The sequence below is a fragment of the Corynebacterium zhongnanshanii genome, from assembly GCF_014490575.1.
GTDB classification, from domain to species: domain Bacteria; phylum Actinomycetota; class Actinomycetes; order Mycobacteriales; family Mycobacteriaceae; genus Corynebacterium; species Corynebacterium zhongnanshanii.
In genome coordinates this window covers 2132007-2189677 of sequence record NZ_CP061033.1, presented here as the reverse complement: position 1 = coordinate 2189677, position 57671 = coordinate 2132007, and the positions used below count along the sequence as shown (strand labels likewise).

Sequence of the window (57671 nt, the reverse complement as noted above, 5' to 3'; positions counted from 1 at the left end):
CGAAGCGCACGCCCCTGCGGCCCCTCCCCCGCCGACCGGTACGCGTCCAGAAGGCCCCGCAGGCGACCCCCGTCGGCCAACTCCTTCGCGAGGTTCTCCGAGCGCAAGACCAACGGCGCGCGTTCTGGGGCGTCGCCCATTCCGCCGGGAGCAACGTCCGTATCGGCGGACAGCGGCCACACGAGAGTCATCGGCGTGGGCGCCTGATCCTCCTTGGGAGCCGCTGCGACCGTGACCGTGGTTCGCGCCACGGACACAATGTCCTGCGTGCCCTGAAGAGTGTCCCCCATCAGCGCAAACATGATCGGATGCGGGCCTTCGTCTTTCAGCTGCGGGAGGGTGAAGGTTACGTCAGGGGCGCGGTCGGCTCCGGCTGTGTCGGAGCCGGCGCTGCTCGTGCCACTAGTACTGCCGGCAGTGTCAGCGCCTGGACTACCAGCCGCCTCCCGGGACACGCGCACCCGAATGGTCTTCTGCTCCCCCGGCCCCAAAAAATCCACACCATCCACATCCGACGGCGCCGAGACTTCCGGATACTCCCCCGAATTCGACAACAACGCACGCCGCACCCCCGCCGCCGTCTGCACCGCCGGCAATGACTGCAGTCGCAGAGACACATTCCCCACCGGCGTATCGCGATGATTCTGCACCCGCAGAATAAACTCCACGCTCCGGTCCCCCGCCATCACCATCCGCGGCTGCACGTCCTCAATCGCCACGGACACCTGCTGCTGCGGATCCGTCGACCGTCCATTCGGGTTCGCCCACACGCCCGCGTTCTCCTGCACATGCGGGTCGTACATGGCCTGAGCAGGCACAACCGTTGCCGTCGGAGCCGCCACGATCAACGACGCCGCCAGCGCCGCCGCACTCAACGCCCGCAGGGGGGTGCGGGCTGTGGGGGCGAGAGGTGGGCGTCGGTGGGGAGACGGCGACGGAGAAGGAAACAGCACCATGGCACTCCCCTAGCGCGGCGTGACCCGGCCGGCCCGAGCCTCCGCGCGGGCGAGCTCCGGCAACTGATCGAACGCATTGCGGGCCAGGCGGCGCTCATCCGCGTACGCCAGGCGCTCCACCAACTGATTCACGGGCAGCCACTGCACCTCCGTGACCTCGGGGTCCTCATCGTTGAGCTCGCCGTCCACAAAACGCAACAAATGGTGGTGAACGGTTTTGTGAATGCGAATGCCCTCGGAGACAAACCAATAATCAATGGTGCCCAATTCGGACAAGACGGTGCCCTCCACGCCCGTTTCTTCCCATACCTCACGCTCGGCGGTGACATAAGTGGATTCATTTGGCTCAATGTGGCCCTTCGGCATACTCCACAGCAGGCGGCCGCGGCGATCCAGGCGGCCGATCAACGCAACATACACCGTGGATAAATCCACGGAGCCGTCCGGTTGGACGGCCTCGGCGAGGCCGGAAAGGACCAGGCCACCAGCGGAAGTTTCCACAGAAACGGGCAGGTCAGAGTGTGAAGTGTAGAGAGGATCCTGGTGGCTCTGGGAGTTTTGGGAACGCCGGCCGTGGTTATTGTTGCCGTTTTTGCTTCTGTTGTGGTTGTTGCTTCTGTTGCTGTGTCGGCTATTTCCGTTCTTATTGTTGCCGTTCCGGTTCGTGCTGTTTTTGTTGTTCCGGTTGTTGCTGCTCTTATTAGTGCTGCTTTTGTTGTTGGTATTGTCGTTATTACTGCTGCGCTTATTAGTGCGGGTGTTGTGAGTGCCGCTATTGCGGTTGTTGTTTTTATTGGTGCCAGCGTTCTTAGTGCCGCGCTTCTGACCACGCGAGTCGCCACCAGAACCGCCACTACCGGACGCCCCATCCTTGTGGGGGGAGCGTTGGCGAGTGGGCTTTCGGCGTCGATCATCATGACGACCAGACGCACCAACCGACGAGCGACGACCCTGGCGGCCCGACTGGCCACCCCGTGAGCGCTCGTTATCATTCATTCCATAAAGGATAGTCGATCAACCCACATGCGGGTAGAATCGCCATGTGAAACAAACGCAGGATACCCAAGAACCTACGCGGCACACGGCACAACCCACGCCAACCCAGCCGACAGCGGACCGGCCGGCCACGCCCGCCGAACAGCTCTCCCGCGCATGGGTCGCCCTGCGGAACCAAGACCACACCCTCCTCCCCCTCGCCGCGGCGTTCGCAGAGGCCGGGCACGGACTGTACCTCGTCGGCGGCAGCGTCCGGGACGCCCTGCTGGGCCGCCTGTCTCACGACCTCGACTTCACCACGGACGCCCGGCCGCAGCAGATCATCGACATCCTGGAGCCCCACGCGGAAACGATCTGGGACACCGGCATCGACTTCGGCACGGTATCCGCCCTGGTCAACGGCGCAATGCTGGAGATCACCACCTTCCGCGCAGACACCTACGACGGCGAATCGCGCAACCCCACCGTGCAGTTCGGCGATGACCTCGACGGCGACCTGATCCGGCGCGACTTCCGCTGCAACGCCATCGCCGTGGAGCTGCGGCCGGACGGTGACCACCAGATCCACGACCCGCTCCAGGGTCTCGACGACCTGCGCGCCGGGATCCTGGACACGCCCACCACCCCGCAGATCTCCTTCAACGACGACCCGCTGCGCATGCTCCGCGCCTGCCGATTCGTGGCGCAACTCGGCTTCGACGTCGCCCCGCGCGTCCGCACGGCCATGCATACTATGCACGAACAACTGTCCCGGATCACCGCGGAACGCGTGGCCGTGGAGCTCAACAAAACGCTGCTGGGTGAGCAGCCGGCCCAGGGGCTCGAGCTCATGACGGAGACCGGACTGGCGGACATCGTGCTGCCGGAACTGCCCGCGCTGAAGATGACCCAAGACGAACACTTCCACCACAAGGACGTGTACTGGCACAGCCTCCGCGTGCTGGAAAACGCCGTTGAGCAGGAGAAAAAGAACGGCTGGGAGCCTGATCTGGAACTGCGCTTCGCCGCGCTCATGCACGACTGCGGCAAACCAGCCACACGGAAAATTACCGACAAGGGCGGCGTGACCTTCCACCAACACGAAGTGGTCGGCGCGAAAATGACGCGCAAACGCCTGCAGAAACTGAAGTACTCTCGGCAGCTCACCAGCGACATCTCCCAACTGGTTTTCTTGCATATGCGATTCCACGGCTACGGGCAGGCCGGCAACTCCGAATGGACCGATTCCGCCGTACGCCGCTACGTCAACGACGCCGGCGCGTTGCTCCCGAAACTCCACCTCCTAGTCCGAGCTGACTGCACCACACGCAACGAGCGCAAAGCCCGGCGCCTGCAACGCACCTATGATGGGCTGGAACAACGAATCGCCGAACTCCAAGAAAAGGAAAACCTTGCCGCCGTGCGCCCCGCGCTCGACGGCAACGCGATCATGAAGATCCTGGACCTGACACCAGGGCCGGAGGTCGGACAAGCCTGGGCGTTCCTGAAGGAACTTGCTTTGGATCGCGGGCCCATGAGCGAAGAGGACGCAGAAGCCGAACTACGCGCGTGGTGGGCAGAACGCGCGGGCTAGGGTGAGGCGAGGTTGGCGTCGATCGGGTCGGTACGGCGCGTAACGTAGGGACAACGTAGGGCACAGTAAAGCCACAAGGTAGGGCACATCATGACAAGCACGGATGACATCAAAAACCTCCTCTTCCCCTCCCCACACCTGATATTCAACCCGGACATGGTGGAGGACTTCGCGGCGCAATCTTCGCAGCACGCAGAAGCGCTGAGCGCCTTCAAGGCATTTGGGCGCGTCCACGACAATCCCGCAGAACTCGTCGGCCCAGGTCAAGTTGGTAGCGACGTGCTCTTCACGATGGGGCTCGCACCCGGCGATCAGAGCCAACTCTGGGCGCTGCGCCTGGGCGAAATGTGGAACATCCCGCTGGCCGAGCACTTTCCCGAACTTGCTCCCCTGGCGCCGAAACCCACAGTGGTCTTCAACGGAGGTAGGGAGGAAGATCTGGCGATTGCTTTGGCACACGTGCGGCGACCAGACTCCGACCCTGAGAGCGACGGAGGAGTCGACGGGGAAATCATGGGCCTGGTGGTGCACAAAGGTGATCCCGGCTTCAAGGATCAACTGGATGGTGCGACCATTGTGAGCATTCGGATGTTCCGTGGCTTTGAGAAGCTTGATACTGAACACGTGCAGCTCCTCCTTGACGGCGGGCTCCTGGAAACGCAAGACGCAACGCTTCAAGATGTCTTCACATCCAAGCCGGCGGACATATGGCGCTCGCTGATGCGGAGGCGGCCATTCCCGGAGAACCTCCTGTCCACATGGGCGAGCTTCCCGTTCAGGAACTGAGCCGGCGGGTATAGGCTGTACGCAGAAAACCCGAGAATGCACACCACCCTAAGAAAGTGGACCCAGTGACTTCCGAACAACCACCCCACGATCCCACCGACAGTCAGGCCGGACAGGCCGGCAGCCACGCGATCGATCGGACTGATGGCCACGCGATCGACCGGCGCGCCGAGGTGAAAGCAGGCCTCATCGACGTATGGCCCGTCGCCCTGTCCATGGTCCCCCTTGGCCTCGCATTCGGACTCCTCATCACACAAGTAGGCTTCGCCTGGTGGTGGGCACCCATCTTCAGCTTCGTCATCTACGCCGGATCCATGGAGTTCCTCGCCGTCAGTCTGGTCACCGCGGGCGTCGGCCCACTCAGCGCCGCACTCTACGGACTACTCGTCAACTTCCGGCACGTCTTCTACGCCCTCAACTACCCACTCAGAAACATCACCAGCCGACTAGGCCGCCTCTACGGCGTGTACTCCCTCACCGACGAAACCTACGCCGTGCTCTCCACAAAAAACCACCAAGCATGGACAGGACCGCGCGTCATCGCAGCTCAAGTACTGCTGCAAATCGGCTGGGTCGGCGGAGGAATCCTCGGCAGCCTCTTCGGACAAGCCCTGCCCTTCGAGATCAAAGGCATGGAATTCGCACTCATCGCGCTGTTCACCGTCCTCGCCATCGAAGCATTCAAAACCCACCGCGACATATCCCTCCCCATCACCGCACTCATCACAGGCTTCATCGGACTTGTTGTGAGCCCCAGCAACATGCTCATGATCGGCATGACACTCTACTTTCTGTTACTGATCTTGCGATATGTGGCGCCGGGCGTCGACAAATTATTGACATGGGGAACAAACGGAGGCGCGCATGTTCACCGCTAACGACCACACGACGGCGCCGGGGCTGCTGGCCGAACAGACGGTGGAGCAGCCGATGAATGTGGGCGAGCATGGGCTGCCGCTGGGCGTGACCGTCGGCGATGTGGGCGCCGTGCTGATTCCGGTGTTCATCGTGACGCTGCTGCTGCGCGCGCTGCCGTTCGCGGCGCTAAGCAAACTGCGCGATTCCGCGATTGTGGCGTGGCTGGGGCTGGCGATGCCGGTGGGCGTGATGACCATTCTGGTGATGTACGCCGTGCATTCCAGCGGCTCGGAGGCGGGCGGTTATGTGGTCGTGGGGCTGGCGCTGGCTTTTACCGTGGTGCTGCATTTATGGCGGAAGTCCGCGACGCTATCGATTCTGCTGGGTACGGCATTTTATGCGGTGTTGGTGAACTTTGTTTTCTGAGGGTGTGTTCTGGGGTGGCGCTGTGTCGTAGAACGTCGACTCGATAATACGCATGAAAAATGCTCATTTTTCTACCTGCGGTGTTGGAAAACGGGGGTTCATCGAGTCGACGTTCTAAGACAGCCTGCGAGGTATAGCTGCGAGGAGGGGGAGGAATGGCTGCAGTCGGGTGGAGTGCGGCTGAGATGAGGCTGCAGTCAGGCGCCATTGGCATGGCGCAACACTTTTCCACAGCTAATGACACATGCTGGGGAAAAGAACGGATGTTGCCATAAGTAGTTATCCACAATTTGCTCACAGCTCTTGACAATTCTCTCCGCGGTGTAGTTGACGGCGGATGACGGCTTCTTGATCTTCACAACGCTTCTGCTGGGTACGGCTGTAGGTATAGGTATTGTGTGCGTGTCGATGAGCTTCTCTGATTTCTGATGGAAGGCAACTGCGTTCGGCTCTGGTTTCTATGTGCGCAGGCTGGATGTAGTTTCCAAGAATCTTGAAGCGTTCTTCCTGGGGGCGTGTCTTAGAACGTCGACTCGATAGTGGGGCTTCAAAAATGCAGGCATTTTCCACCTGCGGTGTTGGAAAATGGGGGTTCATCGAGTCGACGTTCTAAGACACTGCTCCCTATAGCCTTGAGAGATTTTCCACATCTAAATACACAGAAAACCGAGAACGAGCATATTGCTATAAGTAGTTATCCACAATTTGCGCACACCCCTAGCGCAATCCCTCATTCAGCACAGACAATTGCTTTCAGAGTCTCGTAGAGATTCGGCAGTGTGAACAGGTTCAGCCGCATCGGCTGTCTCAAATGCTCAGCTGTCTCGGCTGCTCAGGCTACGCACTGCCGCACCGTATAAACATCAAGGGGGAACACAGAATGAGTAACTTCTCAGAAGAGTCATTAACGACCGGGCAGCTGGTGCTGGGGCCACCGCTGATCCAAGTCAGCCAGCTCAGCAAGAAGCACCAGCGATTGTTGAATCGGTTGAAGAAGCAGGGGAAGGTCCGGCAGCTCGCGCCGGGCGTGTACATGCGCGTCCAGATGTGGGAAGAGCTTGGGAGCGACCCTCAGGGCAAGAAGCGTCAGGCGGCGGCGATGGCTGCTGCGACGGCTGGGTCGTCGCGTATTACTCAGCCGCGTCCGTTAGCGGGAAGAACTGCCGCTGCTGCGATTGGGATGCCGTTGGTGGGTTGGGAGCCCACAGACAGTGCGGAGGTCATCGCCGCTCATACGTGTCGTTCGAAGTTCATTCGTCCTCGGGCGCTGACGAAGTCCGGTGGCTTGACGGTGGTGCATACGGAGTTTGGCCGGCTGACCGCGACGGATCCCCTAACAACCGCAGTCGACCTCGCTTTGCACCATGGCCTGGATCATTGTGTGGTGGCTGCCGAGTGGTGCGTCCGTGAGGGACTGTTCACCAAGCAAGATTTCGTCGATCGGGTGGATGAGTTGCGTGGAGTGCCTGGGGTGAGGGTTGCCCGGACGGCGTGCCGGCTCATCAATGGCTTGAGCGAGAGTCCTCGCGAGTCCCAGTGGAAGGTGGAGATGTTTCTGGCAGGTTTGCCGGCGCCGTATCAGCAGGTCAAGATCTACAATTCGGCGGGTGAGTTCGTGGGTCGCGCGGATTTTTTCTGGGAGAACGGGATTGTTGGCGAGTACGACGGTCGGGAGAAGTACAGCCACGAGGACCCCGTGAGGTTTGCTGCGGCTGTGGAGCAGGAGCGTGCGCGCGAGCGGGCGTTGATGGCCGCGGGGTGTGTGGTGGTGCGGGCGGACAAGGCGAGTTTTGCGTCGGGGGCTGACATTGAACATTTGAAGCAGTTGCATGCGCAGTTGTCGCAGACGGGCTATCGCTTTCCGTCGAAGCAGAGGTCTGGTGGCGGCTTGGCCTGGGAGTGATTCTGTCTTCAGGCGGGGCTGTGAACAACTTCAGCTGTGGACGGCTGTCGTCACGGTGCCGCGGCGGACAGCATCAGCCTCGGACAACCTCAGTCGTGGAGGCTATCACCGCACATGAGGCTAAACTGGTCGGCATGCCAACTCCTGATTTCATTGTGAAGCTGCGTGAGAAGATCGGTCATGATGCGTTGTGGTTGCCTGGTGTGACGGCGGTGGTTATCCGTGATGTGCCGGCGGACGCTCCGATCTGGGCGGTGCCGGAGGTGTTGCTGGTGCGCCGGGCGGACAATGGCCAGTGGACTCCGGTGACGGGGATTGTTGATCCGGGCGAGGAGCCGGATGCTGCGGCGGTGCGGGAGGTCTTGGAGGAGACTGGCCTGTCTGTGCAGGTGGAGGCTTTGTTGGGGGTGGGCCAGGTGGGTCCGGTGGAGTATCCGAATGGGGACGTGTCGAGCTACATGGATACTGCGATGCGTCTTTCTGTGATGAAAAACGACGCCACGCCTCACCACGATGAACCCATCGTCGGAGATGACGAGTCTGTCGATGTGGGATGGTTTTCGGTGGCGCAATTGCCGCCGATGCAGCCTCGCTTTCGTTTGGTGATTGCGGATGCGGTGGCGCAGATGAAGCATCCGGTGGGGTTCCGTCCTCGGATGGGTTATCGGAAGCGTAATGGGGATAAGTTGCGTGGTGACTAAACGCTTCTGACAGCTACCAGGTTGTTGGACTGCCAGTACCTGACCGCTCCCACGCTTCGTAGCGCTTCGCATACTTGGAGGCTCGAGCCGAGCAGATCATGAGCTGCACTTGGTGGAAGATCATGAGCGGCAGGATCAGTAGCCCTAGGTTTGCTCCGGCGAACATGACGGCTGCCATCGGCAGGCCGGAGGCCAGCGATTTTTTGGTTCCAGCGAATTGGATGGCGACTTGGTCTCGGTAGTCGAAGCCTAGGCGTCGGGCTACGGTGCTGGTGAACCACAGCATTGCGTACACAAACACAACGGATCCCACGATCAGGCCGAGCAATGTCCAGATGCTGACGCTGGACCATGCCCCGGAGGTCACGCCGTCCGAGAAGCTGACGTACACCACCATGCCGATGCTGATCTGGTCCACTTTTTTGGTGAGCGGGCTAGCTGCAAATTTGTGTACCCACGGCCGGAGGATCTGTCCCAGCAGGAACGGAAGCAGCAGCTGCACAGCGATTTTCAGGAAGGTTGATGCGTCGATGTGCAGGCCGCCGGAGGTGCTCATCAGCAGCAGGACCAGCAGCGGTGTGAGGAACACGCCGGCCAGGCTGGAGACCGACGCGGCGACGATGGATGCGGCCACGTGTCCGCGCGCGATGGAGGTGAAGGCCACGGAAGACTGCACTGTGGACGGCACGAGGCACAGGTACAGGATGCCCATGAACATGTCGTCGCCGACGAGTCCGCGCAGCGGCGTCAGCAGAAGCCCTATCAGCGGAAATGCCACAAAGGTGAACACAAGAATCAGCAGGTGCAGCTTCCAGTGCATGAGGCCTTTGAACGCTTCTTCGCGAGAGAGGCGCGCGCCGTAGAGGAAGAACAAAAAGCCGATCGCGATGGTCACGATGGTGTTTGCAATGTCCGCTGCCTGCCCGCGCACGGGAACGATGAGCGCGAGAGCCACGGCGGCCAGAATCAGCACGATGAGCAGGTCCGGTCGGTAGGACAGGATTCTGCTGAGCAGCGAGCGCTGCGTCGGTTCTGAAGTTCGGTTCGTCTGCATCACGGGATTTACTTTAGTGACCTCGTCCTACATTGGTGTGCAGTTGGCCGAAAAGTATTCGAACACGCCAGGTCAGATAGCGTTTTCAGCTAGCTGTTATCCTGTGTTCGATTTCGTCGTAGAGCCTGTGTAGCCTGCCTGCTACTGTAAGTGCATGTCCGAATTGAACTCTCGTGCAGCCCGTCCGGATGACGCAGCACCGGCCGTGCAGACCGCTCCGTTTCATCATGATGCGTATGTGGAGACAACTGTTCCTTTTCACCGTGTGGCTCTGTTGAATGAGCGTTATCGCTGGTGGCGCCCTGTTTTGGAGCTGCTGATCGCCGCGGTGCTGTATGGCGTGCTCAGCGTTCTTCTCTTCGTTGTCGTCTATCTGATGATGGACCCCGGCGAGAGCGGGTCGTCTGAAGATTCGCTACTCCCCATGGATGACATGAGCGATCCTGTGTTCATATTTTTCCTGTTGGGGTCCCTGGCGATTCTGATCCCTGCGTGCTGGTTCGGCATCCGCTTGGGCTCGGGCCGCGCGTGGGGTTTCGCCTGGTCGGTGGCCGGCCGAGTGCGTTGGCGCTTGTTCTGGGCCGGGTTGTGGCGAATGGCGTTTGTGTTTCTTGGTCTGTTCCTGATTGGCAGGGGGGCGTCAATTGCCGATAATGGGCCCGACGCCGCGGTTCTCCAACCCCAGGCCCTCGGCCTGCTGATAGTCGTCTTTACGATGGTTCCTGCGCAGGCCATTGCGGAGGAGCTGGTGTTTCGAGGTGTGCTCCCCCAGTTCTTGGGAGCGTATGTTCGCAACCCGTGGATTTGTTATCTGGTGCCGTTGGTGCTGTTCACGGTAGCGCACGACTACAACTGGGTGGGTCTGATCGACATCACGGTGTTTGCTGCGTGCATGGCTCTGTTGGCGCATAAGACGGGTGGCCTTGAGCTGCCGATGGCTTTGCACATTGCCAATAATGTGATGGTTTTTTCGAGTGGAGTCTTCGAGGTTAATGATGTGAATGCCACCGAGATTCCTTGGGAGTCTGTGCTCTTTTCTTCCGGGTTGACGATCGTGCTGACGGTTTTCTTCCTGTGGAATCGACAGTTGAAGGAGATGTGGGAAGGCGACCGGACGCGGGTGTTCCTGCCGCCGGAACACCCGCTTGCTCCGGATGAGCCGCTCGTGGCAGCGCCTCCGCAGAGCGTGGCGGGAGCGGCGTTAGTGTTCGAGCCCGCGCAGCAGGGCACGCGCACTGCAGCTCCGCGAGGCACGCGCACTGCAGCTCCGCGAGGCAGGCGCACCCAGCCGCCAGCGGGCGCGCAGCCCGCAAAGCCGGCCGCGCCGGGGCACTCAGCGCAGCCCGAGCAGCCGGCGCAGCCGCAGGCTACACAATCTCGCCCTCTTCCTGAGCAGCAGTCTTCTTCGGAATAAAGAAGGAGCTCGCCACAGACAGCGCCAGAATGCCAGCCGCCACAAGGAACGCCGTGGTGTAACCGCCCGAGGACGTAGCGCCCTCGGGGGAACCGGCCACCTGGAACACAGGAAGGATCGCGAAGGAAATACCAGCACCCAAGTTAAAGGCCGCCGAGTTCATACCCGGCAAGAAGCCCTCGTACTCCTTCGGGCTGTTCACCACACCCAAGTTGTTCAACACAATATTTCCAATGCCGGCATACGTCACGCCCAGCAGGATCACCGCAGCCACCAGTACAAACACGGACTGGACGCCCACCAGCGCCAGCACCAGCAGCAGCACTGCCGAGGAAACATTACCCACGCGCAACAGCCGCCCGTAGCCCACCTTCGGAGCAAGATTTCCAGCAAACGGACCCACAAACCAACCAATCAGGGCATACGGCGTCAACAGCAACAAGGACGCCATACTCGGACTCAAACCAAAACCAGCCGAAGGGTTCTGAGCCAAAGACACAGCCACACCATTTACCGCAGCGAACACGCCCGTCATCGTCAACACCGTCGTCAACAACAGGCCCCACGTATGACGACGCTTCAGATACTTCGGCGCCACCAACGGCTGCTCATGCCGCTTCTCCCACTTCCAAAAGACAGCGAACATCACCAAGCACAGCACCACCGCACCGACCACAAAAGCCCAGTTCGCAGCGGCTGCCTTGCCGGCCTCATTCGCAGCCAACGTCACAGCGCACACGGACACCACCAAAAACAGCGCTCCCAACCAATCCATCCGAACACCCTCAGACGGACGAGACTCCGGAGCCCACAACGCCACGAACACCACCGCTATCGCCCCCACAATCGCGATCAGCCAGAACACCGAACGGAAGCCCCAGTGGTCCGCCATCCAGCCAGCAACCAGCACATCCAAACCAGCCACTCCCCCATTAATCGCGGCAATCAAGCCCATCAACGTACCCAGGCGCACCTCGTTCTTCACCTGGCTCCGCAAAATAATCAGCGTCATTGGAATCGTCGGCCCCGCAATACCCTGCAGCGCACGCGCCACCAACAACACCCCAATATTCGGAGCCAGCGCCGCGGCCAAACCGCCCAGCGCCATCACCGACAACATAATCAGCAAAATCCGCCGGCGCCCCACGATGTCGGACAACCTCGGCAAGAACAGCCCGCACAGCGCACCGCCAGTGAAAAACGCGGTCTGCGTCAGCCCCACCGTCGCCTCATCCGTGTTCAACTCCCGCGCCATCGTGCTCAGCACCGGAGACAACATCGACGCATTCAGCTGAAACGCCACCGCCGCCGCAATCAACACCACCATCAACAGTGGTAAACCGCCGCGGCGAGAATCCACCGGGTCCTTTATTACCCCGACGCCAGCCTCACGCCCAACACCCTCATGAACACTCATAAGCTCTACTCCCTAAAACCTGTGTCACCGATGCGCGTCAGCGCATCGACCAAAACCGACCAAAATCTCTCAACATCCACATCGAACGCAACGTAATGCTTGGGGATGGGGACTAATGAATCGGAGGCTTCGGCGTCGTCGGCAATTCCTAACGACGACGGCGAGTTCCCACCACCCTGCGCATTCCACGTACGACGCAGGTCCACGATCGTCTGGCCCCGCGCGTGGGCACCCTGCGTCTCCACAGAAACCGGCGCCCGCACCACCCGCAGCATCGACGGATCGGCCACCGCCGCCACGGCCAAAGGATCATGCATCGGCGGGCCAGGATAGTGACGCTCCTTCATGTACGCCGCGCCGAAAAACTCAATCAATTCCGCAACGAACTGGGACACATCCGTGCCCACAGACTTCAACTGCTCCAACCGCTCCGGCACCGCAAGCACCTGGTGCGTCACGTCGAGCCCCACCATCGTCACAGGCCACGGCTCCTCGAACACGATCTGAGCAGCCTCCGGATCGGCCAGGATGTTGAACTCCGCGGCGGGAGTCATGTTGCCCGTGTGATGGCCGCCGCCCATCAACGTCACGCCGCCGACGCGCTCCACGAGGTGCGGATACATGCGCGCGAACAGCGCAATGTTGGTCAGCGCGCCCGTGGGGACGAGGGTCACCTCGCCGGGGGCATGGGCCTCGATGATCTCCGCGATCAAATTCACCGCATGCGTGGAGGCCAGCTCCACATCTGGAGTGGGGAGCGTAGGGCCATCAAGGCCGGAATCGCCGTGGATCTCCTCCGGGATGAGCTGCGGGCCCAGCAGAGGGCGGGACGCGCCCGCGGCGAAAGGGATGCTGTGGATGTTGCCGACGCGCGCGACGGCGCGGGCGTTGGCTGTAACCTTCTCCAAGGTTTGGTTGCCGGCGACGGTAGTCACCGCCAACAGGTCGAGGTTGGGGTTGCCGTGTGCGAGGAGAAGGGCGATGGCGTCGTCATGGCCGGGGTCGCAGTCCAGGATGATTTTCTGCGGTGTGCGTGGTGGTGAATGCTGATCGGTAGTCATGGTATTCATGGTGCCTGAAGTTTCGGCGCGGCGCTGCTGCGGCGCGGCGTGCTGCTGTGGACGCGGTGCTGCTGTGGTGCGCGCTGTGAGCAGGCGGCGTGCTACTGAGCCTGAGCTGCGAGGGCTTTCACCTCAGCGGCGTTTGCGTAGCTGGTTGCCGCGCCGCGCTTTTGCGTGGCCAAAGCGCCGGCGGCGTTTCCGAGGCGGCAGGCCTCAACCAGAGTCGCACCTTCCGCCAGGGCGGCTGTGACTGTGCCAACGAAGGCGTCTCCGGCGCCCGTGGTGTCCACCACCTGGTCAAGCTTTGCCGCAGGAATCCAGACGGCTTCTGCGGCCGAGCGGCCTTCGTCGACCACCACTGCGCCCTGCGCGCCGAGGGTCACGACCACCGACTGCGATAGTTTCGTGAGCTGTTCTAGCACCTGCTCGATAGGCGTGTCGAAGTCTAGTTCCAGCACGTCACGAGCCTCGGTGGCATTGACGATCAGAGGGTTCGCGGTGCGCAATAAGTCCTGGTCACGCGTGGTCACCGGCGCCAGATTCAACACAAGCCTGGAGTCTGAATTCTGCACCAGGCGTGGCAGAAGCGCGCTGTGCTCAGGGGTGAGTTCACCCTGTGCCAAGACCACTGGCACGCTCCCCTGCTGCCGTAGCCGCTGGACGATGGGCCTTTGCAGCGACGGGTTCACCACCTGATTCGCACCAGAGGTCACGATGATGATGTTCTCGCCTTCCGAGTCGTTCATGATGAACGCCTGGCCAGTGGGTAGATCGGTGTGCTCCACATACTCCACATTCACGCCGCGGTCTTGGAGTTCTGCGACGGCCATGTCGCCGTTGGGGTCGTTGCCGACAGCGCTGAGCAGCACGGTGTGTGGACCCATCAATGCGCAGGCCACCGCCTGGTTGGCGCCCTTGCCGCCCAGTGATTGGGGCCCTTGCTCACCGATGATGGTCTCGCCTGCGACGGGGAACTTGTTGACTGATACGAAGGTGTCTACGTTGATGGTTCCGCAGACGACGACTGTGGTGCTCATAAGATGTACGCTAACATTGCCTGACTATTCTTTGTCTTTCGAAGGGTGTCTGCGAACGTCGAATGGATTTTCCTGAGAAAACAATAAGCCCAGGTCAGGAAAGTAGCATTGAAAATGCGATGTATCGAGTCGACGTTCTAAGACACTCCCTGCGAAAAAGAAGGTCTAAACAGCAGCCAGCAAGCTTCAGGCGCCAGCTTCAGACAGCAAGCGACAGAATCAGGCAGCAGCTTCAGACAGCAAGCGACAGCAAACTTTAAGCAGCAGACCTCTAACGCTGATCCTGAACAGCAGCCGCCTGACGCGCAGCCGCCACATCAGGGGTGGCGGTGCTGACGCGTGCAGTGCCTGCGGTGTCGAAGGCAGCTCCGCCGCCTTCGCAGGCACCATTCAAAGAACAGGAGCCGCAGGCATTGCCGCTGGCACATTCCGCGGCGGTCGGCTGGCCAGTGCTACTGCAGCCGTGTTGTGCGGCAGCGCCAGCAGCACCAGCACCAGCACCGTCAGCCTCACCCGTGCCGCACGCTCCAGCATCACCATCAGCCGATCCGCAGCCGCAGCCCCCATCCTCAGAGCAGCAGCCGCCCTCAGCCGAAGCCTCCGCCGCCTTACGCCGTGCATCGATCTGAGCAAGCGCATGCGCCGCCATCCCGGCGCCCATCCCTAGAAGTACCAGCGCGCCGATCACCAGCATCGCGATAATCAGCCACAGAAACCCGGACGCCCTCAGGGACACCAGCGCAGCCCCCAGCAGCGCCAGCCCCGCGCCGGCCCATGCCGGCCCGGCAATCTTGTGCCCCATGACCCACATCTCTTTGGACTTCCGAACCTCCGGGATTCGCAAACCAATCACGGAGTTACCAGGCAAAATACCGGCAATTCCCGCGGCGCCGATAGCCAGAATCGCCACGCCAAGCACTGCCAGGATCACGGTCAAGACAATCATGTTATCCAGTGTAAACCCGGTCTACTACAATGGCTAAACATGACTAACCCTGGCAATTCCGCAACCCCCGAAAACAGCGCGTTCCGTTACACTCCTCAGCTCGCGGCTGCGATTGAGAAGAAGTGGCAGCAGTATTGGTCTGACCAGGGAACGTTTAATGCTGCGAACCCTGTTGGCCCGCTGTCTGATGGTTCGGATTTGCCGCAGGATCGCAAGTTTATCCAGGATATGTTCCCGTATCCGTCGGGCGTTGGCCTGCATGTCGGCCACCCGTTGGGTTACATTGCCACGGACGTGTTTGCGCGTTTTCACCGAATGAAGGGCGCCAATGTGCTTCATACGTTGGGGTACGACGCCTTCGGTCTCCCAGCCGAACAGTACGCCGTCCAGACCGGCACTCATCCCCGGACGACCACGATGGCGAACATTGAGAACATGGAGCGTCAGTTGGGGCGTTTGGGATTGGGGCATGATAAGCGCCGTGCGATTGCGACGACGGATACGGAGTATTACCGCTGGACTCAGTGGATTTTCCTTCAGATTTTCAACTCGTGGTTTGATCCGGAGGCCACGAACCCTGCTGGTGGGAAGGGTGCTGCTCGTCCGATTGCGGAGTTGGAGGAGAAGCTGGCTGCTGAGCGCGAGGACTGGGCAACCTTAAGCGCTGCGGAGAAGCAGGAGATTTTGGATGAGTACCGGTTGGTGTATCGCTCGAACTCGACGGTGAACTGGTGCCCTGGCCTGGGCACTGTGCTGGCGAATGAGGAGGTCACGGCTGATGGCCGTTCGGAGCGCGGCAACTTCCCCGTGTTCCGGAAGAATCTTCAGCAGTGGATGATGCGCATCACGGCGTACTCGGATCGTTTGATCGATGATCTGGAGTATTTGGATTGGACGGACAAGGTCAAGTCCATGCAGCGCAACTGGATCGGACGGTCCCGTGGTGCGGAGGTGACGTTCCAGTCCCCAGCCGGCGGTATTGATGTGTTCACGACCCGTCCGGATACCCTGTTCGGAGCGACGTACATGGTGCTCGCCCCGGAGCATGAGCTGGTGGATCAGTTGGTAGAAGCCGTTGGTGAGGACGCCTATGAGGGGGTTGATGAGCGATGGACGTACGGCTCGGCGTCGGTATCTCAGGCGGTAGAGGCCTACCGTGCGGCGATCGCGGCGAAGAGCGACCTGGAACGTCAGGAAAATAAGGAAAAAACGGGCGTTTACCTGGGCGTTCACGCGATCAATCCGGTGAACGGCGCGGAGGTGCCGGTGTTCATCGCCGATTACGTGCTGACGGGGTACGGCACCGGCGCGATCATGGCCGTGCCGGCGCACGACACGCGCGACTACGAATTCGCGACCGTGTTTGGGCTGCCGATCGTGGCGGTGCTGGACGGCGAGGTCAGCCAGGAGGCGTTCGTGGGGGACGCGAGGCACATCAACTCGAAGAATGACGCCGGGCTGGACCTGAACGGGCTGGGCCAGGCGGAGGCGATTGACTCCGCGATCGCGTGGCTGGAGAGCAACGGCGCAGGTCACGGGAAGATTCAGTACAAGCTGCGCGACTGGCTGTTCGCTCGGCAGCGTTACTGGGGCGAGCCGTTCCCGATTGTGTACAGCAAGGATGGGGTGGCGCACGCGCTGCCGGAGTCGATGCTGCCGGTGGAGCTGCCGGAAGTGGAGGACTACAAGCCGGTCAGCTTCGACCCGGAGGACGCGCAGTCGGTGCCGCAGCCGCCGCTGGCGAAGGCGACCGAGTGGGTGAGTGTCACGCTGGATCTGGGCGACGGCAACGGGCCGCAGGAGTACGTGCGCGATACGAACGTGATGCCGCAATGGGCCGGCTCGTCCTGGTACCAGCTGCGCTACATCGACCCCACGAATGACGAGAAGTTCGTGGACCTGGAGAACGAGCGCTACTGGGTGGGGCCGCGTGAGGGGCGTCCGTCGGGTGGTGTGGACCTGTACGTCGGCGGTGTGGAGCACGCTGTGCTGCACCTGCTGTACTCGCGTTTCTGGCACAAGGTGCTGTTTGACCTGGGGTTTGTCTCCTCGTTCGAGCCGTACCACCGCCTGTACAACCAGGGCTACATCCAGGCGTATGCCTACACGGATGCGCGCGGCGTGTACGTGCCTGCCGAGGAAGTCCAGGAGCGGGACGGCAAATTCTACTACGTGCCGGCCGAGGGCGCGGAGAAGTCCGGATTTGTTGTGGGCCAGGAAGTTGAGGTCTTCCAGGAGTACGGCAAGATGGGCAAGTCGCTGAAGAACGCGGTGTCCCCGGACGAGATCTGCGACAGCTACGGCGCGGACACGCTCCGTGTGTACGAGATGGCGATGGGGCCGCTGGACACGTCGCGCCCGTGGGCCACGAAGGACGTTGTGGGCGCGCAGAGATTCCTGCAGCGTGCGTGGCGCCTGGTAGTGGACGAGGCCACGGGCCAGCCGCGGGTGTCCGACGCTGAGCTGACCGACGACGACCTGCGCGCATTGCACCGCACGGTTGCCGGAGTGCACGAGGACTATGCGGAGCTGCGGGACAACACCGCCGTGGCGAAGCTGATTGAGTATGTGAATTACTTGACGAAGACGTACGCGTCGGCGGCTGAGGGCGCGCCGCGCGCGGCTGTGGTTCCTCTGGTGCAGATGCTGTCTCCGGTGGCGCCGCACATTGCGGAGGAGATGTGGTCCATTCTGGGCGGCTCGGACACCATCACGTTTGAGCCGTTCCCAACGTGGGACGAGAAGTGGTTGGTGGATGACACCATCGAGCTCCCTGTGCAGGTCATGGGCAAGGTTCGTGGCCGTATTGTGGTCGCGGCGGATGCTTCCCAGGATGAGGTTGAGGCGGCAGCGCTGGCCGAGCCAAATGTTGCAGGGCATATTGAGGGCAAGACGATCGCCAAGATCATCGTTGTTCCTGGCCGTATGGTCAATATTGTTGCGAAGTAGCTGCGCAGCGCGGCGCGGCTGCTGGTAGCGTAGCAGTGCCGCCGCGCGCAGCTTCTATAGATTCTGTGCCATCCAGCGCGCTGTATGACAGCCGCGCAGCAGTTTCCCAGCCTCGCAGCGCTGCCTCATCGGTAGCGTCTCAGCGGGGAAGTGTCTTAGAACGTCGACTCGATGAGCCTCCAAAAAATCCAAAACCTTCTGACCTGCGGTTTTAGAAAACCGCATTTCATCGAAACTACGTTCTAAGACACTCCCCCTCGTAATTAGACGAAAAGCCTACGGCAGCGCAGGCCGGCAGCGCAGGCCTAAGGCCGCCAGCGTTGTAAGCTGGCGGCCTACAGCTGCCACAGAAGAAAAGCCTAAGGCAGCAGCGCGAACACGAACACGTCCACGCGCACCTGCGCGTTCTTATCGATAGTCGTGCCTGCAGAGATGGACTGGTGTGCCACGGTATCGACCTTCAGCAGGTCGTTTGTGCTGGTCTCGGAGCGCTCCACGCCTCCGCCGGTCCAGCCGGCGCGCCGCAGTTCATCCACAGCATCGCTGTATTTCATGCCGGTTAAGTTCGGCATGGAGATTTGGTTGTTGCGGGACACGGTCAGGGTGATTTCGGAGTCCCGTTCCATCCGCTGGCCTTCGCCGGAGGCGCTGAGCACCTTGTTCAGCGGCTCTGGCGAGTCCACCTGCTTGACGGTCACCTTGAAACCGGCTGCTTCAAGTTTCGTGCGCGCGTCGTCCAGGTCTTGACCAGAAACCGTCGGCACGGTGGCTTTTTCCTTGCCTGTGGAGACGGTGATCGTGACCTTCGTCCCCACGGACACGTGCGTCCCTTGTGGCGGGTTTTGCGTGATGATGTTGCCGGCGGGGACGTCGTCGGAGGTGTCTTCGCGCACTTCGGAGTTGAGCTGCAGTTTTGCGTGCCGTAGTGCGTCGGAGGCTTCGGAGGTGTTCATGCCGGTGAGGTCTGGAACTTCGGTGAGTTCTTTACCTGCGGAAATGAGCAGGGTGACGGTGGAGCCTGCGGGCAGGGTGGATCCTTCGCCGGGGTCGGTGCCGATGGCGTTGCCGCGCGCGATGTCGTGGTCGGGCCGTTCTTCTGTGGTGACTTTCAGCCCGAGGTTGGTGAGTTCTTTTTCGGCGATGTCGCGTGGTTTGTTGGCGATTTTTGGCAGGGTGACGTCGTGGCTGCTGTTGCTGCTGCTGTTGTTATCGTCGATGACCCGGTAGCCGATGTACCCGCCCGCGCCGAGCAACAGGAGGGTGCTGATGGTCCAGAGGGCGATGGTGGTTTTGCTGCGGCGTGGTGCGTTGTCTTTTTCTTCTACGACGCCCGCCTCGCCCTCTTCCGGGCCTCCGTACGGTGCTCCGGTGTGGTTGGCGTGGTTGTAATTGGGGTTGCTGGGCTGTCCGGAGGTGTTGTGTCCGGCCTGGTCGTAGGCGGTTTCTGGGTAGGCATTCGCCGCGTTGTTGCCGGGCTGTTGTGTGGGGAGGATGGTGGTTTCGGGGTTGTTGTCAGCGCCCGCACCAGAGCCCCCAGCAGCGCCGGCAGCGTCCGCACCAGAGCCAGCCGCACCAGCCGCTCCAGCTAATCCAGCGCCTGCGGCTCCGCCGGCAGCACCGCCGGCCAAGCCGGCCCGGCCCGCGCCGCCAGCACCATTGCCGCTAGCGCTAGTACCACCGGCAGTGTCATCACCCTGCGCTTCTTCGGTGTACGGCTGCGCGACCAGCGGCAGCTGGTCGTCGGCGAGGCGCCGCAGGTCGGTGGCCATCTGTTGGGCGTCGTCGTACCGGTCGGATGGAGACTTCGCCATGGAGGTCAGAATGATCGAGTCCAGGGACAGCGCCTCCCGCTTGGACAGGTGCATGCCGGGAACGCTGGAGGGGTTTTTGACCTGGTCTTGGACGTGTTGGAACGCCACGCTGAACGGGGATTCACCCTGGAATGGCGGCTGGCCGGTGGCGAGTTCGAATAATACGCAGCCTGCGGCGTAGATGTCAGACCGGGCGTCGGCGGATTTGCCGCGTGCTTGCTCGGGGGACAGGTATTGCGCGGTCCCGATCACGGCGGCGGTTTGCGTCATGGCGGAGGAGGAGTCGGATAGCGCGCGGGCGATGCCGAAGTCCATGACTTTCACCATGCCGGTGTTGGTGATCATGATGTTCGCGGGTTTGATGTCGCGGTGGATGATGCCGGCTTCGTGGCTGAAGTGGAGCGCGTCGCAGACTTGCGCCATGATGGTGGCGGCTTCGCTGAGGCTCATGGTGCCGCGGTCTTGGATGATGTCGCGCAGCGTTTCGCCGTGGACGCGTTCCATGACGATGTAGGGAACGGCTTCGTCGTATTCGGGGGTTTCGCCGGTGTCGTAGACGGCGACGATGGCTTGGTGGTTGAGCTTCGCGGCGTTTTGGGCTTCGCGGCGGAAGCGTTCCAGGAAGCTGTGGTCGCGGGCGAGGTCGGGTCGCATCATTTTGACGGCTACGTCGCGGCCGAGGAGTTCGTCGGTGGCTGCGTAGACAACGGACATGCCGCCTGTGCCGATTTTGGCACTGAGGCGGTAGCGCCCGCCGAGGGTTGTGCCGATGCGATCCACGGTGTTGCTCCTTTGTGTCTGACCCGGGGTGTGGGGACTCTAGCCTATCGATGTTAGTGCATGTTGGGGGTTTGGGGTTAGGCGTCGTTGGCTGGGGGTTGTTCTTTTCCTTCTTCGACGCCGAGGTTCTCTATCGCCGCAGCCGATGGTTGGTTGTCGGCTGGTGGGTTGTTGGGGCTTGGGTCGTCGGGTTGTGGGAGGGGGTTGGTGGGAGGTGTTTGGGGTCGGGTGGTGTGTGGGGGTTGGGTGGTGGTTGGTTGTGGACGGCTGGGTTCTTCGGTGGGTGTGGTGGGTTCGTTGGTGGTGGTGTTGGTGTCTGGGGTGTCCGAGGTGGTGGTCTCGGCTGTGGTGCGTTGGCGGGTGGTGCGTTCGGTGGTGATGTGTGGGCTGGTGGTGGTTTCGGGTGTGGTGATTTCGCTGGTGATGGTGGTGGTTTCGGTGTCGTTGGTGTCGGAGGTGGGGTCGGCGAGGTAGAGGTAGCCGGCTACGCCGATGGCTGCGAGTGCGAGCAGGCTGGTGAGGATGAGGGGGGTGTTGGTTTTGTTTTTCTTGGTGTTGCGTCCTTGGTTGTTGGCAGCACTGTTGGCGGAGGTGCGTGCGTTGTTGGCAGCGTTCGTTGGGCGGACTGCACCGTTGGCGGCGCCCTGTGCAGCGTTGTTGCCAGTGTTGGCAGTGCGCTGCGCAGCGCCTTGCTGCGTGGGCCCTTGCATGGGCGGCACGCTGGTGCCGGTGCCGGTGGCGACGGCACCCAGCTGCTCGGTGAGTGGATGGGTCACCGACACGTTGGGGACGTGGTCCGGCTGGGGTGGCCGGTGGCCGTCGGCGACCAACGCCATGGCGCTGGCCATTTCCTTGCCGTCAGCGTAGCGGCTGGCGGGGTCTTTGCGCAGGCAGATGGCGATGAATTCGCGCATCTGCGGGCTGACGGTGTGGGGCAGTGGGCTGGGGTCTTCGGAGATGTGCTTGATGGCGACGGACACGGTGGTCTCGCCGGTGAAGGGGCGGCGTCCGGCGAGGCACTCGTAGCCGACCACTCCCAGGGAGTAGACGTCCGAGGCCGGCTCGACGTTCAGGCCTTGGGCCTGCTCGGGGGAGACGTACTGGGCGGTGCCGACCACCATTCCTGTGCGGGTCAGCGGGACTGCTTCAGCGGCTTTGGCAATGCCGAAGTCGCTGACCTTGACCCTGCCGTCGGTGGTGATGAGGAGGTTGCCGGGCTTGATGTCGCGGTGCACCATGCCGGAGCGGTGGATCTCCTCCAGGCCGGTGGCGGCCTGCGCGAGGAGGTCCGCGACCAGTGGCTCGGAGAGCGTCTTCTGGCGGCCGAGCACGTCCGCTAACGCTTCGCCCTTGATGTATTCCATGACGATGTAGCAGAAGATCAGGCCTTTGTAGCCGGTGTCCTCGTGCACTTCGCCGTAGTCGTAGGTGGTGACGATGTTGGGGCTGTTGAGCCGCATTGCTGCTTCGGCTTCGTTGCGGAAGCGGGTGCGGAACTCGGTGTTCTCGGTGTATTCGGGCCGCAGGATCTTGACGGCCACGTCCTTGGGTGGGGTGTGGTTGGTGTCCTTGGCGAGCCAGACGGTGGACATGCCACCGTGCCCGATGATCCATTGGAGCTGGTAGCGCTGCCCGAGGAGGCGCTGCAAGTGGTCGATGTCCGAGCGGTCCACGGATCCCGCGCCGGGGTTCGTCGGATTGAGATTGTCGTCAGTACTCATGCTTACTGCCCCTGTTCTGCCGCGCGGATCACCGCGCGGCCGATTGGTGCGGCCACCGATCCACCGGTGGCACCTTGCCCAGCGTTACCGCCGTTTTCCACCAGCACTGCCACGGCAACATCCGCGGTGGTGGAGAAGGCGATGTACCAGGCGTGTGGGTTGGAGTTGCGGGAGTCCTCGCCGTGCTCGGCGGTGCCCGTCTTCGAGGCGATGGAGGCGTCGCCGCCGGCGTGCTGCTCCGCCCCGATCATCAGCTCCTTGAGCTGCTGTGCCACTTGTGGGGTGATGGGGTCGTTGACCTTCTTGGCTTTGGTCTTGCGGATGGGGGAGAGGTCCGCGCCGGTGATCTGCTTGATGAGGTGCGGCTCCATGCGCTGACCACCATTGGCGATGGTGGCGGCGATGACCGCGTTCTGCAGCGGGGTCAGGGCGATGTCGCGCTGGCCAATGGAGGATTGCGCCAGGGCTGCGCGATCCTGGATGTCACCGATCCTGGAATCGACGACGGGAATGCCCACATTATCCAGGCTCTCACCCACGCCGAAGGCACGGGCCATGTTGGTGAAGTCCTCGATGCTGTGACGGTTCACCAGATCCGCGAAGGCAGTGTTGCAGGACTCTGCGAAAGCCTGGCGCAGGGTGGTGGTGCCACCGCCGGCACAGGTGGAGCCGGCGTAGTTCTCCAGGGTTGTGGTGGTGTCCGGCAGAGTGATCTGCGGAGCCGCGGTGACGGACGTGTCCGGGGACTCCCCGGCAGCCAGTGCCGCGGCAGTGGTGATGACCTTGAACGTGGATCCAGGGGGCTGGATCTGTTGCGTGGAGCGGTTCAACAGTGGGCTGTTGGCGTCGGTGTTATAGGCGGTAAACGCGTTATCAGCGGCTTCGGTGTCCTCCTGCACGATGGTGGAGGGGTCGTAGGACGGGGTGGAGGCCATGGCCAGGATTTCGCCGGTGGACGGCTTCAGCGCCACGACGGAGCCGGAGTAGCCGTTGTTGGCGAGCTGGTCGTAGGCCACTTGCTGCACGGCGGGGACCAGGGTGAGGTCCACGTTCGCGCCGGCGACCTTCTTGCCCGTCAGCTGGTCCCAAGTGCGGGCGGCGAAGAGGGACGGGTCCTCACCGGTCAGGATGGAGTTTTGGGACAGCTCCACGCCAGCGGCGCCGTAACGGTCGGACAGGTAGCCGATCACGCTGCCGTAGGTGCCGGGGTTGGCGGGGTAGCTGCGGTGGTAGTAGCCCTGCTCGTCCGCGGTGGATTCCGCGAGGAGCTGCCCGCCGGCAGTGATGGCGCCGCGCTGTTGTGTTTTGGCGGCCAGGAACTGGCGGGAGTTTTTCGGGTTGTTGGCCAGGGAGTCCGTGGAGAAAGCCTGGATGTAGGTCAGGTTGACCAGGAGCACCACCACAAGGAGGAAGCCGAAGATGGTGACGTTGCGGATTGCTTTGTTCATCGTGCATCAGCTCCTGGGGTTGAGGGGGTGCGGACATCGGCGGTGCTGCGGACCTCCGCGGCACTGCGGGCGTCGGCGCTGATCCTCAGCAGCAGCGCCAGCAGGATGTAGTTGGCGAGCAGGGAGGATCCACCGTGGGACAAAAATGGCGTGGTGAGGCCGGTCATCGGCATCAGGCGGGAGATACCGCCGGTGACCACGAAGATCTGCACGGTGATGGTCAGCGCCATGCCGGCGGCGATGAGCTTGCCGTAGGAGTCCCGGGCGATCATGGCGGTGTGGAAGCCGCGGTTGATGAGCACCAGGTACAGCAGCAGGATGGCGGCCAGGCCGATCAGGCCCAGCTCCTCACCGAAGGCTGCAAGGATGAAGTCCGAGTGGGCGACGGGTACGTTCTCGGGGTAGCCCTGTCCCAGGCCGGTGCCGGTCACGCCGCCGAAGGACATGCCGAACAGGGCTTGGGAGAGCTGGAAGCCGTTGCCGTCGTAGTGGGCCAGTGGGTCCACGAAGTTGTTCACACGGTCCTGGATCTTGGCGCTGATCTGGTACACGCCCACCGCACCGATGGCGGCCAGGCCGAAGCCCAGGATCAGCCAGGAGGCGCGCCCGGTGGCCATGTAGAGCATGCCCAGCACGGTGCCGAACAGGATCAGGGCGGGGCCGAAGTCGTTTTGTGCGGCCATGATGACCAGCGCAATGCCCCACACCAGGAACAGTGGCCCCAGGTCACGCAGACGCGGGAACTGCAGCCCCATGAATGTTTTCCCGGCCACGGTGAACAGGCGCCGCTTTTGGATCAGCAGTCCGCCGAAGAACAGCAGGAGCAGCAGTTTGGAGAACTCTCCGGGTTGGATGGAGAAGGGGCCGATGGAGATCCACACGTTGGCGTCCGCATTAAGGCTGGTGGGCCACACGATGGGCAGCGCGGACAGGATCAGCCCGGCCAGGCCCATGATGTAGGTGTAGTTCTGCAGGCTGCGGTGGTCTTTGAGGAAGATCACCACGGCGCACATCAGACCCACGCCTACGAAGGTCCACATGATCTGTGATTGCGCCAGGTTCCAGTCCGTGGCCATGTCCAGCCGCGTAATCATGACCAGTCCGAGGCCGTTGAGCAGCGCCACGATGGGCAGCATGATCTGGTCGGCCTTGGGTGCTCGCCAGCACAGAACGAGGTGTGCGATGAGGAAGATGGCGAAGAAGCCGCCGGTGACGGTCAGCGCGGAGGAGCTGATGGTGGCGTTGGTGGTGTCCCCGTCGGGTCCTTGGGGGATGCCGGCTCCGTTGGCGCGGGAGAGGTCCAGTGCGATGTTGGCGACGAGCATGAGCACCGCGGTGGCGAGCAGCAGCAGTGCTTCGGTTTTTCGGCGGAAGATCAGCATTTACTTCACCTCTCGGCAGGACACTCCGGGGGTGGTGAGGTCCTCTGGGTTGCTGGAGTTGGATGTTCGTGTGACGCACGCGGGGAGGGTGCGTTCCGCGAGCCGGTGCACTTGGTTCAGTGCTTCGTCGTAGGTGGTGTTGGGGAGGTTGCTGATGGCTCCGCGGGCGACGGGGGTGAGGTCGTCCGTGCGGAAGTGGTGGCAGTCCTTGCTGCCCATTTTCGGCGCCTTGGTGCCGGCGGGGTAGGTGGTGACTTTCTGGTTTTCCGCCAGGCAGATTTCTTGGTATTTGCTGTTGAGTGTGTTGCCGAGGATGCTGTCTCGCTTGCCGTTGTAGATGGCGATGCGGCCGTCCTCTTCGGCGACGTAGTAGCTGTTCTTGGCGTTGTTCCAGAGGATGTATCCGCTGGTCGCGAGGCCTGCCAGGATCACGAGCGCGACGATCAGCGCGATCGTGAGGCCGCGCTTTTTCTTCCGGCCGCGGGCGGGTTCGGCGCTGACTGCTGGTTGTTCATCGGTGCGCGGGTGGCTGTTTTTATGATCGTCGACGCCGAGGTTCACGTCCCTCCCGCGTCCCTTTGAACGTGAAGCCTTCCGTGCGCCAGCGCCAGCAGCCGCAGCGCCAGCGGCACCGGCAGCCTCAGAGGCGCCAGCGCCGTCTGCCTGAGCGGAGTCCGTAGCCTCCGTGGCCGGACGTCCAGTGCCCGCAGAGTCAGAAGCCTCGGAGCCTACGGCACCGGCAGCAGCTTTGTCGGACTGATCCGCGGAATCCCCAGAACCGGCCCCAGCACCATCTCCATCCCCAGCACTCTGCGCAGGCCTACTGGTGGTCTGCAGGTTCAGCGCGGCCGCGCGAGAGGCCGCGGTGTTCGGCCGTTCGGTGTCCGTGACTTTCCCGGCCACGGCGCCGGCCACGATGGGCGCAGCCGGCAGGGTGATGGAGGGGTCTGTGGCGTGGTTGGAGGCGGCGTCGAATTCAATGACGTCCCCGATGACCACGGTGACATTGTCCGGCCCGCCGGAGCGCAACGCGAGTTCCACTAGACGGCGGGCGGAGTGGTCGGGCGTGCCGGTGGAGAGGGCTTCGTGGATGGTGTCGAAGCTGACGGGGTCCGATAGGCCGTCGGAGCACAGCATGAAGCGGTCGCCGGCTTTGACTTGAAAGGTGCTGAGCGTGGGTTCCACGGGCCGGCCGGTGAGCGCTTTGAGGATCAGGGAGCGTTGCGGGTGATTGCTAACGTCTTCGGCGGCGAGTTTTCCTTCGTCCACCAGCGATTGCACGAAGGTATCGTCTTTGGTGATTTGTTGCAGCTCGCCGTCGCGCAGGAGGTACCCGCGGGAGTCGCCCACGTGGCACAGGGCGGCTTCATTATTACGGAACAGCAGGGTGGAGAGGGTACAGCCCATGCCTTCCAGCTGTGGGTTTTCGTCCACGTGCAGCGCGATGGCCTGGTTGCCTTCGTCCATGGCTGTGGCGAGCAGGGTGGTGAGCCTGTCATGCATGGTCGGTTCGTCCAGCAGCGGGGAGTCCAGTGGTCGGAGTGCGTTGATGAGCAGTTGGCTGGCGACTTCTCCGGCGGCGTGTCCGCCCATGCCGTCGGCGAGTGCAAGCATGCGCGGGCCTGCGTAGGCGCTGTCTTCGTTGTTTCCGCGGACGAGTCCTCGGTCGGAGTAGGCGGCGTAGTTGAGGGTTAGTGTGCTCACTGTTCCATCCTTACGGAGGTTTGTCCCACTCTAAATTCGGAGCCTGCGTAGAGCCGTTCGGGCTGGTCGATGCGTTGGGTGCCGATCCAGGTGCCGTTGCGGGAGTCTACGTCTTCGAGGTACCAGGCGTTGCCGTGGCGGATCAGGCGCGCGTGTGTGCCGGAGGCGAAGTCGTCTTCCAGGATGAGTGTGCAGGTGGGGGCGCGTCCGATGGTGATTTCTGTGTAGCCCTTGAGTTTGAGGGTGGTGCCGGTGAGTGGTCCGGTGGTGAGGACCAGGCTGTGTGGTGGTTTGTTGCCGAGTTCTTTGCGTGGCTCTGGTCGCGCCGGGGCGGGCATGCCGGGGCCGCCGTGGATGGGTTGGAGGTCTCTGCTGAGTCCGGCGGCGGAGTTGGTGTCCTTGCGGAGTGCGCGGATGCTGAGCCAGATGAATAGCCACAGGAGGAGCAGCAGGCCGATTTTGGCCAGCAGTAAGAGGGTGGTCTGCATTGTTCCTTTGACTCCTTCTGTGTCCGGGGTTCCGGGCGGGGGCTTACGTGAACAGCCTACTGCAGACGGGTGACATCCTTAAAGATGTTTTTGGGGTTGTGTGTTTAGTTGAATTGCACTTCGATTTCTGAGTGGCCGAGGGCGATGATGTCTCCGTGGGCGAGGAGCCAGTTGTCGACGGGGGTTCCATTGACGGAGGTTCCGTTGGTGGAGTTGAGGTCTGTGAGGACTGCGTCGAATCCGTCCCATTGGATTTCGGCGTGTTGGCGGGAGACTCCTGTGTCTGGAATGCGGAGGTCTACTCCGTTGCCGCGTCCGATGATGTTGGCGCCGTCTTTGAGTGTGTAGGTGCGGTCGGATCCGTCGCGGAGGACGAGGGTGACGCGGATTTCTTGGTTTTCGCCGGTGTAGCCGTGGCCGCCTTGGGTGGGTTGGTGTGGTGCTACTTGTGCGATGACTTCGGTGCCGGGGTAGCTGGTGGGCGGGTTGGCGATGTCTGCTTGGTTGGGCTGGTTGTTGTGGGTGGACTGGTTGTTGTTGATGAGGTCGGCGAGTTGTTCGTTATTTTTATTGTCCGACGCCCACCTCTCGTCCCACTGCTGTTCCGCTGCCGCCTGGGCGTTGTGTGTGGTGGGGTTGGGGGCGTTGTGTGTTTCGAAGCGTGCTTCTACGCGGAGTTGGCCGGTGTGGAGGTTGGGTTGTGGTGTGACGTTGACGAGCACGGGGCTGGTGGTGGTCCAGTTTTGGTTGCGGATGAAGCGTGTGAGGCGGTCGGCCAGGTCTTCGGTGAGGCGTGGGCGGCTGGCGAGCATGCTGTCTAGGTCTTGCTGGCTGACTTCAACGTTGAAGGTGTTGGGGGCCAGGAGGTTGCCGTGTTGGTCGGACATGATGGACTCTTCGGTCTGTTGTTTGAGGAGTTCGTCGATTTCGATGGGCACTACTTTGCCGCCGAAGACGCGCGCGAAGCCGTTTTCTAGGCCGCGTTGCAGAGAGTTGTCCAGCTTTTTGAAGCGTCCGAACAAGTCCATGTCATACCTTTCTGTGTGCCTGAGGTGTGTTGAGGCATTGGTGCCTAGTATAGGGCACGGCTGCTGCAGGTGAGATATTTGCGACGTGGGTGCGTGTTCGTGTGACGGGGTGTGCGTGCCCTGTGACCTGCTGTTTTGTGGTGTTTTGGGGCTCGATTTGTGTGTTGTGAGTATGTGCTGCTAGTATTTCTTTTCGTTGCTACGGCAGCTTCTGCGGTTTGTTTCAAACGCACTCGGGCGAGTGGCGGAATGGCAGACGCGCTGGCTTCAGGTGCCAGTGTCCTTCGGGACGTGGGGGTTCAAGTCCCCCTTCGCCCACAGTGAGCGGTTTTTCGCTCTGTTCAGGCCGATGGCCACCAACTTTGTTGAGTTGGTGGCCATCGGCTTTTTCGTGTGCCTGGGCCCGTTCCTGAGGATTTTGAATTTGATAATAAGAATATCACAGTTTAATCACGTTCTTAATATATTTCCATACCTATTGTATCCCACAGGAAAGGTTATAAATGAGACTCATTTCACTTTACCCCTGTGGGGATATGCTATACCCGCTGTGACCTGCATTGATGCTGACACGCCGATGCTTTCATGGTTGCTTCTGTTACTCAAGTGATAATTTTTTACCCCCGTAAGGATGAAGGGTGGAGCAGTTCTCTGGGAAATCTGTTGTTGCTTTTCTTAGGAAGTGATTAAGTTGTTGCCGTTCCCTACATACGTCGGGTTCTTCGCAAGAGCTAGTCTCTGTCCGCGCAACACGCTGCGGAGGCTAGTGACGTTTTTCAAAGGACTAGTTATGGCTAATCTTCGTGGACGTAATGTCCGTGCAGCCGGAAGCTCCGTTTTGGGCCTGGCTTTTAAGGACCGCATGAAGTCGGTCGCTGGCGCAGTGGCCGCGCTAGCTATTGCCACTTCTGGCGTGGTCGTTGTGAATAATGCCATCGCTCCTGTCGCTTCGGCACAGACCGATGGTATTGACTTGGGTGCTTCTGCCTCCCCGGGACCTGTGGGTGACACCACGACTCAGGGCAAGAACGCCATCTACTCGCCTGCTAATGAAGGTGAGCGCAATACTGTCTCCGGTACTGTGTGGGCAGAGCGCGGCAATGACAACACCAAGTCCAGCAGCTATGTAAATAACAATGGGCCAGATGTTGGTGTGGCAGGTATCAAGGTCTTTGTGCAGTGGGTTGATGGGTACAAGGGACCCAAGCCTGCGACCTCTCCGGTGTACTATGCGGTAACTGATGCGCAAGGTAACTACCGCGTGAAGATGCAGAACTTCCGCGACTTCGCGGGAGAGGATCGCATCTTCAGTGCGAATGTCGATCTGTCGCCCACGTTTCGCGAGAAAATTCGTATCTGGGTGGAGATTCCTGATGAGCTAAAGGATAAGTACAACTTCGGCTGGGGTTATGCTAACCTCCAGGCGCCTTTGAACTTTGCGCTCGATCGGTCCATTGGTGCTAACTGGGCTGGCGAGCGTGTAACTGGTGCTGATCAGTTCCTGTTCCCTAAGTACAAGCCGGAAGAGAAGGAAGTTCTCCACAAGCCACAGGGTCAGTGGGTGAACAACGATGATAAGCGTCGTGAAGATGGACAGGGCCAGATTTCCGGCCGCATCTACTGGGATTACGGCGGATATGCTCAGCCTGCTTTCGGTTGGAAGAACGTTGTATCGTACGACGATAGCAATGACAAGGGCATTGGTGGTCAGAAGGTTGTCGCCTCCTATCTGAGTGACCATGCAGTGGGGCAAATCAAGAAGTACTTCGAAGAAAACAAGAACACCCTCTTCGGTGGCGTTCGGACTCTGCGTAGCACCGGCTGGACCTATGAGTACGAAGCTAAGCTGCAGGAGTGGATCAAGCAGCAAATCGCTGAGAATAAGGACGGTGATACTCCGTGGATCGCTGAGTCCGTGGTGACCACCAGTGACCAGGATGGTAAGTACGTTGCCCAGTTCAACGGTACCTACGGGCATGTGTGGAGTTCACGTGGTAATGTTCCTGAAACGCAGTCTTCACCGAACCAGGAAAACTACTTCCACAACGTTGACTCTTCCCCTTCGGCGGGTAATTTCCGCCAAGGAGCTGCCCAGGACACGATCACTGGTGATAAGTTCGCGAAGCACATCAACTGGGAATGGATGATGGTTTCCCTGGTCCAGCCTGATGGGACATTGGGGCCTGTCCAGGGAGCTGGCTTGGTTGATCCGTGGCGCGGCGGGTTCTGGTCTGGACGAGCGGGTACGCCATATGGAAACGTCTACACTCAGTATGAAATTGGCACACACCACTTCAGCGCTCAGAACTACACCCTGGATGAGCGCACTACCTATTCCCCAATCGATGGGGGACGCTGGCGTGATGCTGACTTCGCTCACACCTTGGCGCAACCTACGTTTGAGGTAGTGAAGTATGACTCGATCTCTAACTTTGCCAAGCCTGGCGACAAGGTTGACACTCAGGGTGGTGGCTACCCTGCTTTGGGCAACAACAGGTACGACATCGTATGGACGGCGACCGACCTCTCCACCGGCAAGTCCCTGGAGCTGAATCCGAAATCGAGCACCTGTGAGGGAGTTGCACCAAATGAGATGGGCCTGCTCCCCTCTTGTTCCATCACGGTTCCAGAAAACCTGACGAACTCCACCGTCTTTACCGCTACTCTGTATCCAGTTGCGGAGAACGGCAAGCGCTCTGCCATCCCGATTGCAGTGGATGACTTTATTGCTCAGGTCGCTAAGGTTCCTGTCTACGATCCTGTCGATGTCACCACCGGAAAGTCTGCTACTTCTCCGGTACGTGGCGTTGACAACACCGATACCCCTGAGGTGGAGACAGAGTCGGTTCCGGAAGGCACCAAGTTCGAGTTGGCATTGCCACAGGACGCTGAGCCAATTAAGGACGGTCAGGGCAACATCTCCGGTTACAAGATTGGTGAGGATGTCCGCGACTTCGGCTACTCCGTGAACGTTGATCCGAAGTCCGGTGAGGTCACCTTCATCGCTCCGGAAACCATGACGGATCCGGTAACTAATGAGGAAACCCCATTCACCGGCACGTTCAACGTTCCTGTGACCATGACCCTGCCTGGTGGTGAGAAGGGTACCGCGAACGCAACCTTCGTTGTGTCCGAGGAAGCAGCTGACTACAACCCTGAGTACCCAGGTCAGAACTTCACCCACACCCCTCAGGGCGGCGAGGAGAAGACCACCGACAAGCCGGGCTACCTGGCACCTGCCGGCAAGACCTCCACCGCTGATGTGGTCTACAAGCCAAAGGAAGGCGGCGAGGAGAACAAGCCTGGTGACGGCGTTGCCTCCTACAAGCTGAAGGAAGGCTTCCAGGCTCCTAAGGGCTACGAGATCACAGTCGATGAGAAGACCGGCAAGGTCTCCGTGACCGTTGCTCCTGCTGGTAAGGATGGCGCTCGCGAGGAGATCGTCGAGATCCCTGTCGTCGTGTCCTACAACGATGGCGCTGAGGATGACGAAGCAACCGCCGTCTTCTACCTCGACACCGACGGCGATGGCATCCCGGATGTTCTCGACGAGGACGACGACAACGACGGCGTCAACGACGAGGACGAGAAGAAGTCCGGCCACGATCCGAAGGATCCGTCCGACACCCCAACTACCGTGACCGGCGAGCCTAAGCCTGTTGAGCCGACCAACGATTCTCAGGACACCGGTATCGTCGTTCACAACCCGGATCCTTCGACTGAGTACACCGCTACCGATGAGGACGGCAACACCGTCCCGGTAACGGTTGACAAGGAGACCGGAAAGATCTCCGTCACCCCGGGCGAAAACGTTGATGGTCCGATCACTCTGGTCATCAAGGACTCTGACCTGCCTGGTGGCTCGGTTGAGTTTGAGATTCCTGTCAATGGCCACGCCAAGGGCGAGGATGACAACGGTTCTGACCTCAAGGATGCTGATAAGTATGATCCGAAGGGTCAGAACCAGGATGTGAAGAAGAACGAGAAGCCGGATCCGAAGAAGAACATCGAGAACTTCGATGATCTGAATCTGCCTGAGGGTACGAAGGTTGAGTACAAGGATCCTGTGGATACGTCCACGCCTGGTGAGAAGCCTGTCACTGTTGTGGTGACCTACCCTGATGGCACCAAGGATGAGGTCACGACGACCGTAACCGTGGGTCAGGATGATGCTGATAAGTATGATCCGAAGGGTCAGAACCAGGATGTGAAGAAGAACGAGAAGCCGGATCCGAAGAAGAACATCGAGAACATCGATGAGCTTCCTGAGGGTACGACGGTTGAGTACAAGGATCCTGTGGATACGTCCACGCCTGGTGAGAAGCCTGTCACTGTTGTGTGACCTACCCTGATGGCACCAAGGATGAGGTCACGACGACTGTGACCGTGGGTCAGGATGATGCTGATAAGTATGATCCGAAGGGTCAGAACCAGGATGTGAAGAAGAACGAGAAGCCGGATCCGAAGAAGAACATCGAGAACATCGATGAGCTTCCTGAGGGTACGACGGTTGAGTACAAGGATCCTGTGGATACGTCCACGCCTGGTGAGAAGCCTGTCACTGTTGTGGTGACCTACCCTGATGGCACCAAGGATGAGGTCACGACGACCGTAACCGTGGGTCAGGATGATGCTGATAAGTATGATCCGAAGGGTCAGAACCAGGATGTGAAGAAGAACGAGAAGCCGGATCCGAAGAAGAACATCGAGAACTTCGATGATCTGAATCTGCCTGAGGGTACGAAGGTTGAGTACAAGGATCCTGTGGATATTCCACGCCTGTGAGAAGCCTGTCACTGTTGTGGTGACCTACCCTGATGGCACCAAGGATGAGGTCACGACGACCGTAACCGTGGGTCAGGATGATGCTGATAAGTATGATCGAAGGGTCAGAACCAGGATGTGAAGAAGAACGAGAAGCCGGATCCGAAGAAGAACATCGAGAACTTCGATGATCTGAATCTGCCTGAGGGTACGAAGGTTGAGTACAAGGATCCTGTGGATACGTCCACGCCTGGTGAGAAGCCTGTCACTGTTGTGGTGACCTACCCTGATGGCACCAAGGATGAGGTCACGACGACTGTGACCGTGGGTCAGGATGATGCTGATAAGTATGATCCGAAGGGTCAGAACCAGGATGTGAAGAAGAACGAGAAGCCGGATCCGAAGAAGAACATCGAGAACATCGATGAGCTTCCTGAGGGTACGACGGTTGAGTACAAGGATCCTGTGGATACGTCCACGCCTGGTGAGAAGCCTGTCACTGTTGTGGTGACCTACCCTGATGGCACCAAGGATGAGGTCACGACGACTGTGACCGTGGGTCAGGATGATGCTGATAAGTATGATCCGAAGGGTCAGAACCAGGATGTGAAGAAGAACGAGAAGCCGGATCCGAAGAAGAACATCGAGAACATCGATGAGCTTCCTGAGGGTACGACGGTTGAGTACAAGGATCCTGTGGATACGTCCACGCCTGGTGAGAAGCCTGTCACTGTTGTGGTGACCTACCCTGATGGCACCAAGGATGAGGTCACGACGACTGTGACCGTGGGTCAGGATGATGCTGATAAGTATGATCCGAAGGGTCAGAACCAGGATGTGAAGAAGAACGAGAAGCCGGATCCGAAGAAGAACATCGAGAACATCGATGAGCTTCCTGAGGGTACGACGGTTGAGTACAAGGATCCTGTGGATACGTCCACGCCTGGTGAGAAGCCTGTCACTGTTGTGGTGACCTACCCTGATGGCACCAAGGATGAGGTCACGACGACCGTAACCGTGGGTCAGGATGATGCTGATAAGTATGATCCGAAGGGTCAGAACCAGGATGTGAAGAAGAACGAGAAGCCGGATCCGAAGAAGAACATCGAGAACATCGATGAGCTTCCTGAGGGTACGACGGTTGAGTACAAGGATCCTGTGGATACGTCCACGCCTGGTGAGAAGCCTGTCACTGTTGTGGTGACCTACCCTGATGGCACCAAGGATGAGGTCACGACGACTGTGACCGTGGGTCAGGATGATGCTGATAAGTATGATCCGAAGGGTCAGAACCAGGATGTGAAGAAGAACGAGAAGCCGGATCCGAAGAAGAACATCGAGAACATCGATGAGCTTCCTGAGGGTACGACGGTTGAGTACAAGGATCCTGTGGATACGTCCACGCCTGGTGAGAAGCCTGTCACTGTTGTGGTGACCTACCCTGATGGCACCAAGGATGAGGTCACGACGACCGTAACCGTGGGTCAGGATGATGCTGATAAGTATGATCCGAAGGGTCAGAACCAGGATGTGAAGAAGAACGAGAAGCCGGATCCGAAGAAGAACATCGAGAACTTCGATGATCTGAATCTGCCTGAGGGTACGAAGGTTGAGTACAAGGATCCTGTGGATACGTCCACGCCTGGTGAGAAGCCTGTCACTGTTGTGGTGACCTACCCTGATGGCACCAAGGATGAGGTCACGACGACCGTAACCGTGGGTCAGGATGATGCTGATAAGTATGATCCGAAGGGTCAGAACCAGGATGTGAAGAAGAACGAGAAGCCGGATCCGAAGAAGAACATCGAGAACATCGATGAGCTTCCTGAGGGTACGACGGTTGAGTACAAGGATCCTGTGGATACGTCCACGCCTGGTGAGAAGCCTGTCACTGTTGTGGTGACCTACCCTGATGGCACCAAGGATGAGGTCACGACGACTGTGACCGTGGGTCAGGATGATGCTGATAAGTATGATCCGAAGGGTAAGGACCAGACCGTTAAGGTTGGCGAGACCCCAGATCCGAAGGGCAACATTGTTGATGCTGACAAGCTGCCTGAGGGTTCGAAGGTTGAGTACTCGGAGAAGCCAGATACCTCTAAGCCTGGTGAGCAGAACGTTACCGTTGTGGTGACCTACCCAGATGGCTCTAAGGACAACGTTGAGGCGAAGCTGAAGGTTGAGAAGAACCCAACCACGGTCAACACCGACAATGTGAAGCCTGTTGATCCGACCGACGAGAAGCAGGACACCGGTATCGTTATCACGAACAAGGATGATGACACCAAGATCTCTGCTAAGGACGAGGACGGCAAGACTGTTCCTGTTGAGGTTGGTGAGGACGGTAAGGTTCACGTCACGCCTGGTACTGATGTTGATGGTCCGATTGTTGTGACCATCGAGGATCCGGAACTGCCTGGCGGCAAGGTTGAGGTTAAGGTTCCTGTCTCCGGCCACGAAGAGGGTCGCGATGACAACGGTTCCGACCGGACCGACGCTGACAAGTACGATCCACAGGGCAAGGAGCAGACCGTTAAGGTCGGCGACACCCCAGATCCGAAGAAGAACATCGAGAACATCGATGATCTGCCTGAGGGTACGCAGGTTGAGTACAAGGAGACTCCGGATACCTCCACGCCTGGTGAGAAGAACGTCACCGTTGTGGTGACCTACCCTGATAAGTCTCAGGATGTGGTCGAGGCGAAGCTGAAGGTTGAGGAGAAGCCAGCTGGCACGAACCCAGATACTTCCGGATCTTGGACGAAGCTGGAGCACTGCTTCGACGTTAAGGCGATGAATGTCACGAACCCATTCCTGTGGCTGGTGCCACTGGGACTGCTGTCCTTCATCAAGATCCCACCACAGATCCAGCAGCAGATTGACTCCATCTCTGCTAACTTCAACTCCACGATCACTCGGGAGCTGCAGAAGTTCGGTATCAGCCTGCCTCACTTCGAGGTCCCAGCTGCACTGAACATCAACACCTACCTGACCGTGGAACAGCAGCGTCAGCTGCTGGGAGGTGCAATCATCGCAGCCGGCCTGGCAGTAACCAGCGCCTACGTTGCACTGGGATGTGACTGGGGTGCAAACCCAGTCAAGCCTGGTAAGGACAATGAAGGCTCTTCCATCGGCTCCTTCGGAAACCTCGCGAAGAACACCGCGAAGGACAACGGTTCCGCAACCGGTTCCGGAGAAGCACTGAAGAAGCTGGCTGAGGATCCGAAGAACAACATCGGCTCCGGCAACAAGAAGGCCAACCAGTCGACCTCCGCTCCAACCGAGACTGAGACCCCTGACGCCTCTGCACCCGCAGAGACCTCAGAGGAGCCAGCTGCAGACGCAGACAGCGCAGCAGGTGACAGCAACAACTAAAAAGCTGCACACCAGCTCACCCCGGTAACCGCCGGGTAGTGACCCACTACCCGGCGGGCTAGCCCCTCGGCTAGCCGGACACTGCTGAAGCACAAGGTATGAAGCCCACCGTCTGTCCACGCACTACCAGCGTGGACAGACGGTGGGCTTTACCCATGCGCACCATGCACTGAGCGCCACCCAGTGCCTACCGCGCAGCACATCCCCACCGCACAGTACTTACACGCTGAGAAGCTCTCACTCCACACGCCACATCGCGGTCAACACTCCAGCGCCAACCTGCCGATCCTCACCACCAGCCAGACGCACCACCACAGGCTCCCCACACCGGCCGGCCACCACACGCTGCCACCCGCGCAGCACCTCCACCGAAGCCGAGCGCCGCTGAGCAGTCACCACCTGGATCGCCCGATCACACACCACCACATCACCCGAATCCAACACCCCCACAAAAACAGCACCACCTAGTGCTGAGCGCGAGCACCCGGACAGATCCACAGCGCTGGAAGTGCCACCAGCAGTACCACCGGCAGTGTCACCCGCAGTATCGCCGAACAGTTCCCACTGCTTCTCCAACACGGTCATGCGCACCACCCGCCCCAACGAATGCACAAACCCGGAACGATCCTCCACCGCCAACTCTCCACCCGGCCGTGAACTCAACACCCGGCCCACCGGCCACACCACCGGCTGCATCTGTCCAGAACGCGCTATCAACATCCCATCGGCCGTGAACGTCACCCGACGCACCGGCTCGCACGTCTCCACCAACACCGTCGCATCCGCGCCAGCGGCCGTCGCACTACACGGGTGCAACTCAGACAGGTGGGTGAGGGCAAGAGACAGTTCGGCGTCGGAGGATAAGGACCCCACACCCAGCCCCGCCAATTGAGCCCAGACCTGCGGCAAGGACACAAACGGCTGGCCCTCCCATGCAGCACGCAGCAGTTCGGTCATCTCCAGGAAATGATCGGGGCCAGCGGGCGTCGTAGACAGCGCAGACGGCGCGGGGGAGGAATCGCCAGGGACATCAGACATCATCAACACTCTTATCAACCAGGGGCACTATACCCACCCACGATACCCAGCCACGCCCCCGGGTGATGTAGGGCCTCGCGTGTAGGGTGGGGATCGTGGCACAATTCCTCTTTCACGTTGGTCGATGGTCCTACCTGCACAAATGGGTGGTCATCATAGTCTGGCTGCTCGCGCTTCTCGGCGTGGCAGGCAGTGCACTGAGCTTCCAAAAAGGCTTCAACGACATCTTCGCCATCAACAACGTGCCCTCCACCCAGGCCACCGAGATCCTGATGGACAAGTTCCCCGGCACGGACAACCCGGCGGCGTCCGCGGACGTGAACATGGTGTGGCAAGCCCCCGAAGGCCACCGCCTGGACGAACCCGCCTACATGGAGGCGATGGACCGCACCACCCAGGCGATCAAGGACACCGTGCCGCAACTAGGCAGCACCCTGCGCTGGGGCAACCCCGTCACTGTGAACCACGCGCAAACGGACGCGATCGTGGACCAACTCACCAACCAGGGCCTGCCGAAAGCCACCGCCACCAAGGACGCCTACACGCAACGTGTCCTATCCGACGACGCCACCATCGGCACCTCCACCTTCTCCTTCGACGTCGCCCTCCCCGCCGAAGTGACCGACGCCGACCGCGATGCCGTGGAAGCCGCCGCCCAAATCTCCCGGGATGCTGGGCTACGCGTGGAGATCGGCGGGCCTGGATTTGGAGACCCGATTGAGATCGAACCCATCTCAGAGATCGTGGGCGTGGTGGTGGCCCTGATTATCCTGGCGATTACGTTCATGTCCCTGCTGGCGGCGGGGCTGCCGCTGATCAGCGCGCTGGTGGGCGTGGGTATTGGTGCGTTCCTGACCGTGGGCGCCACCGCCTTCGTGCCGTTGAACTCCATGACGCCCACCCTGGGGCTCATGATCGGCCTGGCCGTGGGAATTGACTATGCCTTGTTTATTATGGCGCGCTACCGGGACGAGCTGGCGCTCGGCCGGTCCAGGCCGGACGCGATCGGGCTGGCCTGCGGCACGGCAGGCAGCGCGGTGGTGTTCGCCGGAGTGACCGTGATCGTGGCCCTGGCGGGCCTGCGGCTGGTGAACATCCCGTTCCTGTCTGCGATGGGTTACTTCGCGGCGGCCTTCGTGCTGGTGGCAGTGCTACTGTCCCTGACGTTCCTGCCCGCGTTGCTGGGGCTGCTGGGCCGGTGGGTGTTCAAGAGCGAGGCGAGCCGTACGCCGCGGGAAAGCCTGCGGGAGGATGGCCGCACGACCGGGCCGCAGGTGCACGGCACGAAGGAAAACCTGGGCACGCGGTGGGTGAAGCTGGTGCACCGGTTCCCCGGTGTGGCGTTGGCTGTGGTGATGGCGGTGTTGGCGCTGCTCACGCTGCCGGCGTTGAACCTACAGCTGTCTCTGCCGAATGACACCACCAGTAGTGTCACATCCACGCAGCGGCAAGCCGCGGACCTGCTCGCGGAAGGATTCGGCGAGGGCCGGAATGCTCCGATGCTGGTGCTGGTGGATGCTGAGCACGCGCGGGCGGACGCTACCGTGTTGGCGCCGTACACCGGCGGGGCGGGGGAGCGCAGCGAAGAGCAGACTCCCGCCTCGCCACAACAGGCCGCGTTCATCTATGCGATGGACCAGCTGCAGAACAACCCGGAAGTGGAACACGCGCAGCTGGTCGGACAGTCCGAGGACGGCACCACCGCACAGCTCGTGGTCACCCCTGTGCACGGGCCACGGGAGGAATCCACCGTGCAGTTGATCCACGCCCTGCGGGAGCAGCAGGCGGACATCGAACGCGAAACGGGCGTGACCATGGGAATCACAGGCTTGATCCCTATCCAACAAGACGTCACGGACACGTTGAAGAAGGCCATGCCCATCTACCTGGCGCTGGTGGTGGGGCTGGCCCTGGTGCTGCTCATGATGGTGTTCCGCTCTTTGCTGGTCCCACTCATGGCCGCCGGCGGTTTCCTGCTGTCCGTGGGTGCGGCCTTCGGTGTGACCGTGCTGGTGTGGCAGGAAGGCCTGTGGGGCCTGTGGGATTCCCCCGGCCCACTCATCAGCTTCATGCCGATCTTCCTGATCGGCGTGACCTTCGGGCTGGCCATGGACTACCAAGTGTTCATCGTCAGCCGCATGAGAGAACGCTACATCCAGGAATCCCAACGCCTCGCGCAGGGCCCGGACTACACCTACAGCGCCACCGAGGACTCCGTAATCCACGGCTTCGGCCTCGGCGCACGCGTGGTGACCGTGGCCGCGCTCATCATGATCGCGGTGTTTGTGTCCTTCATCTTCCAGCCCCTGCCGTTCATCCAGATCTTTGGCTTCGCGCTCGGCGCCGGCGTGCTCTTCGACGCCTTCCTGATCCGCATGACCGCCATCCCCGCGCTCATGCTCCTGGCCGGACGCGCCACCTGGTACATGCCGAAGTGGCTGGACAAGGTGCTTCCCACGCTGGACGTGGAGGGATCCTCCCTGGAGAAGGCGTTTAGCTCCGGGAAGATCACGCGCTACGAGGGCGCCGCGCGCGACTAGCGCGGCTAGCCCAGCCGCGCCTCCCAGCCCTCGCCGTAATACCGGCTCATAAACTCCGCGCGATACTCCACAAAACGCCCCTCCTCGATGGACCGCCTGATGTTATCCACCAGCGTGATCATGAAATGCAGGTTGTGCATCGTGCACAACGTCCCCGCCAAAAACTCCTTTGCCTTCAACAGATGGTGGATATACGCGCGCGAATAGTTCTCGGAGACTTCGCCGCCCACTTCGGCGTCGATGGGAGAAAAATCATTCTTGAAACGCGCATTGGTCAAGTTCATCCGACCATCCAACGTGTACACCCCGCCACGTCTGGCCAGGCGCGTCGGCGCCACACAATCGAACGTGTCCGCCCCCGCGGCCACGCCCGTGAACAGGTCGTCCGGCTCGGAGATCCCCAGCAGGTGGCGCGGCATGTTTTCCGGCAGCTCCTCACACACCCAGTTGACGATCGTCCCCAGGTTCTCCTTCTCCAACGCCCCGCCGATGCCGTAGCCGCCGAAGCCGCGCCGCCCGTCTGCAATTGCGGCGTCGGACAGTTCCACCAGGCCGCGCGCGGCCTGTTTCCGCAGGTCTTCGTACTGCGCGCCCTGCACCACGCCCCACAGAGACTGCAGCGGCTTATCCTCGCGCAGCACAGTCTGCCGGTAGTGCTCCTCCAGGCAGCGCTGTGCCCACCGATGCGTCCGCTCCACAGACCGCTCCTGGTAGTGGCGCGTATTCACCAGCGTGGTTAGCTCATCGAACGCGAAGATAATGTCCGCGCCCAACTGGTGCTGGATCTGCATGGACACCTCCGGGGTGAACCGGTGCTTCGACCCATCAATCACACTGCGGAAATCCACACCATCCTCGTCCACCACGGCCATGCGCTTGGACTGTTGCGCCACAATGTCCTTCTTATCCAGCCCCTTCGTGTCCATCGCCAGGACCTTCTTGAACCCCACGCCCAGGCTCATCACCTGGAACCCGCCGGAGTCCGTGTAGGTAGGTCCGTGCCAATTCTCAAAGGCGGCCACGCCACCGGCCTGGTCCACGATCTCTGGGCCTGGCTGCAAATACAGGTGGTACGCGTTGGACAGCACCGCCTGCGCCCCGGCGCTGCGCACCTGCTGTGGCGTGAGGGTCTTCACGGTCGCCTTCGTGCCCACGGGAATGAACGCGGGCGTGTGGATGTCGCCGTGCGGCGTGTGAATCACCCCGGTGCGCCCATGCCCCTGGTTTTCGGTGTTCACGCTGGTCACGGGGTTACCGGCGGCGTCGATGGCGGAGGCGGTCTGCCGCGGGGCGGAGTCAGGAAGGCGCGTGTCCTCCTCCAGGCGGGTGCCTAAGCTGAAGGTTGTGTCTGTGTGGCGCTGTTCGGCGGTCATGGGAACCCAGTCTACTGCGGGGCGCCACGCGCGCGGGTTAGGCTGGGGGAGTGAGCACCAGCACCCCACCCGCCGGCCGATACGCGCCCAGCCCCTCCGGCGACCTGCACATCGGCAACCTCCGCACCGCCGTGATCGCGTGGTTGCGCGCTGCGGGCAGGCTGGCGTTGCGCATTGATGATATCGACGCCCAGCGCACCTCCCCACACTTCACCTCCCGCCAACGGGCCGACTTGGAGGAGCTGGGGCTGCGCTTCGTGGGGCCGGCGGCGCGCCAACAGGAGACGTATGAGCATTACGAGTCCGCGCTGCAGGACTTGCAGCGGCGCGGGCTGGTGTACGAGTGCTTCTGTTCGCGCCGGGACATTCAGGACGCAGTGCGGGCACCCCATGCCATCCCGGGGCGCTATCCGGGGACATGCAGGGACCTGTCTGTGGAGGAGGCCGGGCGGAAGAGGGAAGAGCTGGCCGCCGGGGGTTCCCGGGGTGGGCGAGTGCCGGCTTTGCGGCTGCGCGCCGGGGTGTCCTCGTGGGAGGTGACGGAGCTTTTCGCGGCGGAGGCGGACCCGCTGACGCGGGTGTACGCCGGGGACGTGGACGACATGGTTCTACGGCGGGGAGGGAACATCCTTCCGCGGTGCGCGCCGGGCGAGCCGGGGGACGACGGCGCCGGTGGGCATGCGAGGGATTACGCCTACAATCTGGCCGTTGTTGTGGACGACGCCCTGGCGCACGTCCGCGAGGTTGTCCGCGGTGACGACCTGTTGAGCTCGGCGCCGCGCCAGGCGTACCTGGCGCACCTGCTGGATCTGCCGGAGGTGCAGTATGTGCACGTGCCGTTGGTGGTGGGGCCGGAGGGCAGGCGTTTGGCGAAGCGTGATGGGGCGGTGACGCTGGCGCAGTTGCGGGCGGTGGATCCGGGGGCGTCGGCGCGGGTGTTGGAGTGGATTCTGGGCTCGCTGGGCGGCGCGGCTGCCGCGAGCTCTAGCGCCGCCGGGGGCGCAGCTGCCGAGGCTGTTGCTAGCGCCGAGAGCCTCGCGGACCGGAACCACCGCGTGCTCCTCGAGGCTCTAGAGTCCTTTGATCTGGGCAAACTCCCGCGGGACCCGGTCTCCTTTGACCCCGACCACTTCATCTCCCCATAACACCCCGCGCCGCGCGCCGGGCGCTCTGCGGGCCTCAGAACACGTGCCGCGAGCGACGCGGCTTATAGCCCGGCAACTTCTTCCCCACCTTCGCGGCAGCCGCGCGCGCCTTCGCCACCTTCGCATTCTGCCCAAACAGCAACGGCGCCTGACGCAGACGCTCCAAGAAGAAAGTCTTCCGAGGCCCCGCCGTCCAGGTTTCGTCGATAAGTTTCTTGGACTGCGCTACGGCGTCGGGGGAACGATCGATGAACACCCGAGCCAGCTCCTCCGCGGCGGCCAACGGATCCTCAGCCACCTCGCTAGCCAGGCCATACTTCACGGCCTGAGCGCCCGTGATGATCTCCGCGCCCATGGACAGCCGCTTCGCCACATCCGCGCCGACCACCTGCTTCAGCGCCTGCACGCCGGACATGTCCGGCACCAGCCCCCACTTCGCCTCCAGGACCGACCATGCCGCATCCGCCGACGTGAATCGATAATCCGACGCCAGCGCGATCTGCAGACCGCCCCCAAAACAATAACCCGGGACCGCCGCGATGACCGGCACGTCGAGCCGGCGCCAACACCACGGCCCCTCCTGGAAGGTATTGGTGCCGCGCCATGGACGGCTGGCGAAGTTCGCGGCAATCTCCCGCGGGCTCTTGAACGCGGCCCCGAAGTCCAGGCCGGAGCTGAAGTTGCCATTCGCGCCGGTGAGGATCACCGCGCGGATGGACTTATCCTTCTGGATCTGCCGGGACACCTGGATCATGCGCTTCAGCATCGGGATGGTCAGGGCGTTCAGTTTCTCGGGGCGGTCCAGCAGGACGTAGGCAATGCCCTCGTCAGAGATGCGGAGGGTGATGTTGTCTGTGGTCTCGGAGCTGAGGATGGTGGCGCTGGGCGCAGCGCCAGAAGCACCGATGGACGCAGCGCCAGAAGCGCCCGCGGACGCAGAGCTCGAGGTGCTCGCGCCCGGGGCGCCAGTCTTAGGGGAATCAGCAGTCATAAACCCCAAGTTTAGAAGATGCCAGGGTGCTTCTTGCCGAAATCGTTCACCGTGGCGTTCTTGGAGTTCACATTCTGATCGTTGCTCGTGGACGTGTCGCCCTTCAGGCGCGCGGTCTGAGTCACCGTGATCGAGTTCTTCACACGACCCAGCTTCGTGCCGCCATCACCGAAGTCCAAGTTCGCCACGCGCACCTTCTCACCGGGGTTCACGGGGTTCGCCAGGGTCACCTCAAAGGTGCGGGTGGAGGTCTTCTCATCAAAGCCCAAGTCCCGGATGTGAGCACCATTCGACGAGCGCGGAGTGATCAGACGATCCACACCCTTCGGGCCCTCCTCCGTCTTCACCTGCACCTTGAACTGGGTTGCAGGGAAGTCGCCGTAGTAGCGCTCGGAGCCCACATTCTCCACGTGCAGCGCCACCGTGCCGGCGAAACCAGGGGCCTTCGCGGAGGACACCGTCAAAAACGGCTTCAGATCCAGCGCGGGGTTGGAGGCCTCCTGCTTGTCGGACTCCTTCTTGGCGGGAGCTTCGGCGTCGGTCTTCTTCTGCTTATCCGCAGCAACCTCGGCATCACCCTGCTGCGCCGACGCCACCTCGCCCTCCACAGGCACCTCCGTGTCCTTGATGACCTCCGCATCCGCCTTCGGATCCTTCTCGGACTCCTGCACCACAGGCTTCGTGTTCTGCGCATCCTTGTTCGGCGCGTAAGAATCAGCCAGCTTGTCATACAGCTTCACCCGCACCTCGTTCTTCACCGGCTGCAGCGCCGACCAGAACGTCGGCGTGGACCACGTACCATTCGGCTTGCAGTACTGCTGCGTACCAGTCATGTTCAGCACGCGGAAACCATACGTGGCCTCGCCCGTGTGCTTCGGAGGGACGTTGTAGGGCCCGATCGACTGACCTGCCTCCCACGATAGGGAATACGACGCCGAGACCCCGATCTTCTTGGCAATCTCTTGAGAAATACCGGCAGATCCGCCCTCCTTCGACGCACCCAGATTCACCGACGTGGTCTCCGTGCGATCGCCATTGACCTCCACAGAAATGCTTTGGGTCTTGGACAGATCCTGCTGCAACGGAATGTCCTTGTCCGTCTGATTCGTGGTGGAGATCGTACCGGCAGGCATGAACTTATCCGTTGCCTTGTACACCACGGTGCGGTAGTCCTCCCACGCGTTGCAGACCGGCTTCGGGTTCAAAATGTTGGCCTTTTGGTGGTCGCTGCCGTGGGAGGTGTGGATGATCGGCAGCGCTGGGTTGATAGCGGGGGTTTCTGGGTAGGACTCTGTGACGGTTTCGGCGTTCGCGCTGGGTGCGAACGGGCCGGAAAGAAGTGCGGAGCTACCAGCTAAAACAGCGGAGGTTCCAGCTAATGCGACAACCGAACGGCGGAAAACGGACATGGTTACTCCTGACGAAGGCTCATGGCGTGGGGCCACAGTGTGTGGCTCACAGTGTGGGCTCGCGCTATGAGGGTGTGGTCAATGGACAATACGGCGATTGGCCGTTCGATTGCGCGGGCCAATCTACTTCAGGAGGGTAAAGCGCGAATGCCGCTAGGACAACACTTTTTATACGGAAAGAATGTGGCGCCGGAATGGTGCGAGTGGCGCGCGTGGAACTTGCTCGTGGTGCTGCTAACTGCAGTGATGCTGCTTTCTCGCGTTGCTTCAGTGCCGGCGCGCGCGGCTCTTTTGTCACAATAAGTTCTTGCTGTGTTTACGTGCTTGTTAACTGGAAGGCTATCTGTGTTCAGCTTCCGCGAGCGGGGGAGCTATGTCTCCGACGAGGTTGACGTTGGGGTGGGGCTGGGGGAATGGGGCGCTGTGGCGTCGGAGGTAAATAATTTCGGTCCCAACCACAGGACCACATAGACCAAACCCACCAGTACAGGAATCTCCACCAGCGGCCCAATCGTCCCCGCCAACGCCTGCGCGGAAGACGCACCAAACGTGCCGATCGACACCGCAATCGCCAGTTCGAAATTATTACCCGCAGCCGTAAACGCCACCGAGGTCGACTGCGCATAATTCAAGCCCACCGCCTTCGACGCCCACAGTGACACCCCGAACATCACCACAAAATAGATCAACAGCGGCGCAGCCACGCGCACCACCGTCCACGGCTGTGCAACCAACTGCTGGCCCTGCAAAGAAAACAACAACACAATCGTGTACAACAAACCAATGAGCGCGAGGGGAGAGATCTTGGGGATGACGACGTTTTCGTAGAACTCGCGGCCCTTCGTCCGCTCGCCGATAATGCGAGACGCCACGCCAGCCAGCAGCGGAATGCCCAAGAAAATGAGGACGGACGCGGCGATGGCTAGGAAGGAAAACTCCGCCGACGTGGTCTCAAGACCCAGCCACGACGGCAAAACCTGCAGGTAGAACCAGCCCAACACGCCAAACATCAGCACCTGGAACACGGCATTGATAGCCACAAGCACAGCCGTCAGCTCCCGATCCGCGCAGGACAAATCCGTCCACACCAAGACCATGGCGATGCAGCGCGCCAGGCCCACGATGATCAGACCGGTGCGCAGCTCTGGATCCTGAGGCAGGAACAGCCAGGCGAGCGCGAACATGAACAGTGGTCCGACCAGCCAATTAAGTGTGAGAGACAGGGCCATCAGGCGCTTATCGGCGGCGATCTTCGCGGCTTTGTCGTAGCGGACTTTCGCGAGCGGCGGGTACATCATGACCAGCAAGCCGATCGCGATGGGAAGGCTGGTGCCGCCGATTGTGACGCTTTCCAGGGCGCGCGGGACGCTGGGGGTGTAGGTGCTGAGGAGGATACCGGCGGTCATCGCCAGCAGGATCCACAGTGGTAGGAACTTGTCCAGGGTGCTGAGCTGGGGAGGGTGAGGCTGGGAGGCGTGTGGTTGGGAGGCGAGTGGGTGGGGAGGAGAGGACGTGGGCGCACTGTGCTGGTCTCCTTGGGACATGTGATGTTCTCCTCTATGTGATGTCTTGGCAGCGTGCTGCACATACTCACGGTAGGTGGGTCGCGGTCGAAAGGCAACGGCACGACCATAGGACTTTGTGACCCTCAAGAAATCGCGATCTGGGGTTTTGCAGCGCGAGCTCCCACAAAATCCTATGGTTGTGCCGCGGCCCGTCCGAAGTATCCCGAGTTGTGTTCCGTGTGAGCAGGTTTTCCCATCTATTCACACGGAACGAAACATGAGGCGCTTCAGTGCTAGCATCAACAGCTGTCATCTCTCTAGATCGAAGCCAAGGCAGCTGCAGATGAAACGGTATTGTGGACATGGATATCCACTCACTGCTAAAAGGAGAGCATCATGCCACTGTGGCTAACTGCAGTTGTAGTTTTTGCTGGAGGCAGCATCGGCATCGCTAACGGGTTAAAAAAACGAATGAAAAATAATCCAGAACTACAAGGAAAAGGGCTTCGGGCTCTATTTTCGAAAAATAAACCCTAATATATTGTCCGGTTCGTCAATTTAGAAAAGTTGGCGAACTGACTTTGTTAAATAACCTACATGCTGAATGTCCCGGTGTTGAAACCACCCTGTGGTATGCAGCGGTGGCGTTCTATCCTCCAGGCCAAAGAATCGACCACGCTGCCACTGCTGCTCTCAGATGAAACGCAATGGAGCAACAAGCAAAGAAACCACTCGATGGCGATGCACAAAATGTGGAGCCTCAATACATCTCTGATAATGAATACGAAGCCGAGATCGTAAAAGCTCGCGAACAATCGGAACACATTGCATAAAAAGCTCGTGAAGAACGCGGAATAGGAAAAGTTGCAACATGTATTGTGGCCTATGCTACGCTTGGGGCGGGCGGAATGGTTTCCGACGCTGCTTGTATCCAACTATGGTGATGAATTATGAGGAATAACAACAATAAGAAAGAGGTAGCCATATTTCGTATTGCTGTTTTGGCTGCGATACTTATGCTGGCATTTGGAATCGCGATGAATGGGATAATTATTGGAATAGTGGCAGCGGTAGTTTCCGGTGTATTTCTACTATACTTTTTGGTTCATGATCGCCGCCATTTTCGGTAATCGCTTCACTGGGCGATCTAGGTAGCTTCATAAGCTCAAGAATCTACTCCAAAAGACCTGTCGGGTACCATTGTGAACAGGGACGCGCTTTCTGGGCGTCGATAAGACTGTAATCCACATGTGCAGTGGCCGTGACGGTCCTCACTGCACCGGCTAGGACATTGCCAGCCCTGCCGGCAGTAAGCACGCTGGCACAACCATAGGACTTTGTCGCAGCTCTTGAGCATTTCCCCAGGACAAAATCTCGAAAGAGCGAAATAATCCTATGGTTGTGCCGAGACGCCTCGCAATCCGCCTGCGACACGCTGACAGCCGACACGCATTTTGTCGCATAACCCGATTATTTTGATCAAACTTTGACCGCCGGGGGGGTGTCCCAAATGGTCTTGTATGGAATATACAACGACAGTGCCCCACCTGCACAGATACGACTAAACCCCAGCTCATTGCTGAACTGGGGCAAATCTGTGGCGGAGGATAGGGGATTTGAACCCCTGAGGGATGTGACTCCCGCACGCGTTCCAGGCGTGTGACATAGGCCGCTAGTCGAATCCTCCAGGCCAAACGATCAAACCTTGCTCGCAGGGAGCCGTGCTTGAGCGTTCTTGAAAAAGGGTACACAAGAACTCCTCCAAAAACCAAATCGGCTCCCATAGAGGCCTTATTGGCGAGGTGGGAGGGTTTGCTTACCTGACGATCCGTTTGCCCGCCTGCCGATCCGTAAGATAAGCTGAACTTCGGATTCCGCGCGGCGTGTATCTTGTGAACTCCCCCAGGGCAGGAATGCAGCAAGGGTCAACGAGCTCTGACGGGTGCGCGGGGTCCCTTTGTTTTTTCGGAAGTGTGCGGGGATTGTCACGGGGGCTTAGTCCGCACGGTGCGCGGGGGTTTCGCAGCGCTCTGCAGGCTTCCTACGTGGCACTTCATATCCATCAAGGGGGTAAGCCCAGCCCTACTTTAAGTAAGGGTTTCATAACTAAGGGGAGCTTTACTATACTCCCACAATTATGGATCAGCCCCCATCCACCACGGCGGTCTCGCAGGCTTCGCACGACCCAGCGCACGACCCCGCAGGAGACCCTGCGCGCGTACCCGTGCCACGAGCCCTCATCGTCGCACTCGGCGCCGTCTTGCTGCTGGCTACCTGCGTGGCATCCATGGTCTGGGGCTCCTCCCACATTCCCCTCGCCGACGTGTGGCATTACCTCCGCTACCCGGACAATTCCGTGGATAGCTACAACATCAATGGCCTCCGCGGTTCGCGCACCATCATCGGCATCGCGGTGGGCGTGTCCCTGGCCGTCGCCGGCGCGATCATGCAGGCCATCACCCGCAACCCCCTGGCGGATCCGGGCCTACTCGGGGTGAACTCGGGCGCGTCCCTGGCGATCGTCCTGGGCTCCGCGTACCTGGGCTTGACCGCCGCTCAGCAGCAGTTTTTCGTAGCTCTGGTGGGCGCGTTGCTGGCCACGGTCTTCGTCTACGCCGTCGGATCCGCTGGCGGCACCGGCGCCTCTCCCGTCCGTTTGATCTTGGCGGGCGTGGCGTTTTCCGCCGCGGCCGGCGGCATCATCGGCGCGATCCAGCTGGCGAAACCGGACGTGTTCGACTCCTTCCGCTTCTGGGAAGTCGGCTCCCTCACCCGCATGGATGTCCCGCTGGTTATCCTGTGGGGCCCGATCGTGGTGGGGCTTGCGCTGTCCGTGCTGCTCATCCGTGGCCTGTCCAATATCGCCTTGGGGGACGACGCGGCGGCTGCCCTCGGCACGAACGTCACCCTCACCCGCGCTGTGGCGTTGGTGGCCATCACCGTGTTGTGTGCGTCCGCCACGGCCGCCGCCGGCCCCTTGAGCTATGTGGGGCTGGTGGTGCCGATCGTGGCCCAGTGGCTGATGGGCCCGCACCGTGGGTGGATCATCGCCCTGTGCGTGGTACTGGGGCCATGCCTGGTCTTGGCCGCGGACATCATCGGCCGCCTGCTGGCCCGGCCGACCGAGATGTCCGTGGGACTACTCACCGCCTTCGTGGGTGCCCCGATGCTGCTGCTGATGGTGCACCGCATGCGGGGTGATGGGCGATGAGCATCGAAAGTTCGCGTGCGACGGGTGCGGTGCGGGACGGTTCGGCGTCGGAGGATATGACGCCCACGGGGCATATCTTGTTGAGCTCGCGCAGCCGCTGGTCGGTGCTGCTGAGCGCGCGCACCCTGGCGGTGACGCTGGCGCTGGCGGCCGTCTGCGCGGTGTTGATGTTCCTGGCGATTGGCGTGGGCGGGTCGTCCTTAAGCTATGCCGACGTGTGGAACGTGCTCACCGGGCACGGCACGCGCAGCCAACGCCTGGTGATTCTGGAATGGCGGATGCCCAGGATTCTGCTGGCCGTGATCGTGGGCGCGGCGCTGGGCGTGGCCGGCGCGATTTTCCAGACCATCACCCGCAACCCCCTGGGTAGTCCGGACATCATCGGCTTCACCATGGGCGCCCAGGCCGGCGTGCTGGTGGCGGTGGTGCTGTTCGGCGGTTCGCTGCTAGGCGTGTCCTTCGCGGCGCTGCTGGGCGGCGTGCTGTGCGGCGCGGTGATTTTCGTGGTGTCCTTCAAGGGTGGTTTCGGCGGGCTGCGGCTGATCCTGGCAGGTATCGCGATTTCTGCGATGATTGGGTCCTTCAACCGTTGGCTGATCGTCAAGGCGGATTCGGACACGGCGTATGCCGCGCTGCGGGCCGTGACGGGAACGCTGGCAGGGGCGGAATGGTCCGTCGCAACCTTCTCACTGAGCGCCACGCTGGTGGTGCTGGCGCTGATTCTGCTGTGCTCGCGGGACCTGCGCACGCTGGAGCTGGGGCAGGACCTGGCGGCGGGGCTGGGAACGAACACGCAGCGCGCGCAGGGAGTGCTGGTTATTTTGGGCACGGCGCTGGTGGCGATTGCCACTACCGTCGCGGGGCCGATCGGCTTTATTGCTTTGGTGGCGCCGCATCTTGCACGGCTGATGGCGAGGGCTTCTATTGCGCCGCTGGTGGCGTCAGGGCTGGCGGGGGCGGTGCTGCTGCTGGCAGCGGATATGGCCAGCCAGGCTCTATTGGAAAGCATGCCCGTGGGTGTGGTCACGGCCGCGGTGGGCGGCGTGTACTTCATGGGGCTATTGATCGTGGAATCGAGGAAGAGCGTATGACAAGCAACCAGCCGCGCATCGCGGTGAAGAACCTCACCACCACCTATGACGAGCGCGTGATCTCGAAAGACCTGTCCCTGGAGATCCCCGAGGGCGGCTTCAGCGTGATCATCGGCCCGAACGCGTGCGGCAAGTCCACTTTGCTGCGCTCCATTGCGCGGATCCATAAGCACGCGGAAGGCAGCGTGGTGCTGGATGGTCGGGACATTCACAGCATGAAGTCCAAGGAGTTGGCGCAGCAGCTGGGCCTGCTGCCGCAGTCTGCCGTGGCGCCGGAGAAGATGCGGGTGCGTGACCTGGTGGCTCGTGGCCGTTCGCCGCATCAGGGGTTGTTCCGGCAGTGGAGCCGGGAGGATCACCGCGCGGTCCAGGAGGCGATGGAGCTGACCCGCATCACGGCCTTGGCGGATCGCAGTGTGGATGAGCTGTCCGGCGGGCAGCGTCAGCGCGTGTGGTTGGCGTTGGTGCTGGCGCAGGATACGCCTACGGTCTTGTTGGATGAGCCCACCACCTACCTGGATTTGTCCCACCAAGTGGACATTTTGGAATTGTGCCGCCGGATGTATGAGCAGCAACAGCGCACGGTGGTGGCCGTGCTGCATGACCTGAATCTGGCGACACGCTATGCCACCCACCTTGTGGTGATGAAGGACGGGGCTGTGGTGGCGCAGGGTCATCCCCACGAGGTGATGACCGCGCAGTTGATGGAGGACGTGTTCAATCTTCCATCCCTGGTGATCGAGGATCCGATCACCAAAACTCCTTTGGTGATTCCGCGTCGGCCTGATAACTAGCGCCGGCGCCGTCATTCAGACTTCATTGTTTCGACGTACCTTACTAGAAAGGACTTTCATGTCTCATCTCATGAATCGCCCATCCCAGCGCCGCGCCGGGATGCGCGGTCTGAAGGCAGTTGTTGCCGCAACCCTGGCCGGGTCTTTGGGCCTGGGCGTGGCTGCCTGCTCGTCCGATAGCAGCTCGGACAATTCTTCTTCCTCCGACGCCAAGTCTGCGTCCGATAGCTCCTCGAACGCCGAGACTGCTCAGTGGCCACGGACCATCTCCACCGATGATGGCGAGCTGAAGCTGGACGCACAGCCCAAGCGCATCGTCTCCACCTCCACGACCTTGACCGGCGCGCTGTTGGCCGTGGGTGCTCCTGTGGTGGCCACGGGCGTGGCCGCACCGAACACCCCAAGCCTCTCTGACGATCAGGGATTCTTCAACCAGTGGGCCGATGAGGCCAAGAAGGCTGGAGTGGAGAAGCTGTGGCAGAACGGTTCCCCGGATGTGGAAAAGGCCACTGAGTACGACGCAGACCTTATCGTCGTATCAAAGAACTCGGGCGACTCCGTGTTCGATCAGGTCGACAAGCTGCGCAAGATCGCCCCAGTGCTGGTGGTGGACTACTCCGATGCATCCTGGCAGGACGTGACCACCAAGATTGGTGAGGCGACGGGCTACGAGGCCAAGGCCAAGGAGATCATTGCTGACTTCGATTCCCGCCTGGAGGAGGTCAAGAAGAACATCTCCGTGCCGGAGGGAACCACCTCTCCATTCATCGTGTTCCCTGATGGCTCGGGTGCTGCAGCCCTGACCAAGGAGTCCCCACAGTCCCAGATCCTGTCCCGCCTGGGCTTCACCCTGGCCGACATTCCGGACGAGGTGAAGGGCGATACCTCTATGGGTAAGGACCGCGGTGACATCGTGAAGCTGTCTATGGAGAACATCCAGAAGGGCCTGCCGGGCGACACCTGGATTTCCGTGGCGTCCAACGAGAAGACGAAGAAGACCATCGAGAGTGAGCCTGCGTTCAACACCTCCCCAGCTGTGAAGAACGGAAAGCTGTACCACACCCCAGGTGAGACCTTCCGTCTGGATTACTACTCCGCGATGCTGTTGCTGGATTCCATCGAGCAGCAGTTCAAGAAGTAAAACAAAACCCCACGATACGCGGTGGGTGGCGGGTGTTCGAACATGCTGCCATAGGCAATGTGGGACGGGTCGACTATCGTTGTAGAGGATCACACAACAGCCCCCTTAACACCCGGGGGATGAGCGCCGGTTCGTGCCCACGCTCACACAGGCTCTACCACAGGAGGCTTCCATGTCCGATTCCCGCACCAACCCAGCAGGACTCAGTATCAATGACGTTGATACCGCCGCGCTTCTTGCTGCGAAGGCTGAGGTTACCAAGGCTTATCAGGAGTTTAAAGACCGCGGTCTGCAGTTGGATTTGACCCGTGGTAAGCCGTCGGCGGAGCAGTTGGATTTCTCCACGGAGCTGCTGAGCCTTCCGGGGGAGGACTTCCGTACTCCCTCCGGCGTGGATACCCGTAACTACGGCGGTGGCGAGGGCATTGCAGAGATCCGTCAGCTGTGGTCCGAGGTTCTGGGTGTGGATCCGGAGCTGACGATCGCCGCGGATGCGTCGTCGTTGAATATTCAATTCGACCTCATCAACTGGAGCTACACCTTCGGTAACAATGATTCGCAGCGCCCGTGGTCCGCGGAGCAGGGCCCACTGAAGTGGATCTGCCCCGTTCCCGGTTACGACCGCCACCACTCCATCACGGAGCTGTTCGGCTTCGAGATGGTGACGGTGCCGATGACGGATCAGGGACCGGACATGGACGCGGTGCGTGAACTGGTGAAGGATCCTGCGGTGAAGGGAATGTGGGCGGTGCCGATGTTCTCTAACCCCACGGGTGTGACCTTCAGCCGGGAGACCGCGCACGCCCTGGCCAGCATGGAGACCGCCGCTCCGGACTTCCGCGTCATGTGGGACAACGCGTACGCGGTCCACACGCTCACTTCCGAGTTCCCGGAGATCATCAATGTGCTGGACCTCGCGGCGGAGGCGGGTAACCCCAACCGTTTCTGGGCGCTGAGCTCTACCTCGAAGATCACGTTCGCCGGCGCGGGCGTGGCGTTCTTCACCTCCTCCAAGGAGAACCTGGACTGGTACAACCGCATCGCTAACGTGCGTGGCATTGGCCCGAACAAGGTCAACCAGCTGGCGCACTTCCAGTTCTTCAAGGATGTGGAGGGCGTGCGTGCGCACATGCGGAAGCACGCCGGCAGCCTGGCTCCTAAGTTCGACCGCGTGATCGAGATTCTGGAGCGCCGCTTGGGCGACTTTGGTGTGGCCCGCTGGACTACCCCGGAGGGTGGCTACTTCATCAGCGTGGACGTGGTGGATGGCACGGCGGCTCGTGTGGTCGAGCTGGCGAAGCAGGCAGGCGTTGCCCTCACGGCGGCGGGATCCACCTATCCGCTGAAGCAGGATCCGAATGATCGCAACCTGCGCCTGGCTCCGTCGATGCCTGATATTGAGCAGGTGGAGTTGGCGATGGATGGCTTTGCAACGTGCGTTCTTTTGGCGGCCATTGAGGCTGCGGAAGCAGCCGCAGAAACCGCTGAGTAAGAGGGGGTAGGGCCATCAATATCAAGGAAACTCTCTATTGGGTAGAGGACCTGCTGCCTGGTGATATGACGGTGGTGAGCCGCCAGGTGGGGGAGTCCTTCCCCATCTTCAACATCGCCTCGGCACACATCGGCGAGGAAGGCTCGGAAGAGTCCGTCGCGATGACGCTGGACATGAGCCGCATCGACCCCGGCCTGGAATCCGAGGACGGTGCGGACGTGCGCGTGGAATTGCTGATCGTGCACCAGGGCCACTCGGGCGTGGGGCCTGACCTTCTGGCGACGGCGGCCACCATGATTTCCGAGGACCCGATGGAACGCTCCCCGCAGCCGGGTCTCACGCTTCCCGGGCTGGCGGGTCATGTGGATGGCTCCATCACCGCCACCCATGGTGTTCTGGTGGTTCCGTTCGTGTGGTCGCAGGGCGTGCCGCACATCCTGGAGGTGGCGCAGAACGCCGACGGGGAGACCCAGGAAGAGTTCACGCATCCCGGACGCATGACCGTTCCCGCTCAGCTGGTGATGCTGACGGACGAGGAGTTCGCCGTCGTAGAATCTGAAGGCTTGGGCGCGGCGCAGCGCTACATCGTGGAAAACAACATCAACGTCAACGATCTGTGGCGACAGTAGGGGAGGGGAGTCACCGTGGCGCTGTATAGGAAGTATCGTCCGTCCAGTTTTTCTGAGGTGGTCGGCCAGGAGCATGTCACCGAGCCGCTGTCCATCGCGCTCGACAACGGGCGGATCAATCACGCCTACCTGTTCAGCGGCCCCCGCGGGTGCGGCAAGACCTCCTCGGCCCGCATTTTGGCGCGCTCCCTGAACTGTGTGCAAGGCCCCACGTCCACTCCGTGTGGCGTGTGCGATTCTTGCGTGGCCCTCGCGCCGGGCGGTGCGGGGCACATCGATGTGGTGGAGATGGACGCCGCCACCCACAACGGCGTGGATGACATGCGTGAGCTGCGGGAATCGGCATACTTCGCGCCGGCGGAGTCCCGCTATCGCGTCATCATTCTGGACGAGGCGCACATGATCACCCACCAGGCGTTTAACGCGCTGTTGAAGATCGTGGAGGAGCCGCCGGAGCACCTGATTTTCATCTTCGCCACCACGGAGCCGGAGAAGCTGCTGACCACGATCCGCTCCCGTACCCACAATTACCCGTTCCGTCTGCTCACACCGCCGGACATGCGCAGCCTGCTGTCCCGCGTGATGGAGGATGAGGGCGTGCCAGTGGAAGATGCGGTGTATCCGCTGGTGGTGCGCGCCGGTGGCGGGTCGCCGCGTGATTCTTTGTCCATCATGGATCAGCTCTTGGCTGGTTCCGGCCCGGAGGGTGTGACGTATCAGCGGGCGTTGGGTCTGCTGGGTGTGACGGATGCGTCCTTGATTGACCGGGCCGTGGAGGCGGTGGCGCAGCAGGACCAGTCTGGCCTGTTCACCGTGGTCGATGATGTCATCGAGGCAGGCTACGATCCGCGCCGATTCACTGAGGATTTGCTGGATCGTTTTCGCGATCTGATGATTATCCAATCTGTGCCCGACGCCTATGCGCGCGGTCTCGTGAACGTCCCCAAGGAAACTCAGGACGGTTTGACCGCACAGGCAGATGCGCTGGGGCAGGCGACGTTGACGCGGTGTGCGTCCTTGGTGAATGAGTCTTTGGCGCAGATGAAGGGTGCGACGGCTCCTCGGTTGTTGCTGGAGATTCTGTGTGCGCGGATTGCGTTGCCGGGTGCGGGCATGACGGTGGAGGCGTTGGCGCAGCGTGTGGAGGCGCTGGAGTCTGGTGCTGGGGTGGCGCCGGGTGGCGGCGCTAGCGCTCGCGCTGCTGGAGCTGCTGCTGGGGCTGGAGGCCGGGAAGGCTCGCGGCGTTTCGAACGGCCGTCTCGCCGCCGGGCGCAGAGTGAAGCATCGGGCAGCGCGGTGGGTAGTACTGAGAGCACTGGTCCCCAGGAAACGCCACAGGCTACGCCACAGAACACATCACAGGATGCGAACGAGGACCCCAAGATCTCCGAGGCGCGCCGGGCGCGGGAGATCATGGACCGCAATCGCCGCTCGCGCCGTCCAGAGCCACAAGGCTCATCGGTACCGGCGCCGCAGGCACAAGAGTCAGAGGGACCACAGCAGAGCCCAGCGCAGCCAACTTCGGAGCAGCAGGCTGCTAAGCCGGAGTCCACTCAGGATTACGCAGCGCTGTGGCAGAGCACGCTCGCGGCGTTGAAGGAAGACAGCCTGGATGTGTGGATCGCTGCACGCTCCGCCACAGCGCGGGATGAGCAGGGCACTGCCGGTGAACTTCACGTGGACCACAGCACCCTGGCCCTGGCGCGCTACATCTCCACTGAGGCAGCGCAGCAGGCCTTCCAGCGAGCCCTTCAAGCGCAGAGCGGTAGTGCACAGGGCGATCCAGCGCAGAACAACTCTGATCTTCGCGTTGTCGCGTTCGTGGGCGGCACGCGCGTGGAGCCTGCGAAGGGTGGTGAGCCCTCGGGAAAAGCTGAGCCTGCTCCAGAGCAGGCTCAGCAACAGGCGCCAGCAGCACAGCAGGCCTCTGCGCAGACTCAGAGCGAGACACCGGCACCAGAGCAGACCTCGGAGCAAGCGCCTGATCCTGCCCCATCATCGCGGCCGCTCAGCGCCCTCGAGCGGGCGCGCGCGATGGCGGAATCCCACGCCAAAAGGCCCAGCGAGCAGGCACGCGACCGGCTGAAGAACCGGCAACAGAACGCTACCTCCTCAGCACCCGGCGAGGAGACCCAGGCGGACCAGCAACCCCAATCCGGTTGGCGCGCCCGCATGAAAAAGGCGCAGGAGAAGGTGGAGTACAACCGCGCCAACGGCTTTGGTGACGTTCCCCTTCCCGACGAGCCCCCCGCTGACCCCGACTATGACGACGCCGCCTTTAACGCGGCGCCGCCAGAATACGGCGCTTCGGCGTCGGGGGAAAATAGCATCAGCGAGGCCGAGCAGGCGCGGGAACAGGAAGAACAACACTACGTCGAAGAGCTGGACAAAGGCACAGGTCAGGCAGACCATCGGCGGCCGCTGGAGGTTGCCAGCGAGATGGTGGAAACCTACCTCGGCGGCACCCGCGTGACCTAAGACAGGCGCGCGGAACCGCGGAACACCACAGTGTCTGACTGGACAGGTACAGTGGTCGGAAGAAATACACTCTTGTGGAAAGGACACACAATGACCCAGCCAGACATGCAGGCGATCATGCAGCAAGCACAGCAGATGCAGGCGCAGCTGCAGGCAGCACAGGAAGAGATCCTGCGCTCCACCGTCACCGGCGAATCCGGCAACGGCCTCGTCAAAATCGAAATGGCAGGCTCCGGCTCCATCAACTCCCTGAGCA

Annotated in this window: 42 protein-coding genes, 2 tRNA genes, 1 other RNA gene and 3 pseudogenes (2 of these 48 cut by a window edge); 28 read left to right on the top strand and 20 right to left on the bottom strand. The window is 61.2% G+C overall.

Features of this window, described 5'->3' with window-relative positions; translation table 11 throughout:
* Positions 1 to 956 carry the beginning of a hypothetical protein gene (locus IAU67_RS09805; protein WP_151842831.1) on the bottom strand. It extends 1753 nt beyond the left edge of the window, so the window shows 956 of its 2709 coding nt (coding positions 1–956); its start codon is at positions 954 to 956; its stop codon lies beyond the left edge, outside the window.
* Positions 957 to 965: 9 nt separating this feature from the next.
* A complete protein-coding gene (locus tag IAU67_RS09800; protein WP_151842832.1) occupies positions 966 to 1952 on the bottom strand; it encodes an NUDIX hydrolase in 987 nt (328 codons plus the stop codon).
* Positions 1953 to 1998: 46 nt separating this feature from the next.
* Here IAU67_RS09800 and IAU67_RS09795 point away from each other — a divergent pair, with 46 nt between their 5' ends.
* From IAU67_RS09795 to IAU67_RS09770, 6 genes are all read left to right on the top strand, one after another.
* Positions 1999 to 3525 carry a CCA tRNA nucleotidyltransferase gene (locus IAU67_RS09795; RefSeq protein WP_151842833.1) on the top strand — a complete coding sequence of 509 codons (1527 nt, stop codon included), beginning with the start codon at positions 1999 to 2001 and terminating at the stop codon, positions 3523 to 3525.
* A 90-nt stretch (positions 3526 to 3615) separates the two neighbouring features.
* The gene (locus IAU67_RS09790) at positions 3616 to 4311 is read left to right on the top strand and encodes a YqgE/AlgH family protein (RefSeq protein ID WP_151842834.1); all 696 of its coding nucleotides are present in this window, start codon (positions 3616 to 3618) and stop codon (positions 4309 to 4311) included.
* A gap of 65 nt (positions 4312 to 4376) precedes the next feature.
* The gene (locus tag IAU67_RS09785) at positions 4377 to 5189 is read left to right on the top strand and encodes an AzlC family ABC transporter permease (RefSeq protein WP_370452008.1); all 813 of its coding nucleotides are present in this window, start codon (positions 4377 to 4379) and stop codon (positions 5187 to 5189) included.
* Positions 5176 to 5595, top strand: a complete 420-nt coding sequence (locus tag IAU67_RS09780; protein ID WP_342355615.1) for a branched-chain amino acid transporter permease — start codon at positions 5176 to 5178, stop codon at positions 5593 to 5595. The genes IAU67_RS09785 and IAU67_RS09780 overlap by 14 nt, the downstream gene beginning before the upstream one ends.
* An 880-nt stretch (positions 5596 to 6475) precedes the next feature.
* Positions 6476 to 7498: a hypothetical protein gene (locus tag IAU67_RS09775; protein WP_151842835.1), complete on the top strand. Its 1023-nt coding sequence runs from the start codon at positions 6476 to 6478 to the stop codon at positions 7496 to 7498.
* Positions 7499 to 7632: 134 nt separating this feature from the next.
* Positions 7633 to 8199 carry an NUDIX hydrolase gene (locus IAU67_RS09770; RefSeq protein ID WP_151842836.1) on the top strand — a complete coding sequence of 189 codons (567 nt, stop codon included), beginning with the start codon at positions 7633 to 7635 and terminating at the stop codon, positions 8197 to 8199.
* 13 nt (positions 8200 to 8212) lie between these two features.
* Here IAU67_RS09770 and IAU67_RS09765 read toward each other — a convergent pair whose 3' ends face one another.
* The gene (locus IAU67_RS09765) at positions 8213 to 9253 is read right to left on the bottom strand and encodes a bile acid:sodium symporter family protein (protein WP_151842933.1); all 1041 of its coding nucleotides are present in this window, start codon (positions 9251 to 9253) and stop codon (positions 8213 to 8215) included.
* 154 nt (positions 9254 to 9407) lie between these two features.
* Here IAU67_RS09765 and IAU67_RS09760 point away from each other — a divergent pair, with 154 nt between their 5' ends.
* Positions 9408 to 10667: a CPBP family intramembrane glutamic endopeptidase gene (locus IAU67_RS09760; protein ID WP_151842837.1), complete on the top strand. Its 1260-nt coding sequence runs from the start codon at positions 9408 to 9410 to the stop codon at positions 10665 to 10667.
* Here IAU67_RS09760 and IAU67_RS09755 read toward each other — a convergent pair.
* The 4 genes from IAU67_RS09755 to IAU67_RS09740 all read right to left on the bottom strand — a co-directional run bounded on the left by IAU67_RS09755 (position 10621) and on the right by IAU67_RS09740 (position 15128).
* Complete coding sequence (locus IAU67_RS09755; protein ID WP_225723571.1) at positions 10621 to 12084, bottom strand: MFS transporter; 1464 nt, start codon at positions 12082 to 12084, stop codon at positions 10621 to 10623. The genes IAU67_RS09760 and IAU67_RS09755 overlap by 47 nt on opposite strands.
* 5 nt (positions 12085 to 12089) lie before the next feature.
* The gene (locus IAU67_RS09750; RefSeq protein WP_151842838.1) at positions 12090 to 13145 is read right to left on the bottom strand and encodes a nucleoside hydrolase; all 1056 of its coding nucleotides are present in this window, start codon (positions 13143 to 13145) and stop codon (positions 12090 to 12092) included.
* 101 nt (positions 13146 to 13246) lie between these two features.
* A complete protein-coding gene (locus IAU67_RS09745) occupies positions 13247 to 14182 on the bottom strand; it encodes a ribokinase (RefSeq protein WP_151842839.1) in 936 nt (311 codons plus the stop codon).
* A 271-nt stretch (positions 14183 to 14453) separates the two neighbouring features.
* Positions 14454 to 15128 (bottom strand): SdpI family protein, encoded by a 675-nt coding sequence (locus tag IAU67_RS09740; protein ID WP_151842840.1) that lies wholly within the window; start codon positions 15126 to 15128, stop codon positions 14454 to 14456.
* A 39-nt stretch (positions 15129 to 15167) separates the two neighbouring features.
* Here IAU67_RS09740 and leuS point away from each other — a divergent pair, with 39 nt between their 5' ends.
* A complete protein-coding gene (gene leuS / locus IAU67_RS09735; protein ID WP_151842841.1) occupies positions 15168 to 18077 on the top strand; it encodes a leucine--tRNA ligase in 2910 nt (969 codons plus the stop codon).
* A gap of 359 nt (positions 18078 to 18436) precedes the next feature.
* Here the strand turns inward: leuS and pknB are convergent, their stop codons facing one another.
* The 7 genes from pknB to IAU67_RS10065 form a co-directional block, all read right to left on the bottom strand.
* The gene (gene pknB / locus IAU67_RS09730; RefSeq protein WP_151842842.1) at positions 18437 to 20668 is read right to left on the bottom strand and encodes a Stk1 family PASTA domain-containing Ser/Thr kinase; all 2232 of its coding nucleotides are present in this window, start codon (positions 20666 to 20668) and stop codon (positions 18437 to 18439) included.
* Positions 20669 to 20745: 77 nt separating this feature from the next.
* Positions 20746 to 22389, bottom strand: coding sequence for a serine/threonine-protein kinase (locus IAU67_RS09725; RefSeq protein ID WP_151842843.1), 1644 nt, complete (start codon positions 22387 to 22389; stop codon positions 20746 to 20748).
* A 2-nt stretch (positions 22390 to 22391) separates the two neighbouring features.
* Positions 22392 to 23837, bottom strand: a complete 1446-nt coding sequence (locus tag IAU67_RS09720; protein WP_151842844.1) for a penicillin-binding transpeptidase domain-containing protein — start codon at positions 23835 to 23837, stop codon at positions 22392 to 22394.
* The gene (locus IAU67_RS09715) at positions 23834 to 25219 is read right to left on the bottom strand and encodes an FtsW/RodA/SpoVE family cell cycle protein (RefSeq protein WP_151842845.1); all 1386 of its coding nucleotides are present in this window, start codon (positions 25217 to 25219) and stop codon (positions 23834 to 23836) included. Before IAU67_RS09715 ends, IAU67_RS09720 begins: the two co-directional genes overlap by 4 nt.
* Complete coding sequence (locus IAU67_RS10070) at positions 25220 to 26923, bottom strand: PP2C family protein-serine/threonine phosphatase (protein WP_187767915.1); 1704 nt, start codon at positions 26921 to 26923, stop codon at positions 25220 to 25222.
* Positions 26920 to 27411 carry an FHA domain-containing protein FhaB/FipA gene (locus tag IAU67_RS09705; protein WP_151842846.1) on the bottom strand — a complete coding sequence of 164 codons (492 nt, stop codon included), beginning with the start codon at positions 27409 to 27411 and terminating at the stop codon, positions 26920 to 26922. Before IAU67_RS09705 ends, IAU67_RS10070 begins: the two co-directional genes overlap by 4 nt.
* Before the next feature lie 104 nt (positions 27412 to 27515).
* A complete protein-coding gene (locus IAU67_RS10065) occupies positions 27516 to 28439 on the bottom strand; it encodes an FHA domain-containing protein (RefSeq protein ID WP_151842847.1) in 924 nt (307 codons plus the stop codon).
* Between the two features lie 235 nt (positions 28440 to 28674).
* On the opposite strand from IAU67_RS10065, the gene IAU67_RS09695 reads away from it, so the two are divergent.
* The 6 genes and pseudogenes from IAU67_RS09695 to IAU67_RS10060 all read left to right on the top strand — a co-directional run bounded on the left by IAU67_RS09695 (position 28675) and on the right by IAU67_RS10060 (position 36578).
* Positions 28675 to 28757 (top strand) — tRNA-Leu (locus IAU67_RS09695).
* A gap of 472 nt (positions 28758 to 29229) precedes the next feature.
* Positions 29230 to 32804: pseudogene (locus tag IAU67_RS09690) on the top strand (Rib/alpha-like domain-containing protein); the annotation flags it as partial.
* Between the two features lie 15 nt (positions 32805 to 32819).
* A complete protein-coding gene (locus IAU67_RS09685; protein WP_425321393.1) occupies positions 32820 to 33224 on the top strand; it encodes a Rib/alpha-like domain-containing protein in 405 nt (134 codons plus the stop codon).
* Positions 33187 to 33345, top strand: a complete 159-nt coding sequence (locus tag IAU67_RS10135; RefSeq protein ID WP_425321389.1) for a Rib/alpha-like domain-containing protein — start codon at positions 33187 to 33189, stop codon at positions 33343 to 33345. Before IAU67_RS09685 ends, IAU67_RS10135 begins: the two co-directional genes overlap by 38 nt.
* Positions 33336 to 35381 (top strand): annotated as a pseudogene (locus IAU67_RS09675) (Rib/alpha-like domain-containing protein); the annotation flags it as partial. The gene IAU67_RS10135 and the pseudogene IAU67_RS09675, both read left to right, overlap by 10 nt.
* 36 nt (positions 35382 to 35417) lie before the next feature.
* Positions 35418 to 36578, top strand: a complete 1161-nt coding sequence (locus IAU67_RS10060; protein ID WP_342355625.1) for a Rib/alpha-like domain-containing protein — start codon at positions 35418 to 35420, stop codon at positions 36576 to 36578.
* A gap of 237 nt (positions 36579 to 36815) precedes the next feature.
* Here IAU67_RS10060 and IAU67_RS09670 read toward each other — a convergent pair whose 3' ends face one another.
* A complete protein-coding gene (locus IAU67_RS09670) occupies positions 36816 to 37616 on the bottom strand; it encodes a hypothetical protein (RefSeq protein ID WP_151842849.1) in 801 nt (266 codons plus the stop codon).
* A 95-nt stretch (positions 37617 to 37711) separates the two neighbouring features.
* On the opposite strand from IAU67_RS09670, the gene IAU67_RS09665 reads away from it, so the two are divergent.
* Entirely contained in the window at positions 37712 to 40156 is a 2445-nt protein-coding gene (locus IAU67_RS09665) for an MMPL family transporter (protein WP_151842850.1), read from the top strand.
* A 5-nt stretch (positions 40157 to 40161) separates the two neighbouring features.
* Here IAU67_RS09665 and tgt read toward each other — a convergent pair whose 3' ends face one another.
* Positions 40162 to 41529: a tRNA guanosine(34) transglycosylase Tgt gene (gene tgt / locus IAU67_RS09660; protein ID WP_151842851.1), complete on the bottom strand. Its 1368-nt coding sequence runs from the start codon at positions 41527 to 41529 to the stop codon at positions 40162 to 40164.
* A 50-nt stretch (positions 41530 to 41579) separates the two neighbouring features.
* Here tgt and IAU67_RS09655 point away from each other — a divergent pair, with 50 nt between their 5' ends.
* A complete protein-coding gene (locus IAU67_RS09655; RefSeq protein ID WP_151842852.1) occupies positions 41580 to 42674 on the top strand; it encodes a glutamate--tRNA ligase family protein in 1095 nt (364 codons plus the stop codon).
* A gap of 34 nt (positions 42675 to 42708) precedes the next feature.
* Here the strand turns inward: IAU67_RS09655 and IAU67_RS09650 are convergent, their stop codons facing one another.
* A complete protein-coding gene (locus IAU67_RS09650; protein WP_151842853.1) occupies positions 42709 to 43665 on the bottom strand; it encodes a crotonase/enoyl-CoA hydratase family protein in 957 nt (318 codons plus the stop codon).
* 11 nt (positions 43666 to 43676) lie between these two features.
* Positions 43677 to 45074, bottom strand: coding sequence for a hypothetical protein (locus IAU67_RS09645; protein ID WP_151842854.1), 1398 nt, complete (start codon positions 45072 to 45074; stop codon positions 43677 to 43679).
* Between the two features lie 81 nt (positions 45075 to 45155).
* On the opposite strand from IAU67_RS09645, the gene IAU67_RS09640 reads away from it, so the two are divergent.
* Positions 45156 to 45377: a hypothetical protein gene (locus IAU67_RS09640; protein ID WP_151842855.1), complete on the top strand. Its 222-nt coding sequence runs from the start codon at positions 45156 to 45158 to the stop codon at positions 45375 to 45377.
* Positions 45378 to 45445: 68 nt separating this feature from the next.
* Here the strand turns inward: IAU67_RS09640 and arsB are convergent, their stop codons facing one another.
* Complete coding sequence (gene arsB / locus IAU67_RS09635) at positions 45446 to 46618, bottom strand: ACR3 family arsenite efflux transporter (RefSeq protein ID WP_151842856.1); 1173 nt, start codon at positions 46616 to 46618, stop codon at positions 45446 to 45448.
* A 357-nt stretch (positions 46619 to 46975) separates the two neighbouring features.
* Here arsB and IAU67_RS09630 point away from each other — a divergent pair, with 357 nt between their 5' ends.
* Positions 46976 to 47116, top strand: coding sequence for a hypothetical protein (locus IAU67_RS09630; protein ID WP_187767910.1), 141 nt, complete (start codon positions 46976 to 46978; stop codon positions 47114 to 47116).
* A gap of 91 nt (positions 47117 to 47207) precedes the next feature.
* Positions 47208 to 47342 (top strand): annotated as a pseudogene (locus tag IAU67_RS10130) (transposase-like zinc-binding domain-containing protein); the annotation flags it as partial.
* An 835-nt stretch (positions 47343 to 48177) separates the two neighbouring features.
* Here IAU67_RS10130 and IAU67_RS09620 read toward each other — a convergent pair.
* Positions 48178 to 48266, bottom strand: a tRNA-Ser gene (locus tag IAU67_RS09620).
* Positions 48267 to 48445: 179 nt separating this feature from the next.
* Here IAU67_RS09620 and ffs point away from each other — a divergent pair.
* The 9 genes from ffs to IAU67_RS09575 all read left to right on the top strand — a co-directional run.
* Positions 48446 to 48540, top strand: an RNA gene (gene ffs, locus IAU67_RS09615) — signal recognition particle sRNA small type.
* Between the two features lie 176 nt (positions 48541 to 48716).
* Entirely contained in the window at positions 48717 to 49790 is a 1074-nt protein-coding gene (locus tag IAU67_RS09610) for an iron chelate uptake ABC transporter family permease subunit (protein WP_151842858.1), read from the top strand.
* Positions 49787 to 50881 carry a FecCD family ABC transporter permease gene (locus IAU67_RS09605; protein WP_223111905.1) on the top strand — a complete coding sequence of 365 codons (1095 nt, stop codon included), beginning with the start codon at positions 49787 to 49789 and terminating at the stop codon, positions 50879 to 50881. The genes IAU67_RS09610 and IAU67_RS09605 overlap by 4 nt, the downstream gene beginning before the upstream one ends.
* Positions 50878 to 51675 (top strand): ABC transporter ATP-binding protein, encoded by a 798-nt coding sequence (locus tag IAU67_RS09600; RefSeq protein WP_151842859.1) that lies wholly within the window; start codon positions 50878 to 50880, stop codon positions 51673 to 51675. The genes IAU67_RS09605 and IAU67_RS09600 overlap by 4 nt, the downstream gene beginning before the upstream one ends.
* Before the next feature lie 58 nt (positions 51676 to 51733).
* Positions 51734 to 52816 carry a Fe2+-enterobactin ABC transporter substrate-binding protein gene (fepB, locus tag IAU67_RS09595; RefSeq protein ID WP_151842860.1) on the top strand — a complete coding sequence of 361 codons (1083 nt, stop codon included), beginning with the start codon at positions 51734 to 51736 and terminating at the stop codon, positions 52814 to 52816.
* Positions 52817 to 52988: 172 nt separating this feature from the next.
* Complete coding sequence (locus IAU67_RS09590; protein ID WP_151842861.1) at positions 52989 to 54308, top strand: aspartate aminotransferase type Ic; 1320 nt, start codon at positions 52989 to 52991, stop codon at positions 54306 to 54308.
* A gap of 65 nt (positions 54309 to 54373) precedes the next feature.
* Positions 54374 to 54937: a hypothetical protein gene (locus tag IAU67_RS09585; protein ID WP_225723572.1), complete on the top strand. Its 564-nt coding sequence runs from the start codon at positions 54374 to 54376 to the stop codon at positions 54935 to 54937.
* 15 nt (positions 54938 to 54952) lie between these two features.
* Positions 54953 to 57415 carry a DNA polymerase III subunit gamma and tau gene (locus tag IAU67_RS09580; protein ID WP_151842863.1) on the top strand — a complete coding sequence of 821 codons (2463 nt, stop codon included), beginning with the start codon at positions 54953 to 54955 and terminating at the stop codon, positions 57413 to 57415.
* A gap of 90 nt (positions 57416 to 57505) precedes the next feature.
* Positions 57506 to 57671, top strand: partial view of a YbaB/EbfC family nucleoid-associated protein gene (locus IAU67_RS09575; RefSeq protein WP_151842864.1) — the 5' portion only. 149 nt of this gene lie beyond the right edge of the window; 166 of the gene's 315 nt are visible here — the first part of the coding sequence; it begins with the start codon at positions 57506 to 57508; its stop codon lies beyond the right edge, outside the window.

Bases quoted from the DNA above. Each gene is read 5' to 3' on its own strand.
- IAU67_RS09800 (WP_151842832.1), bottom strand. From the start codon at position 1,952: ATGAATGATAACGAGCGCTCACGGGGTGGCCAGTCGGGCCGCCAGGGT.
- IAU67_RS09790 (WP_151842834.1), top strand. From the start codon at position 3,616: ATGACAAGCACGGATGACATCAAAAACCTCCTCTTCCCCTCCCCACAC.
- IAU67_RS09780 (WP_342355615.1), top strand. From the start codon at position 5,176: ATGTTCACCGCTAACGACCACACGACGGCGCCGGGGCTGCTGGCCGAA.
- IAU67_RS09775 (WP_151842835.1), top strand. From the start codon at position 6,476: ATGAGTAACTTCTCAGAAGAGTCATTAACGACCGGGCAGCTGGTGCTG.
- IAU67_RS09770 (WP_151842836.1), top strand. From the start codon at position 7,633: ATGCCAACTCCTGATTTCATTGTGAAGCTGCGTGAGAAGATCGGTCAT.
- IAU67_RS09765 (WP_151842933.1), bottom strand. From the start codon at position 9,253: ATGCAGACGAACCGAACTTCAGAACCGACGCAGCGCTCGCTGCTCAGC.
- IAU67_RS09760 (WP_151842837.1), top strand. From the start codon at position 9,408: ATGTCCGAATTGAACTCTCGTGCAGCCCGTCCGGATGACGCAGCACCG.
- IAU67_RS09755 (WP_225723571.1), bottom strand. From the start codon at position 12,084: ATGAGTGTTCATGAGGGTGTTGGGCGTGAGGCTGGCGTCGGGGTAATA.
- IAU67_RS09750 (WP_151842838.1), bottom strand. From the start codon at position 13,145: ATGACTACCGATCAGCATTCACCACCACGCACACCGCAGAAAATCATC.
- IAU67_RS09745 (WP_151842839.1), bottom strand. From the start codon at position 14,182: ATGAGCACCACAGTCGTCGTCTGCGGAACCATCAACGTAGACACCTTC.
- IAU67_RS09740 (WP_151842840.1), bottom strand. From the start codon at position 15,128: ATGATTGTCTTGACCGTGATCCTGGCAGTGCTTGGCGTGGCGATTCTG.
- leuS (WP_151842841.1), top strand. From the start codon at position 15,168: ATGACTAACCCTGGCAATTCCGCAACCCCCGAAAACAGCGCGTTCCGT.
- IAU67_RS09725 (WP_151842843.1), bottom strand. From the start codon at position 22,389: ATGAGTACTGACGACAATCTCAATCCGACGAACCCCGGCGCGGGATCC.
- IAU67_RS09720 (WP_151842844.1), bottom strand. From the start codon at position 23,837: ATGAACAAAGCAATCCGCAACGTCACCATCTTCGGCTTCCTCCTTGTG.
- IAU67_RS09715 (WP_151842845.1), bottom strand. From the start codon at position 25,219: ATGCTGATCTTCCGCCGAAAAACCGAAGCACTGCTGCTGCTCGCCACC.
- IAU67_RS09705 (WP_151842846.1), bottom strand. From the start codon at position 27,411: ATGCAGACCACCCTCTTACTGCTGGCCAAAATCGGCCTGCTGCTCCTC.
- IAU67_RS10065 (WP_151842847.1), bottom strand. From the start codon at position 28,439: ATGGACTTGTTCGGACGCTTCAAAAAGCTGGACAACTCTCTGCAACGC.
- IAU67_RS09670 (WP_151842849.1), bottom strand. From the start codon at position 37,616: ATGTCTGATGTCCCTGGCGATTCCTCCCCCGCGCCGTCTGCGCTGTCT.
- tgt (WP_151842851.1), bottom strand. From the start codon at position 41,529: ATGACCGCCGAACAGCGCCACACAGACACAACCTTCAGCTTAGGCACC.
- IAU67_RS09650 (WP_151842853.1), bottom strand. From the start codon at position 43,665: ATGACTGCTGATTCCCCTAAGACTGGCGCCCCGGGCGCGAGCACCTCG.
- IAU67_RS09645 (WP_151842854.1), bottom strand. From the start codon at position 45,074: ATGTCCGTTTTCCGCCGTTCGGTTGTCGCATTAGCTGGAACCTCCGCT.
- IAU67_RS09640 (WP_151842855.1), top strand. From the start codon at position 45,156: ATGGACAATACGGCGATTGGCCGTTCGATTGCGCGGGCCAATCTACTT.
- arsB (WP_151842856.1), bottom strand. From the start codon at position 46,618: ATGTCCCAAGGAGACCAGCACAGTGCGCCCACGTCCTCTCCTCCCCAC.
- IAU67_RS09630 (WP_187767910.1), top strand. From the start codon at position 46,976: ATGCCACTGTGGCTAACTGCAGTTGTAGTTTTTGCTGGAGGCAGCATC.
- IAU67_RS09610 (WP_151842858.1), top strand. From the start codon at position 48,717: ATGGATCAGCCCCCATCCACCACGGCGGTCTCGCAGGCTTCGCACGAC.
- IAU67_RS09605 (WP_223111905.1), top strand. From the start codon at position 49,787: ATGAGCATCGAAAGTTCGCGTGCGACGGGTGCGGTGCGGGACGGTTCG.
- IAU67_RS09600 (WP_151842859.1), top strand. From the start codon at position 50,878: ATGACAAGCAACCAGCCGCGCATCGCGGTGAAGAACCTCACCACCACC.
- fepB (WP_151842860.1), top strand. From the start codon at position 51,734: ATGTCTCATCTCATGAATCGCCCATCCCAGCGCCGCGCCGGGATGCGC.
- IAU67_RS09590 (WP_151842861.1), top strand. From the start codon at position 52,989: ATGTCCGATTCCCGCACCAACCCAGCAGGACTCAGTATCAATGACGTT.
- IAU67_RS09585 (WP_225723572.1), top strand. From the start codon at position 54,374: ATGACGGTGGTGAGCCGCCAGGTGGGGGAGTCCTTCCCCATCTTCAAC.